Genomic DNA, 42,312 nt, shown 5'->3' with positions numbered 1-42,312 from the left:
GGGCCCGCGCCCCCCCCCCGCCCCCCCCCCCGCCCCCCCCTCCCCCCCCCCCCCCCCCCCCCCCCCCCCCCCCCCCCCCCCCCCCCCGGTGCGCACCGGGGGGGAGCACCCCCGCCTCGTGGGGTACGTCGTGCCCGCCCGCGGCGCCGAGCTGGACGCCCCGGCGGTGCGCGACGCGCTGGCCGCCCGCGTGCCGGACCACCTCGTGCCGGCGGCCGTGGTGGTGCTGGGTGCGCTGCCCGTCACCGTCAACGGCAAGCTCGACCGCGCCGCCCTCCCCGCCCCGCCGGCCGCCGGCGGTGGGCGGGCGGCGGCCACCGAGCGCGAGCGGGTGCTGTGCGAGGTCGTCGCCGAGGTCCTCGGGCACGAGGACGTCGGCACCGACGACGACTTCTTCGGCCTCGGCGGCGACAGCATCACCGCGATCGCCGTGAGCAGCCGCCTGCGGACCCACGGCCTGGACGTGCGCCCCAAGGAGGTCCTCGCCCGCCGCGACCTGGGCGCGCTGGCCGCCGCCGCGCGCGAGGCCGGCGGCGAGCGGGCCCGGGCGGCCGACGTGGCGGTCGGCGCCGTGCCGGCCCCGCCGGTCGCGCGCGCGCTGCTGGACGCGAACCCCTCCGCGGACGCCGTGACCGGGTACGCGCAGTGGACCGCGCTGCGCCTGGACGACGCCCCGTCGCTGCCCGAGCTCGTCGCGGGCGTGCAGGCGGTGCTGGACCACCACGACGCGCTGCGGCTGCTGCTGCGCCGCGCACCGGGGCAGGCGCCCGAGCTCGTGGTGCGCGCCCCCGGCGCGGTGCGCGCGGCCGACGTGGTGGGCGAGGTCGCGGGCGGGCCCGCGGGCGAGGACCCCGAGCCGGTGGCCCGGGCGGCCGCCGCGTCGCTGGACCCGCGCGCCGGGCGGGTGCTGCGCGCCGAGCTGGTCCGCACCGGCGCCGGGCGGGCGGACCTGCTGGTCCTCGTGGTGCACCACCTCGCCGTCGACGGCGTCTCCTGGCGGGTGCTGCTGCCGGACCTGGAGCGGGCGTGCGGGGCCGTGCGCGCCGGCCGTGCCCCCGCCCTGCCGCCCGTGCGCAGCTCCTGGCGCCGGCACGCCTCGCTGCTGGCCGAGCAGGGCCGCACCGGCGCCCGGCGGGGCGAGCTGGAGCACTGGCGCGCCGTCCTGGCCCCCGGCTCGCCGCCCCTGGGCGCGCGCTCCCTGGACCCGGCGCGCGACACGGCCGCCACCGCCGTGCGCACCCGCACCACGACCCCGCCGCGGATCGCCGCCGCGCTGCTGACCGACCTGCCGGCGGCCTACCGCGCGGGCGTGGACCACGTGCTGCTCGCCGCGCTCGTGCTGGCCGTGCGCTCCTGGCGGCACGAGCGCGGAGGGCCCGCGGCGGCGGCGCAGCTCGTGACCGTGGAGGGCCACGGCCGCGAGGAGCTCGCCGACGACCTGGACACCTCCCGCACCGTCGGCTGGTTCACCACCGAGTTCCCCGTGCGGGTGCCCACCGGCGCGGTCGCCGGCGACGCCGACCTCGCCGACGCGCTGGCCGGCGGCCCCGCCGCGGGCCGGCTGCTGAAGGCCGCGAAGGAGGCGGTGCGCGCCACCCCCGCCGCCGGCACCGGGTACGGGGTGCTGCGCCACCTCGACGACGCCACCGCCCCGGAGCTGGCCGCCGCGGGGAACCCCGAACTGCTGCTGAACCACCTCGGCCGGTTCACCCCGGAACCCGGCACCGCCTGGCGGCTGCCCGAGGACGACGCGTTCGCCGCGCTGGAACCCCCCGCCAAGGCGCTGACCGAGGTGCTGGCGCTGAACTCCTTCGTGCACGCCGACGGCTCCCTGGCCGTGGAGTGGACCGCTGCGGGCGGGGCGCTGGACGCCGCCGACGTCGCCGGGCTGCAGGAGCACTGGGAACAGGCGCTGGAGGCGCTGGCCGCGCACGCCACCCGCACCCGCGGCGGGCTGACGCCGTCTGACTGCGCGGCGCCCGGCCTGGAGCAGCGCGCCGTGGACGCGCTGGAGGAGCTGCACGGGCCCCTGGAGGACGTGCTGCCGCTGTCACCGCTGCAGGAGGGCCTGCTGTTCCACGCCCTGCACGACGGCGCCGCCGACGCCTACACCCTCACCGCCCGCCTGGACCTGGCCGGTCCGCTGGACCCCGCGCGCCTGGAGACGGCCCTGGCCGGGGTCCTGGATCGCCACCCGAACCTGCGCGCCGCGTTCCACCACGAGGGCCTGGACCGCCCCGTGCAGGCGCTGCCGCGCACCGCGCCCGTGCCGTGGCGGCACGTGGACCTGTCCGCGCTGCCCGAGCGGGCCGCGCTGCGCGCCGCTGCCGCCCTGGAGGAGGAGGCCGCCGCCCACGCCGTCGACGTGACGCGGCCGCCGCTGCTGCGGGCGCTGCTGGTGCGCCTGCCCGACGCCGGTGGCGAGCCCCGGCACCGCCTGGTGCTGGGCGCCCACCACCTGCTCACCGACGGCTGGTCCACCCCGGTCGTCGTGCGCGAACTGCTGGTGCTGCACCACGGGGGCGGCGCGGGGCTGCCCTCCCCGGTGCCCTACCGCTCCCACCTGGAGCGGCTCGCGGCGCTCGACCCGGACGCCCGGAGGCAGGCCTGGCGCGAGCGGCTGGCGGGCCTGGCCGCGCCGACGCTGCTGGCCCCGGCCGCCGACCCGGCCCACCGGGGCACGCCGGTGGAGCTGGACGTGCCGCTGCGGGCGACGACCCCCGCCGCGCTCGCCGACCTGGCCCGCCGCCGCGGGCTCACCGTGAACACGCTCGTGCAGGGCGCCTGGGGCACCGCGCTGGCCGAGGTCACCGGCCGCGCCGACGTGGTGTTCGGGGCCACCGTGTCCGGGCGCCCCGCCGACCTGCCCGGCGTGGAACGGATGGTCGGGTTGTTCAGCAACACCGTCCCGGTGCGGTTCACCGCGGTTCCCGGGCAGCCGCTGCTGGAGCTGTTCGCGCAGCTGCAGGAGGCGCGGTTCGCGGTGCAGGAGCACGAGCACGCCGGCCTGGCGGAGATCGAGCGGACGGCCGGTCTCGGGCGGTTGTTCGACACGCTCGTGGTGTTCGAGAACTTCCCCACGCCGGCCGTGGACCCCTCCGCGACCGGCGGGCTGCGCGTCACCGGGGTCGTGCACCGGGGCCGCACCCACTACCCGCTGACGCTCGTGGCACCGCCCGGGGACCAGCTGCGACTGGTCCTGCACCACGACCCGGCGGTCGTGCCGGAGCAGCGGGCGCGGGAACTGTCGCGGCGGCTGGGGGAGCTGCTCGACGGCCTGGCCGCCGACCCGGGCCTGCCGGCGCCGGACCTGCCCGCCGCGCCGGTGGCGGAACCCGCCCGGCCCGCAGGACCCGCCGGACCCGCGGCGGGGCGGGGGAGCACCGGGTGCGCGGCGCCGCTGGACGTCGTCGCCGCCGTGCGCGCCGCCGCGGCGGCCGCCCTGGAACTGCCGGAGGTCGCCGCCGGCGACGACTTCTTCGCCCTCGGCGGGCACTCGCTGACCGCGATGCGCCTGGTCGGCCGGTTGCGCCGCGACGGCGTGCGGGTGGGCGTGCGGGACGTGTTCGAGGCTCGCACCCCCGCGGCGATCGCCGCGCGCGCGGTCCTGGACCCCGCTCGCCGGGCGGTGGAGGACCGGGTGGAGGACCGGGTGGAGGACCCGGCGGAGAACCCTGCGGAACCCGCCGGGGGACCGGGACCCGTCGCCGGAGCCGCCGCCCCGCACGTGGACGGGGAGGCGGAGCAGGACCTCCCGCTGTCCCCGGCGCAGGAGCGCCTGTGGTTCCTGCACCGGCTCGAGGGGCCGTCGACCACCTACGACGTCCCGCTGGTGGCGCGGCTGCGCGGCCGGGTGGACACCGGGGCGCTGGCCCTCGCGTGGCAGGACGTGCTGGAGCGCCACCCGGTGCTGCGCACCGCCTACCCCGAGGACGCCGCCGGGGCGGCCACCGCGCGGGTCCTGCCCGCGGCGGCCGCCGGCCCCCTGCGGGTGCAGCGGGTCCGGGCCGACCGCGTGGAGCAGGAGCTCGCCGCCGTCCTCGCCGTGCCCGTCGACATCACGGCCGCCGCGCCCGCCCGCGCCGCGCTGCTGACGCTCTCCGCCACCGAGAGCGTGCTGGTGCTCGTGGTGCACCACGTCGCGATCGACGAACCCTCCTTCGGTCCCCTGCTCGCCGACCTCGGCACCGCCTACGCCGCCCGCCGGGCCGGGCGCGTCCCCGCGTGGGGAGCGGCCGCACCCCGGTACGCCGACCACGCCCGCCGCGAGCGCGACCGGCTGCGGGAGGGTTCCGCGCCGGGAGGTGCGCTGGAGGCGCAGGAGGAGCACTGGCGGCGCGCGCTCGCCGGCCTGCCCGTCGAGCTGGACCTGCCGCTGGACCGGCCGCGCCCGTCGCGCTCCGCGCACCGCGGGCACGCGCTGGAGCGGCCGCTGCCGCCGCAGTCGCGGGAGCGGATCACGGCGCTGTGCGCCGAGCACGGCGCGAGCCCGCTGATGGTGCTGCAGGCCGCCGTCGCCGCCACCTGGCAGGCGCTGGGAGCCGGGCGCGACGTGCCGCTGGGCACCACCGTCACCCGCCGCGACCCCGCCGGCGAGGCCGGGGCCGGCACGGCCGTCGGGTACCACGTCAACACCCTGGTGGTGCGCTGCGACCTCACCGGCCGGCCCTCGTTCGCCGAACTGCTGCGCCGCGTGCGCGACGCGGCCCTGGACGGGCTGGCGAACGCGGACCTGCCGTTCGAGCGGCTCGTCGACCTGCTCGCACCGCCGCGCTCGACGGCCCGGCACCCGCTGTTCCAGACCGTCGTCGCGCACGAGCGGGTGGCCGTCCCGCCGCCGCTGGGCGACCTCGCCGTGGAACCGCTGGCCCCGCCGACGACCGGTTCCCGCTTCGACGTGGCCTGGTGGCTGGTGGACCGGCCCGGCGCCGGTTCGTCGCTGCGCCTGGTCGTCGACGCCGAGCTGTTCGACGCCGCGACCGCGGGAGCTCTCGGCGACCACCTCGTGCGCGTGCTGGAGCAGGTGCTCGCCGACCCGTCGCGGCCTCTCCACGAGGTCGCGCTCACCGCTCCCGGTGCCCGGCGCGACCCGGCCCGCCGCGAGCGCACCCCCGCGGGGGTGGCCGTCGCGTTCGCCGAGCGCGCGCGGCTGACCCCCGACGCCCCCGCGCTGGTCGCCGACGGCGCGACGCTCACCTACCGGCAGCTCGCCGACCGGGTCGAGGAGCTCGCGCGGCAGCTGGTCGCCGCAGGCGCCGCGCCCGAGCGCCTCGTGGCCCTGGCGCTGCCCCGCGGCGCGGACCTGGTCGCCGGGATGCTCGCCGTGCTGCGCACCGGCGCCGCGTACCTGCCGCTGGACGTCGAGCACCCCGCCGAACGGCTGCGGCAGGTCCTGGGCGACGCCCGTCCCGCGTGCACCCTGACCACCTCCGGGGTCCTGGCGGAACTGCCGGTGCGGGTGCCCGCGCCGGTGCTCACCGACGGGGCCCGCGGGGAGACCCCAGGGGAACCGCCCGTGGAACCGCCCGCGCCGCGCCCGGCCGGGGAGCACCTCGCCTACGTGCTGCACACCTCCGGTTCCACCGGGCGCCCCAAGGGCGTGATGGTCACCACGGCGAACCTCGCCGCGTTCACCGAGACCGTCGTCGGCGAGGGCTGGGTGCGCCCCGGCGACCGGCTCGTCGCGGTCACCACCGTCTCCTTCGACATCGCCGCCCTGGAACTGCTGTGCCCGCTGGTGGCCGGCGCCACCGTGGTGCTCGCGGACCGCTGGACGGTGCGCGACCCCGACGCCCTGCACGAGCTCGTCGCCCGCAGCGGCGCCACCGTGCTGCAGGCCACCCCGTCGCTGTGGCGGCCGCTGGTCGAGCACGAGCGGGCGCCGCAGCTGCGCGGCGTGCGGGCCCTCGTGGGCGGCGAGGCCCTGCCCCCCGACCTGGCCGCCGCCCTCACCGGTTCCTGCGCGGCCGTGCGCAACGTGTACGGCCCCACCGAGGTGACCGTCTGGGCCACCGGCACCGACCTCGCCCCCGGCGCACCCGTGACGATCGGCGAGCCGTGGACCGACGTGCACGCGCGCGTCCTGGACGAGGACCTGCGCGAGGTCCCCGACGGCGTCGCCGGGGAGCTGTACCTCGGCGGCGCGCAGGTCACCCGCGGCTACCTCGGCCGCCCCGACCTGACCGCTGCGCGGTTCGTCGCCGACCCCGGGGTGCCGGGCCGGCGGGTGTACCGCACCGGTGACCTGGTGCGCCGCCGCGACGGCCGCCTGGAGTTCCTGCGCCGGGTCGACGACCAGGTGAAGGTGCGCGGTTTCCGCGTCGAGCTGGCCGAGGTGGAGGGCGCGCTGGCCGCCGCGCCCGGGGTGGCCCGCGCGGCCGCCGCCGTGCGCGCCGACGCCTCCGGCACCGGCCGGCTGCTCGGCTGGGTCGTGCCCGAGCCCGGGGCCGGGCTGGACCCCGCCGCGGTGCGCGAGGCGGCGGCCCGGTCACTGCCGGAGTACGCCGTCCCGCAGGTGGTGACGGTGGTGGCGGCGCTGCCGCTGACCCTCAACGGGAAGGTGGACCGCAGGGCGCTGCCCGAACCCGCCCTCGCCTCGGCGCCCGGGCGGGCGCCCGGCACCGGCGCGGAGCGCCGGGTGTGCGCGCTCGTCGAGCGGGTGCTCGGCGTGCGCGGTGCCGGGCCCGACGACGCCTTCTTCGCCCTGGGCGGGGACAGCATCAGCTCGGTGCGCCTGGTCGCCGCCGCCCGCGCCGAGGGCCTGGCCCTCACCGTCGCCGACGTCTTCGAACGGCCGACGCTGGGCGAGCTGGCCCGCGCCGCCACCCGGGCCGGTGACCGGCGCAACCCCGCGGGAACCGCGGACCCCGCGGGCCCCGCGCCGGAACTCGCGGTGCCGCTGGACGCCGCGCGCCGCGCCCGGCTGGACGCCCTGTGCCCGGGCTGGCAGGAGGTGCTGCCGCTGAGCCCGCTGCAGGAGGGCATGTACTACCAGTCGGTCCTCGGCGCCGGTGCCGACGCGTACCTGGTGCAGCACCGGTTCACGTTCGAGGCCGGTCCCGCACCGGCGGGAGCCCCGGGGGCCGGCGCGCTGCGTGCGGCCGGTGCCGCGCTGCTGCGCCGCCACCCCGCCCTGCGCGCGGGTTTCACCCACGCCGGTTTCGACGAGCCCGTGCAGTTCGTGGCGCCGCCCACCGAGCTGCCGTACCGGGAGGCCGACCTGAGCGGTACCCCCGCGCGGGAGGTCCCCGCCGCGCTGACCGCGCTGGAGGAGGACGAGTTCGCGGCCGGTTTCGACCTGGCTGCCCCTCCGCTGCTGCGGTTGCTGCTGGCCCGGCTGCCCGGCGGGGGAGCGCGCCTGGTGCTCACCCAGCACCACCTGCTCACCGACGGGTGGGCGCAGGCGCTGCTGCTGCGGGAGTTCTTCGAGCTGCTCCGGCGCGCCCGCGCCGGTGCGGGGCCGGACGAGCTGGACGGCGCCCTCCCGCCCGCCCCGGACGTCCGTGAGCACCTGCGCTGGGTGCGCGGCCAGGACCCCGCCGCGGCCGAGGAGGCCTGGCGCGAGCACCTGGCCGGGCTGGCGCAGCCGACGCTCGTGGCGGGGGAACGCCCCGCTGCAGCGAGTTCCACGGGCGGTTCCGCGGGCGGTTCCGCGCCCCTGCCCGTGCGCCGCCGCGCGCTCCTGGACGAGGCGACCGCGACCGCGCTGCGCGACCTCGCGCGCCGCGTCGGCGTGACCCTGTCCACGGTGCTCTCCACCGCCTGGGGGCTGACCCTGCGCGGCGCCACCGGCACCGACGACGTCGTGTTCGGTTCCACCGTCTCCGGCCGCCCGCCGGAGGTCCCGGGAGCCGAGCGGATGGTGGGGCTGCTGCTGAACACCGTGCCGGTGCGCCTGCGCACCCGGCCCGGTGAACCCCTGGCCGACCTGCTGCGCCGCACCGGCGGCGAGCAGGGCCGGCTCACCGCCCACCACCACCTCGGGCTCGGCCGGCTGCAGCGCGCGACGGGGCACCCGGTCCTGTTCGACACGCTGTACGTGTTCCGCAACCTGCCCACCGACGAGGCGGACCGCGCCGCCGCGTTCGCCCGCCACGGGGTCGTGGCCGCCGACGCGCTCGACGGCACCCACTACGCGCTGACGCTGGACGTCGACCCCGCCGCCGGCGGTGCCGGCGCGGCGATCGGGGTGGTGCTGGAGAGCAGGCCCGACCTCGTGCCCGACGCGACCGCCCAGGGGTTCCTGGACCGGTTGCTCGCGGTGCTCGGCGTGCTCGCCGGGCCCGGCGTCGCCGAGGGCGACCGGGTGGTCGCCGGCACCGCCGTGCCCGCGGCACCGGTGCCGCCGCACCTCGCTCCCGCACGGGTGCCCGTCCCGGTGCCGGGGGAACCCGGCGGCAGCGTCGACGCGCTCCTGCGCGAACGGGCCGCCGCGGCCCCCGGCGCCACGGCCCTCGTCTGCGGCGACGTCGCGCTCACCACCGGCGAGCTGGACGAGCGCGTCGACCGGCTCGCCCGGGTGCTCGCCGCCCGTGGCGCCGGCCCCGGCGCCACGGTGGCGCTGCTGCTGCCCCGCACCGCCGACCACGTCGTCGCGATCTTCGCGGTGCTGCGCACCGGCGCCGCGTACCTGCCGCTGGAGCCGTCCACCCCGCCCGCGCGGCTGCGGCACCTGGTCGCCGACGCCGGCGCCGGGCTGCTGGTCAGCACCGCGGCGCAGCGGGCCCCGCTCACCGGTGGCGCGGAACCCGAACCGGCCGCGGCGCACGTCCTGCTGGACGACCCGGCCGTCGCCGCCGTCCTCGACGGCACCGCCGCCGCACCAGCCGTGCCCGGGCGCGCCGTGGGGGGTCCCGTGCACGCCGACCAGCCCGCGTACGTCATCCACACCTCCGGATCGACGGGCACGCCCAAGGGCGTCGTCGTCGGCCACCGGGGCCTGACCACCATGTTCCACAACCACGTCGACGAGATCTTCCGCCCCGCCGAGGCCGCGGCGGGCCGGCGGCTGCGCGTGGCGCACACCGTCTCGTTCTCCTTCGACATGTCGTGGGAGGAGCTGTTCTGGCTCCTCGCCGGCCACGAGGTGCACGTGGTGGGCGAGCAGGCCCGCCTGGACCCCGCCGGCCTGGTGCGCCACTACCGCGACGTGGGGATCGACGTGGTGAACGTGACCCCCTCCTACGCCCGCGAACTCGTCGCCGCCGGGTTGCTGGACGGCGAGCGCACCCCCGTCCTGGTCATGCTCGGCGGCGAGGCGGTGCCGCCGGAGCTGTGGACGCGGCTGCGCGAGCAGGACGGCGTCGACGGCTACGACCTGTACGGGCCGACGGAGTTCACCATCAACGCGATGGGTTCCCCGGTGCGCGGCAGCACCGCGCCGTGCCTGGGACGCCCGGTGCGCAACGCCCGCGCCCTCGTCCTGGACTCCGGCCTGGCGCCGGTGCCGCCCGGGGCGGTGGGGGAGCTGTACCTGTCCGGCGACGGCGTCGCCCACGGCTACCTCGGCCGCCCCGGCGCCACCGCCGCCTCGTTCGTGGCCGACCCGTCCGCCGGCGACGGCACCCGCGCGTACCGCACCGGTGACCTGGTGCGCCAGCGCCCCGACGGGACGCTGGAGTACCTGGGCCGCGCCGACGGGCAGGTGAAGGTTCGGGGTTTCCGGATCGAGCTCGGTGAGGTCGAGGCGGCGCTGGAGGCGTGCGCAGGGGTGCGCCGCGCCGCCGCGAGCGTGCGCACCGACGGCGGCACACCCCGTCTGGTGGGGTACGTGGTCGCCGAACCGGGCCGGGGACTGCCGGACCTGCGCGCGGACCTGCGCGAGCGGCTGCCGGGTCACCTGGTGCCCTCGGCCGTCGTCCAGGTGCCGTCGCTGCCGCTGACGCCGAACGGCAAGCTCGACCGCGCCGCCCTGCCGGCACCGCCGCGGCGCACCGCCGGCCGCGAACCCCGCGACGAGCGGGAACGGTCCGTGTGCCGCGCGTTCGCCCGGGTCCTGGGACTGCCGGCCGTGGACCCCGAGGAGGGTTTCCTCGACCTGGGCGGGGACTCGCTCACCGCCATGCGCCTGGTCGCGGCGCTGGAGGCCGACCTGGGGTTCCCCGTGGCCGTGGGCACCCTGCTGGCGCACCCGTCGGCGGCCGAGCTCGCCCGCCACCTGGCCGGGCCCGGCGGGCTCACCGGTGTTCCCGGTGACCCCGGCGGGCCGCAGCGCGAGCACGTCCTGGTGCTGCGCGCCGCGGGCGCGGCCGAACCGCTGTTCTGCGTGCACCCGGCCGGCGGGTACGCATGGCCGTTCGCCGGTCTCGTGCCGCACCTGCGCGCCGACCGGCCCGTCGTCGGCCTGCAGCTGCCGCAGGACGGCCCGCGGCCGGGCACCGTCGACGAGCTGGCCGAGCGGTACGTGCGGACGGTGCGCGACCTCCAGCCGCACGGGCCGTACCACCTGCTCGGGTACTCCTTCGGCGGGAACGTCGTGCACGCGATGGCCGCCCGGCTCGCGGTGCTCGGCGAGGAGGTCGCGTTCGCCGGGCTCGTCGACAGCGAACCGCTGCCGGTCCCCCGCCCGGTGGCCGGGCGCGACGTCGAGCGCGAGGTCGCCGCCGTGCTGCCGGAGGGGGCGGCGCAGCGGGAACCCGCGCTGGCGGCCTCGGTGCGCGCCGCCCACGCCCAGTGCCTGCGGCTGCTGGGCTCCTCGCGCCCGGCGCGCTTCGGCGGAACCCTGACCCTGTTCACCGCGGACCCCACCGCCGGGCGCACGCCCGCCGAGGACCCCGCGGAGGACCCCGGCGAGCGGCTGGCGCGGGCGTGGCGGCACGCCCACGCGCCCGCCCGGCTCGTCGTCCACCACGTCCCGCAGGACCACGCCGGCGTGGTGTCGAGCGAGGGGTGGTCCGTCATCGGGCCGCTGCTCGACGCCGACCCCGCGGTGCGCACCGACCCCACCCACCCCTGATGAGGAGAACCATGCGATCGTCCACCCCCGCCCACCCCCGCAGCTCGCGGCGGGCGGTCCTCGCCGGAGCGTCCGGCGTCGCGCTGCTGCTGCTCGCCGGATGCTCGAGCGGCAGCGGCCAGGCGGCGCAGCAGGCCACCTCGGCGACCACCTCGGCCGCTCCCGCCACGCGCACGATCACCACCGAGCAGGGCGCCGTGGAGGTCCCCGGCGACCCGCAGCGCATCGTCGTGCTCAGCGGCGGCCTCGCCGGGTACCTGTACGCGCTCGACGCGCCCGTGGTCGCCACCGACACCCGCGTGCTCGGCGTCACCGACCTCCAGGGCGGTTTCCCGCCCGCCTGGGCGGACGAGGCGACCGAGCAGGGCACCACCGCGCTGCCCGCCGGGGAGGAGCTGAACATCGAGGCCGTCGCCGCCGCGCAGCCGGACCTCATCATCGGCGGCGGCCAGGGCATCACGGCGGTGCAGGCGCAGGAGGCGTACGAGGAGCTGACCGCCCTCGCGCCGACCGTGCTGGTGCCGACCACCACCACCAGCTGGCAGGAGCAGCTGGAACTGGTCGCCGAGGCCACCGGCCGCACCGACTCCGTCGCGGAACTCGTCGACGCCTACGACGAGGAGGTCGAGCGGGTGCGCTCCGCCATCACCGTCCCGGACGGCACCGCGGTGTTCCTGCTGTCGCTGCCCGTCGGCAAGCCCTACCTGGTGCCCGCCGACGCCGCGCTGCCCGCACTGACCGAGGAGGTCGGTTTCACCCCCGACGACGTCGTCACCAAGGCGGGCAACCCCACCCTGTACGGCAGCGGCGACTCCTTCGAGGTGAGCCCGGAACTGCTCGCCCAGGTCGCCGACGCCCCCACCGCGTTCGTCGTCGCCCTCGGCGGCCCCAGCGTGGAGGAGCTCGCGCAGGACCCGGTGTACGCGGCGCTGCCGTCGTTCCGGGCCGGGCAGGTCCACGAGCTGCCCGCGACGAGCTACCGCCCCGACTACGACGGCGCGATGGGCGCCCTGGACGCGATCGCCGAGGAGTTCGGCGCGTGAGGAAGCGCCCGTGAGGCGGTTCGGCGGGCTGGTGGTGGACCTGACCCCGCTGCGGGTGAGCCGGCCGTTCCGGTTCGCCTTCGCGGCGCGGCTGGTCTCCCTGCTCGGCATCGGCCTGCTCGTCGTGGCCGTGCCGGCGCAGACGTACCAGCTCACCGGGTCCAGCGGGCACGTCGCCGGCGTCGCCGTCGCCACGGGGGTGGCGGTGTTCGCCGGCAGCCTCGCCGGCGGCGTGCTCGCGGACCGGTTCGAGCGGCGCCGCACCATCCAGCTGGCCCGCTCCACCGCCGGTCTGGCGTTCGCGGTGCTCGGGGTCAACGCCGTGCTGCCCGAGCCGTCCCTGGGGGTCCTCTACGCCGCCTCCGTGGTCGACGGGCTCGCCGGCGGGGTCAGCAGCGCCGCCCTCATGGCCGTGGTGCCCGGACTGCTGCCGCCGGACCGGCTCCCCGCGGCCGGTGCCCTGCTGGCCCTGACCACCGACCTCGGCACGGTCCTGACCCCCGCCCTGGCCGGTGCGCTCATCGCCTCCGGCGGGGTGGCGGTCACGTACTTCACCGCCGCGGCCGCCACCGCCGCCACCGTCGCCCTCGTCGCCGGGATCGGGCGCTGCCCGCCCCGCGGCGGCGGGCACGAGCACCCGCTGCGGGCCCTGCGCAGCGGGGTGCGGTTCGCCGTCCGGCAGCCGGTGGTGCGCAGCGCGCTCCTGGTGGGGCTGCTCGCCGCCCTGGCGAGCGGCCCCCTCGTGCTCCTGCCGGCGTTCGTGGACCGGGTGCTCGGGGCCGGACCGTCGACGCTCGGCCTGCTGTACGCGGCGCCCGCGGTGGGCGCCGTCGCCGGTTCCCTGACCAGCGGGTGGACCGGCCGGGTGCGCCGCGCCGGCGTCGCCCTGCTCGCCGCGGTCACCGTGATGGCGCTGGGGCCGCTGGTCCTCGGCCTGTCCCCGAACGTCCCCGGCGGCGCACCCCTGGTGGCCGCGGTGGCGTTCTGCGGGCTCGCCGGGCACGGCCTCGGGCGCGCCCTCGGCGACGTGCTGCGCTTCGCCCTCGTGCAGCGGCACACCCCCGACGAGCTGCGGGGGCGGGTCTCCAGCCTGTGGCAGGTGCAGGCCGTCACGGGCGGCGCGCTCGGGTCCGCCGCCGCGGGCCTGCTCGGGCGCTGGTTCGACCCCGGCACCGCGCTGCTCGTCCACGGCCTCGCCGGCCTGGCCCTCGCGCTGGTGCTCGCCGCCGCCGTCCGCCCGCTGTGGCGCACGCGCACCCCCGTGCCCGTGGGACCCCGCGGGCACGGGCCCGCAGAACTCACCACCACAGGAACCACCACAGGAAGGCGATCCCCGTGACCACGCAGAACCCCTCCACCGCACCGGCGCCCGCGCTGACCGGCGACCGGGTGCGCGCCGACGTCGCCCAGCTGCTCGGCTGCGACCCGGCCGACCTCGACGCCGACGAGGACCTGCTCGACCGGGGCCTGGACTCCATCCGGCTGATGACCCTCGTCGAGCGCTGGCGCCGCGCCGGCGCGAGCGGCCTGGAGTTCGCGGACCTGGCCGAGCAGCCCGTGCTGCGCCGCTGGCAGGAGCTGGTCGTCCCCCACCCCTGACGCACCCGCACCCCGCGGTGGTCGAGGGAGCGGCCACCCCCTCGACCACCGCGGGGAGTGCGGGGCGGGACGGTCGGCCGTAACGTCACCCCCGACCCGCCACAGCGACGAGGAGGACGGCGTGCCCGCAGTTCCGAACCTGACCCTGCACGACGGCGTGGAGATCCCGCAGCTCGGCCTGGGGGTGTGGCAGGTCCCGCAGGAGCAGACCGCCGAGGTGGTGCTCACCGCCCTCGGCGCCGGCTACCGGCACGTCGACACCGCCGCCGGCTACGGCAACGAGGCCGGCGTCGGCGACGCGCTGCGCGTCACCGACGTGCCCCGCGAGGAGGTGTTCATCACCACCAAGCTGGCCAACGAGCAGCACGGCCGCGACAGGACGCTGCGCGCCTTCGACGAGAGCATGGCCAAGCTGCAGCTCGAGTTCCTCGACCTGTACCTCATCCACTGGCCCACCCAGCGCGACGACTACGTCGAGACCTGGAAGGCGTTCGAGGAGCTGCACCGCGACGGGCGCATCCGCACCATCGGCGTCTCCAACTTCCAGAAGACCCACCTGCGCAAGCTCATGGACGAGACGGAGATCGTCCCCACCGTCAACCAGGTGGAGCTGCACCCCTACCTCGTGCAGGAGGACCTGCGCGCCTTCCACGCCGAGCACGGCATCGCCACCGAGGCGTGGAGCCCCCTGGCCCGCGGCGGGGAGCTGCTGTCCGACCCCGTCGTCACCCGCATCGCCGCCGAGACCGGCCGCGAGCCCGCCCAGGTCGTCATCCGCTGGCACCTGCAGCTGGGCAACGTCGTCATCCCCAAGTCCGTGACGCCCTCGCGCATCGAGAGCAACGTCGACGTGTTCGGCTTCAGCCTCAGCGACGAGCAGGTCGCCGACCTCAGCGCCCTGAACCGCGACGAGCGCACCGGACCCGACCCGGACACCTTCGGCTGACCGGGGACCCCGTGCGCGGACCCGCGCGGCCGGAGGGGACGGGTGCGGCGGGGCGGGCACCCGCCCCGCCGCACCCCCTGCCGGTCACGACGCTGCTGCCGGCCCGGCCCGACGTCGACCTGGACCGGTTCGCGCGGCTGGCGACCGTCGCCCTGGGCGCCCCCGTCGGGCTGGTCTCCATGGTCGGTGCCGGTGGCCAGGTCCTCCCCGGCTGCGTCGGGCTGCCCGAACCCTGGCAGAGCGAGCGCGCCACGCCCCTGACGCACTCGCTGTGCCAGCACGTCGTCACCTCCGGGCGCACCTTCGTCGTCGACGACGCGCGCGCCGAACCGCTGACCGCGTCCTCGCTGGCGATCCCCGACCTCGACGTCGTCGCCTACGCCGGGGCGCCCCTGCGGCTGGCCGACCCCGCCGCCGGCGCCGGGGACCGCGCGGACGGGGGCGGGCCGGCCGCCCCCGTCGTCGGCGTCCTGTGCGCCATCGACAGCCGGCCGCGGCCCTGGACGCCCGAGCAGGTCGCCGTCCTGGAGGACCTCGCCGCGGCGTGCTCGGCCGAGCTGAGCCTGCGAGCGGTGCAGGAGCGCCAGCGGCTGCTGCTCACCCTGGCCGAGAGCCTCGTCGGCGCCCGCTCCGTGCCCGAGGTGGACGCCGCCGTCTCCGCCGTCACCCGCACCCGGCTCGGCGGTGCCCGCTCGGTGCTGATGCTGCGCGACGAGCACGACCCCACCCTCGTCCCCGTCACCACCGCACCGGGCGGCGCACCGGGCGGCGTCCCGGGCAGTGCCGGCCCGCCCGTCGAGCACCTCGACGAGGACCTGCCCGCCACCGCCGCGGCGCGCGGTCGCCGCCCGCTGCTGTTCGCCGACCGCGCCGAGCTGACGGCCGCGTTCCCGCGACTGGCGCAGGGCGCTGCGGGCGACGGCCCGGGCGCCGACGCGTTCCTGCCGCTGCTGGTCGGCGAGGAGGTGCTCGGCGTGCTGCTGCTGCTGTGGCCGGAGGCGCGCCCCGTCCTGGCGGCGGAGGAGGAGGTGTGGAGCGCGCTGGCCCGCTTCACCGCCCAGGCCCTGCACCGCGCCCAGCTGGAGCAGCGGCACCGCTCCCGCGCCGAGGTGCTGCAGCGCTCCCTGCTGTCCACGCTGCCGCAGGTGGACCACCTGCGCACCGTCGGCCGGTACGTGCCCGCCGCCCGCGAGGAGCAGGTCGGCGGCGACTGGTACGACGCGGTCGTGCTGCCCGACGGCGCCCTCAGCGTCGTCATCGGCGACGTCGCCGGCCACGACACCGCCGCCGCCGGCGCCATGGGACAGGTGCGCGGGCTGCTGCGGGCCTTCACGTGGGACCGCCCCGAACCGACCAGCGAGGTCGTCGGCCGCCTGGACCGGGCGCTGCTCGGCCTGGGCGTGGACGCCCTGGCCACCCTCGTGGTGGCGCGCGTGGAGCAGGACCCCGGGCGCGGCGCGCGGCGGCTGCGCTGGACCAACGCCGGGCACCCCCCGCCCGTCCTGCTGCACCCCGACGGGCGCACCGAGCTGCTGCGCACCCCGCCCGACCTGCTCGTGGGGCTCCTCGGCGACGTCGCCCGGCACGACCACGCCGTGGACGTCGCCGACGGGTCGGTGCTGCTGCTCTACACCGACGGGCTCATCGAGAAGCGCGGCCACAGCCTCGCCGGCGGCGTCGAGCGCGTCCGGGAGGTCCTGGGGCGCCTGCACCACCTGCCGCTGGAGGAGCTGCTGGACGAGCTGCTGGCCGAGCTGGTCGGCGACCGCGGCGAGGACGACTGCGCGCTGCTGGCGGTGGCGTTCGACCCGCCCGCCACCGCCGAGCGCTGACGGTCAGCGCCCGCGGCGCTCGCGGGAGCGCAGGTCCACCACGCGCGGCGCCGCCGCGCGCACCCCGCCGCCGGCGGCGCGGCCCCGCTCGCCCTTGCCCGCCTTCGCCTCGTACATGGCGGCGTCGGCCTCCTGCAGCACCCGGTGCGCGTCCGCGCCGCGCGCCGCGATCGACAGGCCCACGCTGATGCCGACGGGGAACTCCCACCCCGCGACGCGGAACGGCTCGCCCATCGCCGCGACGATGCGCCCGGCGACGGCCTCCGCCGCGGAGGCGTCCGGCAGGTCCGGGCACACCACGGCGAACTCGTCGCCGCCGATGCGGGCCACCGTGTCGCCCGGGCGCACCGCGGCGCTCAGCCGCTCCGCCACCCCGATGAGGACGTGGTCGCCGGCGGCGTGCCCGCCGGTGTCGTTGACGGGCTTGAAGTCGTCCAGGTCGCAGTACAGCAGCGCCACCTGCCGGCCCGAGCGGCTCGCCGCGCCCAGGGCGTGGCGAAGCCGGTCCTCCAGCAGCGTCCGGTTCGGCAGGCCCGTGAGCGCGTCGTGCAGCGCGGCCTCGCGCAGCCGGCGCTGCACCAGCCGCCGCTGGGTGACGTCGACGACCTGCACCACGGCGGCGACCTCCCCGGGTCGGCCGTCCTCGCGCGAGGTGGGCCACGCCGACGCCGCCAGCTCCAGCCACACGTCGCCGTCGCCGTGCTGCACCTCGGCGTGCCAGTGGGCGTTCTCCCCGGCGTGCACCCGGCCCACCATCTCGTGAACGGCCTCCACGAACGCCTCGCGGTGCTCCCCGTGCACCTGCTCGGACCAGTCCGAGCCGACGGGCACGTCGGTGCCCAGCATCGTCGCGAGGCGGTCGTTGACGCGCGCGACGACCGCGGTGCCGTCGGCGCGCAGCCGCAGCAGCGCCACCCCCAGCAGGGCGTCGTCGAACGTGCGGCGGAACAGCTCCTCGCGCCGGCCGGCCTCCACCACCGCGCGCTCGCGGGCCCGCACCACCAGCGACATGACCATCGTCACCGCGCCGCAGGTGAACAGCAGCGCCTGCAGCACCGCGGTGCGGTGGGCCGTCGCGAACTCCGCGTACGGGCCCAGGCCGGCGGCGGTGCCGGTGGTCACCAGCACCGCCACCACCAGCAGGCAGGACAGGGCCCGGCCCAGCCCGAGGCGCGCCGCACCCCACAGCACCGGCACGACCACCAGGAACGACCACGGCCCGGAGTCCAGGCGCCAGAACAGCGCCAGGGCCACCGCCGCCGACACCAGCAGCGCCGCGGCCCACTCGGTGCGCGCGGCGCGGGTGCGCCGGTCCACCGCGCGCGGTGCACCCGCCGGCAGCAGCAGCGGGGCCACCAGCAGCACGCCCAGCAGTTGCGCCGACGCGTGCTGCAGCACACCGCCGGGCACCGTCGTGGACTGCGCGAGCACGCACGCGGCGGCCACCCCCGCCGTCGCGCCGGCCGCCAGCCGCCACGCGTCGCGCGTGGTGCGCATCCGCACCGGCCGGCCGCCGGTCAGCAGGCTCGTCACCGAGGCGCCCACGGCGCACTGCACCGCCTGCGCGGAGGCGAGCAGGGCCGTGTCCGTGGGGTCCACGCCGATCGCGCGCGCGCCCAGCGCGCTGCCGACGAGCGTCCCGGCGACGCACCACCACCGCCGGGCCGGCCGCCGCACCGCCAGCGCCAGCGCCGCGCCCGCCGCCGGCCACCACACCGCGGTGGTCGCCGGGCCGGACGTGCCCGTCGTGCCGACCACGGGGGCCAGCGCGACCAGGGCGCCCACGAGGACCGCCGTCGTCACGGCGAGGCGCAGGCCCGCCGAGCGGGGGGTGACGGTGCGCCGGGCTCCCCTCCTGCCCCCGGCGCTGCCCGCCCCACCCCCGCGGACGAGCACCTGCTCGTCGTCGTGACGCTGCGTCGTCGTGCTCATGGGCCCTCATCGGCAGGCCGCGGCCGGGACTTGAGCCCCCGTCCGGGGGAGTCCCCGGGGCCGCACCGGGCACACCCGCGCATCGGCGATCCTGGTGCCGTGAGCACGACGGCCCCGCCCGGCACCCCGCACTCCTCCCACTGGGGGGCGTTCACCGCCACCACCGGCGCCGACGGCCGCGTCTGCGTGCGACCCCACCCCGACGACCCGGACCCCTCGCCGCTGCTGGGCAACGTGCCCGTGGCCGCCACGCCCACCGCCCGCGTGCTGCGACCGCACGTGCGCCGCGGCTGGTGGGAGGACGGCTCCGGCCCGGACGACCGCCGCGGCGAGGACGAGTTCATCGCCGTCGGCTGGGACGAGGTCCTGGACCGCCTCGCCGCCGAGTACTCCCGCGTGCTGGGCGAGCACGGCCCCACCGCCGTGTTCGCCGGTTCCTACGGCTGGGCCAGCGCCGGGCGCTTCCACCACGCGCAGAGCCAGGTCCACCGCTTCTCGCACTGCCTCGGCGGCGCCGTGCGCTCCTCCTGGACGTACAGCCACGGGGTCGGCGAGGTCCTCATGCCGCACGTGGTGGGCAACCAGGAACCCCTCCTCTCGCCCACCGCGCTGTCCAGCGTCGAAGCGCACACCGACCTCGTCCTCGCCCTCGGCGGGTTGCCCGCGAAGAACTCCGAGGTCGCCAGCGGCGGCATCAGCCGCCACGAGATCGCCGGGCGGCTGCGCGGCGCGAAGGCCCGCGGCGCCCGGTTCGTGCTCGTCTCCCCGCTGCGCGACGACCTCGCCGCCGAGCTGGACGCCGAGTGGATCGCCCCCGTGCCCGGCACCGACGCGGCGCTGCTGCTGGCGATGTGCCGGGTGCTGGTCACCGAGGGCCTGCACGACGAGGAGTTCCTGGCCCGGTGCTGCTCCGGCACCGAGGAGTTCCTGGCCTCCCTCGACGGCGCCGGGGACGGGGTGGTGAAGACCCCGGAGTGGGCCGAGCGGATCACGCAGGTGCCCGCCGCGACGATCCGCGAACTGGCCCGCCGTGCCGCCGCCGGGCGCACCATGGTCACCGTCAGCTGGTCCGTGGCCCGCACCCGCTTCGGTGAGCAGCCCCTGTGGGCCGCGGTCGCGCTCGCCTGCCTGCTGGGGCAGGTCGGCCTGCCCGGCGGGGGTTTCGGCCACGGCTACGCCTCCACCGGCGGCGTCGGTCGCCGCTCCGGCCACTACCCGCTGCCCACGCTGCCGCAGTTCGCCGACCCGCTGCGCCTGCGCATCCCCGTCGCCCGCATCGCCGACGCCCTGCTGCACCCCGGTGAGCCGTACGAGGTCGACGGCCGGCACGAGGTCTACCCGCACCTGCGCCTGGTGCACTGGGCCGGCGGCAACCCCTTCCACCACCACCAGGACCTGCAGCGGCTGCGCCGCGCGTTCCGGGCCGCCGAGACCGTCGTCGTCCAGGAGCCGTTCTGGACCACCACCGCCCGGCACGCCGACGTGGTGCTCGCCACCACCACCACGCTGGAGCGCGAGGACGTCGGCGCCGCCCGCTACGACGACCGCCTGATCCACATGGGTCGCGTGCACGAGCCCCTCGGCGAGGCCCGCGACGACTACGCGGTCCTCGCGGCGCTCGCTCAGCGCCTGGGGGCGGGGGAGCGGTTCACCGAGGGCCGCGACGCGCAGCAGTGGGTGGAGCACCTGTTCGAGGAGTGGCGCACCGGGCCGGCCGCCCGCGCGGGCCTCACCCCGCCGCCGTACCGGGAGTTCCGCGAGGCGGGGGAGTTCCTGCTGCCCGACGAGCCGGAGGAGAAGGTGATGTTCGCCTCCTTCCGCGCCGACCCGCAGCGGTTCCCGCTGCGCACCCCCAGCGGCCGCATCGAGCTGCACTCGCCCGCCGTGGAGTCCTTCGGCTACGACGACTGCCCCGGCCACCCCGTGCACCTGCCCACCGACGAGGCGCCCGACGACGAGTTCCCGCTGTGGCTGATCGCGAACAACCCCGCCACCCGCCTGCACAGCCAGCTCGACCACGGCGCGCACTCGCAGGCCGGCAAGGTCGCCGGCCGCGAGCCGGTGCGCCTGCACCCGGACGACGCCGCCGCGCGCGGGCTGACGGACGGGCAGGTCGTCGTGGTGCGCAGCCGGCGCGGCAGCTGCCTGGGCGGGCTCGTCGTCTCCGACGCGGTGCGCCCCGGGGTGGTGCAGATGTCCACCGGCGCCTGGTGGGACCCCGCCGCCGGCGCCGAGGCCGGCGTCACCTGCGGCTACGGCAACGTCAACGTCCTCACCCGCGACGTCGGTTCCTCGCGCCTGGCGCAGGCCTGCACCGGGCAGCACGCGGCGGTGCAGGTCAGCGCCCACACCGGGCCCGTGCCGCGGGTGACGGTGTTCGACCAGCCGGTGGCGAGCGGGCCCGCCTGAGCGGCACCGGCGCGCCACCCGGGACACCGCCGCCGGGATTCGCCCGGACGGGTGAGTTCTTGAGGCATCATGGCAGCCCATGCCGGTGCGCTCGCCGCACCGCCGAGGCGCGGAGGTGCCACAGGTGACCGAGGGCTGGTCGGACGACAGGCTGACGTCCGCCTCCGACGCCCCCTCCGTGGTCCGGCACCGCGCCGGGCCGGCGGACGACCCGGACCGCTACGAGCTGCTCGGGGAGGCCGAGGGCGTCGACGAGGCCTGGCACGTGCTGGACCACCGCGCGGCGGCGGGCGAGGCGCTGTTCACCCTCGCCGCGCTGCGCCCGGTGCGGACCGGGGACGCACGGGACGGGGACGCGCAGGCGCCGGACCCGGCCACCGTGGAGCAGCTGTGGCGCGAGCGCGCCGCCGGGCTGAGCCGGGTGCGGCACGAGTGCCTGGCCGCCGTCGTCAGCACCTTCACCGGCGCCGCCCCCCACGCCCCCGGCCGCGCCGGCACCGCCGACCCGGCGTGGAACTACGCCGTCCTGGAGCAGGCCCCCGGCCGGTCCGTCGCCGACTGGCTGCACGACGACCCCGGCGCCGGGCTCGACGAGCGCTTCGCCGTGCTGGCCACCACCGCCGGCGTCCTGGAGGAGCTGCACCGCGGCACCGACCACACCCCGCCGCTCGTGCACGGCGCCATCACCCCCCGCACCGTCCGCCTCGGCGGCTTCTTCCCCGGCGACGGCGTGCGCCTGGCCGGCGCCAGCCTGGGCGGGGTGCGCGCCGGCGCGGCCCAGCGCACCCCGACGCCCTACACCGCACCGGAGGTGCGCGCCGGGGCGCTGCCGTCCACGGCGAGCGACGCGTTCAGCTTCGCGGCCACCGCCGTGTTCGTCCTGACCGGGCAGAGCCCCGCGGCCGGCCCCGACGGGGTCCTCGACCCGGCGCTCGTGCGACGCCAGCTCGCCGCGGCCCCGCACACCGCCGCGCACCCGCGCATCGCCGATCTGCTGCTGCCGGCCCTGTCCGCCGACCCCCGCGAGCGGCCCGACCACCTGCCCGGCTGGATCGGCGCCGTCCGCGCGGTCGCCTCGACGCCCGTGGTGGCCGCCGGTGCCGGTGGCCTGGACGGCTGGGAGGCGCCGGTGCCCGGGGCGCGGCCCGCCGCCGCGCCGCGCCGCGCACGCACCCTGCCCCGGCGTCCCGTCGCGGTCGTCGTCGGTGCGCTGGTGCTGGCCACCGCGGGCACGGCCATCGCCGTCACCGCCGTGCAGCAGGGCAGGCTGGAGGAGGTCCCCAACCCGGTGGCGATCGTGCAGCCGCCCCCCACCACCGCGCTGCCCACCTCCGCGCCGGTCGTGCCCCCGCCGTCCGCGCCGGGCTCGGTGCAGGACGACCCGGACCCGGCGGACGTGCCCGCCACCAGCGGCCGCGCCCCCGTCCGCACCGGGGCCGGTGGCGCCACCGCGCCCGCCGCGCCCACCGCGAACCCGTCGGTGCCCGCGGCGCCTTCCGCCGCGGCACCCTCGACCGCTGCGCCCGGCGCCTCACGCTCGCCCACCCCGCCGAGGACCTCGCCGCCGACCCTGCCGCCGCCGACGGCCGGTGGGCCGCTCGTCCCCCCGGCCGCGGAGGAACCGGCCGCCCCGCCGGCCACCACGGCACCGCCCGCGGAGCCGCCGGCCACCACGGCACCGCCCGCGGAGCCGCCGGCCACCACGGCACCGCCCGCGGAGCCGCCGCCGCAGGACCCGACGGAGACCGAGAGCCCCACGGAGACGGAACCCCCGGCGCAGACACCACCGCCGGACCCGCCCACCACCACGACGGCCGACCCGGTCGAGCCGGCCGACCCGGTCGTGCCGGCCGACCCGGTCGTGCCGACCGTCACGCCCGGCGGTTTCGTCCCCGAGGTGGACCCGCCCCGCCTGCCCTGAGGCCGTCGCGGCGGGTCAGCGGGCCGGGGCGCTCCCCGCGACCGCCCGCCGGCCCGCCAGCAGCACCGCGACGGCCGCGTACCCCGCGCCGAGCGCGACGGCCACGGCGCCCAGCCGCCCGTCCGCCGGCACCAGCAGCACCGCCGCACCGCACGCCAGGCAGTAGCTGACGTTGAAGACCAGGTCGTACGCGGTGAACACCCGCCCGCGGTAGGCGTCGTCCACGCTGCGCTGCACCACGGTGTCCACGCCGATCTTCGCGCCCTGCCCGCCCAGGCCCAGCGCCGCCGCGGCCACCGCCAGCACCGCGGGGGAGGTGCTCAGCCCCACCGCGACCTGGCCGGCACCGGCCACCAGCAGGCACAGCGCGATCCAGCCGTTCACCCGACCGCGCGCACCCCACGGCGCCAGCACGGCCGCCAGGCCCGCGCCCGCGGCCACCGCGCTCAGCAGCACGCCCAGCGCGGCCAGCCCGGCCGCGGCGTCCCCGCCGGCCAGCGTGGTGCGGCACAGCACCACCACCGCCACCGTCGTCAGCCCGAACGCCCACCGGTGCCAGGCCACCACCCCCAGCGCCGCCGCGGCCGCCCGGCGCTCGCGCAGGTGCGCCACGCCGGCGAGCACGTCGCGGGCGCTGGCGCGCAGCACCGCGGTGGCCGTGCCGCGCGGGCCGGCCGCGACGGCACCCGGGTCCGGGCCCAGCAGCCCGCGCGGGAAGCGCAGCGCCAGCGCACCGGCGAGCAGGTACCCGCCCGCCGCGGCCAGCAGGGCCACGACGTCCGCGTCGCCGCCCGTGCCGGCCGCCGCCGTCGCCGCGACCGTGACCGCCGCCCCCACCCCGGCCGCGACGGTGCCCGCGCTCGGGGTGACCGCGTTGGCGATCACCAGCCGGCCGGGGACCACCACGCGCGGCAGTGCCGCCGACAGCCCCGCCAGCAGCGCCCGGTTCACCGACAGCACCGCCAGCGCCAGGGCGCCCACCACCGCGTCGCCCGCCCCCACCGCCAGGGCGCCGGCCCCGCACACCGCCAGCACCGCGCGCAGCAGGTTGCCCAGCCCCAGCACCGAGCGGCGCGGGCGGCGGTCCAGCAGCACGCCCGCCCACGGCCCCACCACGGTGAACGGCAGCAGGAGCACCGCCGCGGCGAACGCCACCTGGGCGGGCGTGGCCTGCCGTTCGGGCGAGAAGAAGAACAGCGACGCCAGCCCGGCCTGGAAGGCGCCGTCGGCGGCCTGGCCCGCCAGCCGCACACCCAGGAGGTGCCGGTAGCGCGGGGTCCTGACCAGCAGCGCGAGCTCCTCGAGCACTCCCGGCCGCGGCACGCGACCACGCTACGGGGGAGGCGCGCCGGTGCCGCGGTGGAGGTCTCGTGCACACCGGGCGCGGGGAGCCCGCCTGGCGGGTGGCGCACCCGGCGGCACGCATACTGGGACGGCCGGTGGGCGGGGGCCCGAGCACGCGCGGGGCCCCGCTGAAGATCCGGCCGGCGCCTGCCGATGCACCACCAGCGCACCCGCGCCGGGGGGGGGGGGGGGGGGGGGGGGGGGGGGGGGGGGGGGGGGGGGGGGGGGGGGGGGGGGGGGGGGGGGGGGGCGGGGGGCGCCGCGGCCCCCGGCGCCGGGCGGCGCCCGGCGGGGGGGGGGGGGGGGGGGGGGGGGGGGGGGGGGGGGCGGGGGGGGGGGGGGGGGCGGGGGGGGGGGGGGGGCGCGCGGGCCCGCCGCCCCCCCCCCCCCCCCCCCCCCCCCCCCCACCTCGGCGTCGGCCAGGGCCGCTGCGGCGGCGCGGGCGTCCTGCGGGCTCTGCGCGGCCAGCGCCGCGCGGGCCATGGCGCGGCAGGTGGCAGCGCTGGTGCGCGCCAGCGCGAAGCGGACGGCGGGCACGGCGGCCGGGGCCATCGACAGGCTCGTCACGCCCAGGCCCACCAGGACCAGGGCCAGCAGCGGGTCCCGGGCGGCCTCCCCGCACACGCCGACCGGCCTGCCGGCAGACGCGCCCGCCTCACCGGTCAGCCCGACCAGCTGCAGCACGGCCGGCTGCCACGGGTCGAGCAGCTCGGCCAGCTCGCCGGCGAGGCGGTCCGCGGCCATCGCGTACTGGGTGAGGTCGTTGGTGCCGATGCTGACGAAGTCCAGCCCGGCGGCCAGCAGCGCCGGGGCTCGCAGCGCGGCGGCAGGCACCTCGACCATGGCGCCGACGGTGCGCAGCCCGGCCGCGCGGGCCTGCGCGGCGAAGTCCGCGGCTTCGGCGGGCGTGGCGACCATGGGGGCCATCACCCACGGGTCGGTACCGGTGCGCTCCGCGGCGGCGGCCAGTGCCCGCAGCTGGGTGGTGAGCAGCTGGGGGTGGCGTCGGGCGGTGCGCAGTCCCCGCACCCCCAGCGCCGGGTTCTCCTCGGGCTCGACCTCGACGAAGGCCAGCGGCTTGTCCGCGCCGGCGTCCAGGGTGCGCACCACGACCTTGCGGCCGGCGAACGCGGCGAGCACGCGGGCGTAGGCGTCGGCCTGCTCGGCCTCGGTGGGCTCCGTGGTGCGCTCCAGGAAGAGGACCTCGGTGCGGAACAGGCCGACACCCTCGACGGCGGCGGCGCCGGCACCGACGGCAGCCCGCTCGGCGTCCTCGACGGCGCCGACGTTGGCGAGCAGCTGCACGGCCAGGCCGTCGGCGGTGCGGCCGGGGCCGCCCGGGGCCTGCGCCAGCGCGGCGCGCGCGGCGCGGCGGGCCTCGACGGCCTCGACGAGCTCGGCGGGAGGGGCCGGGGTGACGGTGCCCTCCCGCGCGTCCAGGGCGACCCGCTCACCGGCCGGCAGCGCCAGGGCGCCGGCCACGCGCACCACGCACGGCACGTCGAGCTGCGCGGCGATGATCGCGGTGTGGCTGGTGGGGCCGCCCAGCTCGGTGACGATGCCGACGACCTTCGCCAGGTCCAGGGTGGCGGTGTCGGCCGGCGCGAGGTCGGCGGCCACGACGACGGAGGGGCCGTGCAGGTCGGGCACACCCGGCTGGGGCAGGCCGAGGACGTGGGCGACGACGCGGTCGCGCACGTCCCGCAGGTCGGTGACCCGCTCGGCCAGGTACGGCCCCGAGGCGGCGAGGACCTCGCAGAAGCCCTCCACGGCGGCGTCGACCGCGCCGGCCGGACCGGTGCCGGCGGCGATGCGCCGCTCGACGTCACCGAGCAGGCCCGGGTCCTCGGCCATCAGGGCGGTGGCCTGGAGCACGTCGGCGGTGGTGCCACCGGCCGCCGCGGCGCGCTCGCGCAGCGTGGCAGCGACGACGGCGAACGCCTCGTGCACGGTGGCGACGGCGGCGGCCGGGTCGGCCGCGGCCGGCTCGTCGGCCGGCGGGCGGGCGGCCGGCGCGACGAGCACGACGGTGCCGACGGCGGCGGAGGTGCCGACGCCCACGCCGGTCAGCACGGCGGGCGTCGCGGGTTCGGTGAGCGTCACGGCGGGTCCTCGGTCCTGTCGTCGGGTGGAACTGGTGGGGCGGGTCGTCCGGGGCCGGGCTTCAGGCCGCGTCGTGGTCGGTCTCGACGAGGCGGGCCAGCTGCTCCAGGGCCTGCTCGGCACCCTCGCCGTCGGCGGCCAGGGTCACGCTCTCGCCGTGCTGGGCGCCCAGGCCCATGACCATGAGGATGCTGCGCGCGTCGACGGCGGCACCCTCGCCCTTGGCGATGGTGACGGGCAGGCCGGTGGCCACGACGGCCTGGACGAACAGGGACGCGGGGCGGGCGTGCAGGCCGACGCGGGAACCGACGACGGCGGTGCGGCTGGGCACGGGGTTCTCCTCCGGGGACGGGGTGGTGCTCGGCGCTCGTGCGCCGGGACAGGGGGACGCCCGGCGGCCCCCTCGGGGGCCGCCGGGCGGAGGGGTCAGGCCGAGACGGGCTGGCCGCTGGTGCTTCCGGCCACCGCCGAGCCGGCGGGGGTCTCGGTGCCCTTGCGGTGGGCGCCCTTGAAGGCGACGACGGCCAGGGCGGTGACGACGGTGCCCACGACGATGGCCAGCAGGTACAGCAGGGGCTGGCTGACCAGGCCGAGGACCACGATGCCGCCGTGCGGGGCGCGCAGCGCGTTGCCGAAGGCCATCACCAGACCGCCGGTGACCCCCGAGCCGATCATGCAGGCGGGGATGATGCGCAGCGGGGCGGCCGCGGCGAACGGGATGGCCCCCTCGCTGATGAAGAAGGCGCCCAGCAGGACCGCCGCCTTGCCGTTCTGCTGCTCGGCCTCGGTGAACAGGCGCTTGCGCAGGAACGTCGCCAGCGCGATGCCCAGCGGCGGGGTCATGCCGGCGGCCATGACCGCGGCCATGACCTTCAGCTCGACGGGGCTGCCGGAGGAGGCCGCGGCGGTGGCCAGGCCGGTGGTGGCGAAGGTGTAGGCCACCTTGTTCACCGGGCCGCCCAGGTCGACGGCCATCATCACGCCGAGGATGACGCCGAGCAGGACGATCCCGGAACCGGAGAGCGAGTTCAGGCCGCTGGTGAGCGAGTCCATCAACCACTTCAGCGGCCGGCCCAGCACCACGAGCATGACGAACCCGGTGACGATCGTGGCCACCAGCGGGATGACGACGACGGGCATGATGCCGCGCACCGCGTTCGGCACCTTCAGCCGCGCCAGGCCCAGGGCGACGAAACCCCCGAGGAAACCGGCGGCCAGTCCGCCGAGGAAACCGGCGCCCACGGTGACCGCGAGCGCCCCGCCGACGAAACCGGGCGCGATGCCGGGGCGGTCGGCGATGCCGAAGGCGATGAACCCGGCCAGGACGGGCACGAGGAACCCGAACGCGGCCTGCCCGACGACGAGCAGCAGACCGGCCCACTGCTCGCGGCTGGTGGCGTCGAAACCGTCGGCGAACAGGCCGGTGAAGTAGCCGTTGGCGCTCTCGTCCCCGCGGTCCAGGGCGATCTCGTAGCCGCCCAGCATGAACGCCAGGGCGATGAGGATGCCGCCGGCGGCCACGAACGGGATCATGTAGCTGACGCCCGTCATGAGCCACTGCCGCACGCGGGTGCCGACGCCGGCACCGGTGGTGACCTTCGTCGCCGACGCGGCGGGTGCGCCCGGGACGTCGTGGCCGGGCTGGACGGCAGGGCCGGCGCCGGAGCGCGCACCGGCGGCCTCGACGGCGGCGACGGCCGCGGCCACGACACCGGGGGCGTCTGCGACGGCCTTCTTCACGCCGACGTCGACGAACGGCTTGCCGGCGAAGCGCTCCTTGTCGCGCACCTCGAGGTCCGCGGCGAAGATGACGCCGTCGGCGGCGGCGACGACCGCGGGGTCGAACGGGGCGGACCCCGCGGCGCCCTGCGTCTCGACGGTGACCTCGTGCCCGGCGGCCTTCCCGGCCTGCTCCAGGGCCTCGGCGGCCATGTACGTGTGGGCGATGCCGGTGGGGCAGGACGTGATCGCGACGAACTTCATCGTCCGTACACCTCTTCCATGACGGTGCGGGCGACCGACGCGGCGTCGGGCGCGTCCAGCAGGGACTGGCGGAAGGAGACGTGCACCAGCCGGCGGGCCAGCGCGGCGAGGATGGTCATGTGGTCGGCCTCGCCCGTGGTGGGGGCCGCGATGAGGAACACCAGGTTGGCGGGTCCGTCGGGGGCGCCGAAGTCCACGCGCTCGCCGCTGAGGACCCGGCCCACGGCGAGGCTGGGCACGGTGACCGCCTCGGAGCGGGCGTGCGGCAGGCCGATGCCGCCGGGGATGCCGGTGGCCATCTGCTCCTCGCGGGCGGCGACGTCGGCGAGGAACTGCTCCAGGTCGGTGACGCGCCCGGCGGCCTGCAGTTTCTGGGCGAGCTGGCGCGTGGCGTCGACGCGGTCGCTCGCGCGCAGGTCGGCGATGACCAGGTCGCCGGTGATCAGGTCCGGGGTGTTCGCGGTGTCGCTCATCGCTGCAGGTCCTTCACGGGGGTGTCGGGGTCGGGGTTCTCGACGACGCGGACGCCTTCGGCGCCCGTCCGCGTCTGTTCGGGGCCGGGGACGGTGCTGCCGGGCAGGAGGACGGCCGCGCGGCCCCAGGCGACCGCCTGGGCCAGCCGCCTCGGGGCAGGGCCCTCGGCGGCCAGGTAGCCGGCCAGGGTGCAGTCCCCCGCGCCGACCGTGCTGCGCGGCACCAGGGGCGAGCCGCCCGCCCACCAGGTGCCCTCGGCGGTGGCCAGCAGCGCGCCGGCCTCGCCGAGGCTGACGAGGACGTCGCCGCAGCCGCGCGCACGCAGCTCGGCCGCGGCGGTGCGCACGTCGCCGACGGTCGTCAGCTCGCGGGCCACCAGCTCGGCCAGCTCCTCCAGGTTGGGCTTGACCACGTCGGGGCCGGCCTCGACCGCCGCGGCCAGCGCCGCGCCCGAGGTGTCCACGGCCGTGGCCGTGCCGGACTCGCGGGCGAGGTGGACCAGGCGGGCGTGCAGGTCGGCCGGAGCGCCCGGCGGCAGGCTGCCGCTGGAGGCCAGCCAGCGCGGGCCGACGGTGAGCCGGGCGCGCACGGTCCGCAGCAGCGACTCCAGCTCCTCGCCGGACAGCAGCGGCCCGGGCTCGTTGAGCTTGGTGGTGGTGCCGTCGGCCTCGACGACGGTCGTGTTGGTGCGGATCGTGCCGCCGATGGCGACGGGCACGACCTCCACGCCCTGCGGAGCGAGCATCGCGACGAGCCGGTCACCGTCGACGCCTCCGCAGGGCAGCAGGGCAGCGGCGCGGGCGCCGTGCAGGGCCAGGGCGCGGGCGACGTTGACACCCTTGCCGCCGGCCTCCACCGAGGCGCCGGTGGCGCGGTGGACCTCGCCGCGCGTCAGGACGGCCAGCTCGACGGTGCGGTCGATGCTGGGGTTGGGCGTGACGGTCAGGACCGCCGGGTGCGCGGCGCTCACGCCCGCACGACCCGCGGTCCGGCGGCCTCGACGTCGGCGACGACGTCGGGGTCCGCCCCGGAGTCCGTGATCACGGTGTCGACCCCTTCCAGGTCAGCGACGTGGGCGAAGTCGTCCCGGCCGAGCTTGGAGTGGTCGGCCAGGACGACGGTGCGGCGGGCGGCGCGCATCAGCGCGCGCTTGACGCCGGCCTCGGCGAGGTCGGGCGTGGTGAGCCCGCGCTCGACGCTGAGGCCGTTGGTGCCCAGGAAGCAGACGTCGGCGAAGACCTCCGCCAGGGCCCGCTCCGCCCAGGCCCCGACCGCGGCCAGGGTGCGCCCGCGCACCTGGCCGCCGACCAGGTGCAGCGTGACGTTGCTGCGGGTGGCCAGGGCCTGGGCGATCTGCAGCCCGTGGGTGACGACGACGAGGTCGCGGTCGGCGGGCAGCAGCTCCGCGAAGCGCGCGGTGGTGGTTCCGGCGTCGACGAGCACCGTGCCGCCCTCGGGCAGCTCGGCCAGCGCCGTCTTGGCGATGCGCTCCTTCTCGGCGCTGAACACCTCCTGCCGCTCCCCCACGGCCAGCTCGGCGCCCAGTCGCTCGACGGGGATGGCGCCGCCGTGCACGCGCCGCACCAGGCCGTGGCGCTCCAGCGCCGTCAGGTCGCGGCGGATGGTCTCGGGGGTGACGTCCAGGGCCTCGGCGAGCGCGGTGACCTCGACCCGGCCCGCCGCGCGGGCTCGTTCGAGGATCGCCTGGTGGCGCTCCGGTGCGTACATCGCCGACTCCATCGTCCGTGCCGACCCGCGGAGCGGGCACTTCCGGACCCGAAGGGGTCCGTTGACGGAGATGATGGGCCGACACCGGGCGCAGTGTCAAGCAAACGGGCATGATCGGACAGCCAACCGGACCGGAAGCCACATGCCGTGACGGGAACCGCACCGGCAGCGCACGACGCCCCCGCCGCCGGGCGGCAGCGGGGGCGTCGTGCGGGCAGGGCGGTTCAGGCGTCGATGCGCTCGCGGTCCAGCCGCTCGGCCCCGGCGATGATGAAGTCCTTGCGAGGGGCGACGTCGTTGCCCATGAGCAGCTCGAAGACCCGCTCGGCCGCCGCGCCGTCCGCGATGGTGACCCGCCGCAGCGTGCGGTGCTGAGGTTCCATCGTGGTCTCGGCCAGCTGGTCCTCGTCCATCTCGCCCAGGCCCTTGTAGCGCTGCGGGTCCTTGTAGGTGCGCCCGCGGCGGTTGAGGTCCGCGGTGACCCGGCGCAGCTCTGCGTCGGAGTAGGTGTACAGCACCTCCTTCTTCGCCCGGCCCGTGCCGTTGACCTCCAGGCGGTGCAGCGGCGGCACCGCGGCGAAGACCCGGCCGGCCTCCACCAGCGGGCGCATGTAGCGGAAGAACAGGGTCAGCAGCAGGGTGCGGATGTGCGCGCCGTCCACGTCGGCGTCCGTCATCAGCACGATCTTGCCGTAGCGCACGGCGGACAGGTCGAAGCTGCGGCCCGACCCGGCGCCCACCACCTGGATGATCGAGGCGCACTCGGCGTTCCTCAGCATGTCCGCGACGGACGCCTTCTGGACGTTGAGGATCTTGCCGCGCAGCGGCAGGAGCGCCTGGTACTCGGAGTTGCGCGCCCCCATCGCCGTGCCGAGCGCCGAGTCGCCCTCGACGAGGAACAGCTCGGTGCGGGTGGTGTCGTCCGAGCGGCAGTCCTTCAGCTTGGCCGGCAGGGAGGAGGACTCCAGGGCGTTCTTGCGCCGCTGCGTCTCCTTGTGCAGGCGCGCGGAGATGCGGCTCTTCATCTCCGAGACGACCTTCTCCAGCACGAGGGCGGCCTGCTGCTTGTCCTCGCGCCGGGGCGAGGCGAGGACCTCGCCCAGCTCCTTCTCCACGACCCGGCGCACGATCTGGCGCACCGCGGCGGTGCCGAGCACCTCCTTGGTCTGCCCCTCGAACTGCGGCTCGGCCAGGCGCACGGTGACGACCGCCGTCAGGCCGGCGAGGATGTCGTCCTTCTCGAGCTTCTCGTCCTTGCCCACCTTCAGCCGCCGGGCCTGGGCGTCCACCTGCTTCTTCACCGCCGCGAACAGGCCCTGCTCGAACCCGGACAGGTGCGTGCCGCCCTTGGGCGTGGCGATGATGTTGACGAAGGAGCGCACGGTCGGCTCGTAACCGGTGCCCCAGCGCAGCGCGACGTCGACCACGCACTGGCGCTGCACGTCCTGCGGCGTCATGTGGCCGCTGTCGTCCAGGACCGGGACCGTCTCGGTGAAGACGTCCTCGCCCTGCAGGCGCCACACGGAGGTCACCGCGGCGTCCGGCGTCAGGTAGTCGGCGTACTCGCTGATGCCGCCGTCGTGCTGGAAGACCTCTTCGGTGGGCTCGGCGCTGCGCTCGTCGCGCACGACGATGCGCAGGCCCGGCACCAGGAAGGAGGTCTGGCGGGCGCGGGCGGCGAGGTCGTCGTAGGAGAACGCCGCCTCCTTGAGGAAGATCTGCCGATCGGCCCAGTACCGCACCCGGGTGCCGGTGACGCCGCGCTTGGTCCGCCCGACGACCTCGAGCCCCTTGGTGGGGGTGAACGCCGCGTCCGGGCCCTCACCTGCGTAGCGGCCCGGCACGCCGCGGCGGAAGCTCGTCGCGTACGTCTTGCCGCCGCGGTCGACCTCCACGTCCAGGCGGGCCGAGAGGGCGTTGACGACGCTGGCGCCCACGCCGTGCAGGCCGCCGGAGGCGGAGTAGGACCCGCCGCCGAACTTCCCGCCGGCGTGCAGGTGGGTGAAGACGACCTCCACGCCCGACAGCCCGGTGCGCGGCTCGACGTCCACCGGGATGCCGCGACCGTCGTCGCGGACCTCCACCGAGCCGTCGGAGTGCAGCGTCACGTCGATGCGGCTGCAGTGCCCGCCGAGGGCCTCGTCGACGGAGTTGTCGATGATCTCCCACACGCAGTGCATGAGCCCGCGCGAGTCGGTGGAGCCGATGTACATGCCGGGGCGCTTGCGGACGGCCTCCAGACCCTCGAGGACCAGCAGGTGCGCGGCGGTGTAGCCCTCCGGGGAACCACCGCCCCCGGGCGCGCTGGAACGGGGCGTCGAGCTGGGTGGAGTCACCCCGGCAGGGTAGACGCAGCCCCCGACGCAGCCCGGTCCAGCGCGCGCCGCGGCGCGACCACCGGCTCGAGGCACCCCCGGGCGCCCTCCGGGGCCTCCGCCCAGAGCGAACGCACTGCTCCACGGGCGTGGGAACGCGCGCGGGGGGCGGGAGGTTGGGACAGAGTGGGCGCGGGAGCACCCGCTGCCGCCGCCCGCAGGACCGGAAGGAGTCGTGGAGTGACCACCACAACAGACCTTGCCAGCGACCCGATGACGGCCGCCGACCGCTGTGACCGCTGCGGCGCGCAGGCCTACGTGCGGGCCCTGCTGGCCTCCGGGGGCGAGCTGCTCTTCTGCGCCCACCACGGACGCGAGCACCGCGACGCCCTCCGCGAGGTCGCGCGGGACATCCAGGACGAGTCCCGCCGGCTCACCGCGACGCCCCCCACCGCCGCGGTGGAGGAGCGCTGATCAGCGAGCAGCAGCACCGACGAGCCCGGCGCCACCCCCGTGGGTGACGCCGGGCTCGTCGTCGTGGCCCTCGCGGTCGCGGTGGGCCTCGTCGGCGTGGTCGTGCCCGTGCTGCCGGGCACCGTCCTCATCGGCCTCGCCGTGCTCGTGTGGGCCGTCGTGGAGGGCGGGGTCGCGTGGGCGTTCTTCGCCGGAGCCGCCCTGCTGCTCGTGGCCGGGCAGGTCGCCATGTACCTGGTACCCGGTCGCCGGCTGACCCGCGCCGGCATCCCCCGCACCACCCTGCTGCTCGGCGGCGCCCTGGGCGTCGTCGGCTTCTTCGTCGTCCCCGTCCTGGGACTGCCGCTCGGCTTCGTGCTCGGCGTGTTCCTCTCCGAGCTCGCACGGGCCTCCCGTGCCCGGCTGGGTGCCGGCAGGGCCTGGGCCTCCACCGTCGAGGCGCTCAAGGGCGTCGGGCTCAGCGTCGCCCTGGAGGGCCTGGCCGGCACTCTCGCGGCCGCCACGTGGGTCGTGGGTGCCCTCGTGCTGCGCGGCTGAAGGCACACCCGCTCCACCGCCCGCAGCGCGGACGTCACCCCGCCGGGCGTGCTCGGGCGGCGCGGAGCGACCCCTGAAGCACCACGGCCCCCGGCCGCCAGGAGGGCGGGCCGGGGGCCGTGGTGCTCCTGGCGGGCCCGCGGGCGGCCGGAGGAGGGGCTCAGTCCAGGTAGTCGCGCAGGACCTGCGAGCGCGACGGGTGGCGCAGCTTCGACATCGTCTTGGACTCGATCTGCCGGATCCGCTCGCGCGTGACCCCGTAGACCTTGCCGATCTCGTCGAGCGTCTTGGGCTGGCCGTCGGTCAGGCCGAAGCGCATGGACACCACGCCCGCCTCGCGCTCGGACAGAGTGTCCAGCACCGAGTGCAGCTGCTCCTGCAGCAGGGTGAAGCTCACCGCGTCCGCCGGCACGACCGCCTCGGAGTCCTCGATGAGGTCACCGAACTCGCTGTCGCCGTCCTCACCCAGGGGGGTGTGCAGCGAGATGGGCTCGCGGCCGTACTTCTGGACCTCGACGACCTTCTCCGGGGTCATGTCGAGCTCCTTGGCGAGCTCCTCCGGAGTGGGCTCGCGGCCCAGGTCCTGCAGCATCTGCCGCTGCACGCGGGCCAGCTTGTTGATGACCTCGACCATGTGCACCGGGATGCGGATGGTGCGGGCCTGGTCCGCCATGGCACGGGTGATCGCCTGGCGGATCCACCAGGTGGCGTACGTGGAGAACTTGTAGCCCTTGGTGTAGTCGAACTTCTCGACCGCACGGATCAGACCGAGGTTGCCCTCCTGGATCAGGTCCAGGAAGAGCATGCCGCGGCCGGTGTAGCGCTTGGCCAGCGAGACCACCAGGCGCAGGTTCGCCTCGAGCAGGTGGTTCTTGGCGCGGCGGCCGTCCTCGGCGATCCACCACAGCTCGCGCTTGAGGATGGGGTCCATGCTCTCGCCGGAGTGCAGCTTCTCCTCGGCGAACAGGCCGGCCTCGATGCGCTTGGCGAGCTCGACCTCCTGCTCCGCGTTGAGGAGGGCGACCTTGCCGATCTGCTTGAGGTAGTCCTTGACCGGGTCGGCGGTGGCGCCGGCCGTGGCGACCTGCTGCGCCGGGGCGTCGTCGTCGTCGTCGGTCAGGACGAAGCCGCCGGCGGTCTTCTTGGTGTCGGTGCTCTCCTCGGCGACGTCCTCGGTGGCCTCGGGCACGGCCTCGTCGGCGACGACCAGGTCCTCGACCTTGACGTCTTCCAGCTCCTCACCGGCAGGCTCGTCACCGGGGGCGGCCTTGGTGCCGGGAGCGGCGGTCTTGGCGGCCGACTTCGCGGTGGGCTTCACCGCGGTCTTGGCGGCGGTCTTCGCCGCGCTCCGGGTGGTCGTGCCCGCCGCACCCGCCTCGCCGTCGACCGGGGCTGCGGCACGCTTGGCCGCCGGGCGGGCCGACTTGGCCGCGGACTTGGTGGCCGTGGCGGTGGAGGTGGAGCGACGGGTGGACGAAGCAGCCACGGCGCGCTTGGGGGCGGCCTCGGGGACGCGCACGGTGATGCCGGCGTCGTCGAGGGCGCGCAGGACCGCCTTCATGCGCTGCACGGGCAGCTGGGCGTCCTCGCACGCGGTGCGCACGGCGTGGGCGTCGACGAACCCGTGGGTGGTGCCGTGCTGCAGGAGCTCCTGGAAGGGAGCGGACGCGAACTCGGGCGGGAGCGGCCGGGATGTCGATACCGACGACACGGACTGCCTTTCGTCGTGGGCGGAACGGGACTGCGCGGGCAGCAGCCGACAAGGTCAACACCGGCGGGCACCGTTGCATGCCCACTGAGGACGACAAACGCCGATTGTGGCACGTCGACAGCCCTGTCCGCGTACCGCGCCACCCCGGCGCGCCCTGCGCAGCCCCACCCGGGGCCCCTTCGTGGCGCGCCCGCAGCCGGTCCGGAGCGCGTCCCGGGGACGTCGCGACGGTTCCGCGGCGCCGTGGGCGCGGCGCCGGCGGACCGCCGGTCAGTCCTCGGGCTTGACCGCCAGCACCGGGCAGGGGGCGTCCAGCAGGATGCGCTGAGCGCTCGCCCCGAGGATGAGCTTGCCCACCGGCGTGCGCCGGCGCAGGCCGATGACGATCAGGCCGGCGCCCGAGTCCTCCGCCGCCTCGATGAGGTCGTCGGCGGGGTCCTCGCTGTCGGCCACCTCGCGCACCTCGTGCCCCAGCCCGGCCTCGTCCAGCCGCGCGCGCACGGCCTCGTGCACGGCGCGCAGCTGCTCGGCCTCCTCGGGGTCGACCTCCCTGCCCGGCCGGCGGCTGTGCACGACGACCAGCGGCAGCCCCAACCGGGCGGCCGCTGCTCCGGCCTGCTCCAGCGCAGCGCGCCCCTCCGGGTTGGCCACGTACCCGACGACGATCCCCATCCGCACACCCTCCTGGACCCTGCTGCGACGTGCGGCCCCGTCAGCGCGTGGACCGCGACCTGCCTGACGGCCCCGTCCCGACTCGCGCGGTCCGGGTGCAGCCGCGGCGACCGTACTAGACCCGCTGCGGGACGACACGCGCCGTCCCCGCCCGGCTCACCGGGGACCGGCTCACCGAGCACCGGTTCACCGGGCACCGCGCTCACGCGGCGGCAGCCCGGCGCGCAGCGCCGAGGCGACCAGTCCGGCCAGCCGGTGGCCCGGGTCGGCCTCCAGGGCCGCTTCGGTGCACGCGCCGGCGCGCACCCCGTCGCCGACGGACCAGTACGCCCAGCCGGCCAGCGCCCACGCCCCCGCTCCGAGCGGACCGGGGGCGTGGCGGGCCAGGTCCACGGCGAGCGCCGCGGTGGCCACCGAGCGGGAGCGGTCCGGCTCGGCGGCCAGCGCCCGGTGCACGAGGGCGGCGGCGGCCGCGTCGACGGTGCCGGGGGGTGTGCGCAGCAGGGCCGCGACGGCCGGGACGCGCAGCTGGCCGGGTGCGCCGGTCAGCAGCGCGGCGTCGCGCACGGGAACGTCCTCCAGCGCAGCCAGCAGGTGGCCGGCCGCACCGGGGTCGGGCAGCCGGGGCGCACCGGGCGGCAGGTAGCGCCGCACCTGGTGCGAGAACTCGGCCAGCGCCCGCGCGCGGCGCCCTTCGGTCCACGGCCCGCGGGCGGCGGTGGCCCGCCGAGCCGCACGGGCGGCCTCGCGGCGTTCGCGGGGCAGCGGGCTGCGGTCGGGCAGCACCGCGTCGCGGTCGGCGAGGGCGGACAGACCCCGGCCGACGGCCTCGGCGGCCACCCGGTCGGCGGCGGGACCGTGCAGGGCCAGTCCGGCGGGCGGGCAGCAGTGCTCGCCGGGGCAGGTCAGGCAGCGCCAGCGCCCACCGGCGACCAGGACCGCCTCACCGGGCTCGAGCCCGGCGGTCCGCAACCCGCTCAGGGCGGCGGCCACCGCGGCGGCGCCGGCGGGCCCGGCGCGCAGCTGCGCCCCGGGCGCGGTGCCCGTCTCGTCGTAGCAGGCGAGCACGACGGGGTGGCCCCGACCGCCCACCCCCGCACGGGTGCGCACCAGGCAGGCGACGGCCTCGGCCGCGGCGCCCGCGGCGAGCCGTTCCAGCTCGGCGGGGTCCCCGGGGGCCGGCGCCCCCGGCGCGGCGGGGCCCGGCAGGTCGACCCGGACCACCGCCCCGAGGCGCGCGCGGTCCCCGGCGGGTGTCGGCGGGCCCGTCTCCAGCTCCAGGAGCACCAGGCTGTGGTGCGGGTGGAAGCCGAGCCGGTACGGCAGCGCCGCGAGCAGCTCCGCGGGACCGGACAGGACGAGCGGGGGCTGGTGCGCGGTGTCGGTGGTCACGGGTGCCACCGTGCCGGGCGGTCGCACGGCGGCCGTGGGCCCGTCCACAGCGGGGCGAGCGGGCGGCGCCGGCGGCGGCTGTGGCGCCCGCGGCGGGCTAGCCGGGCCGGCGGGTGGTGGGCTCCCCCACCGCGCGGGCGGGGTGACGCCGGGCGCGCCAGGCGGCGTAGTCCTCGGTGGCCGTCAGCAGCGAGCCGGCCACCCAGGCGGCGACCACGGCGTCGTCCAGCAGACCGGCCAGCGGCAGCACGGCCTCGGGGACGAGGTCGACCGGGGACAGGAGGTAGACGAGCCCGGCCGCTGCACCGGCCAGCCGGGTGCGACCGGCACCCCGGTAACGGCCCTCGGTGCTGTCGGCGACCATCGCCGGCAGGGAGCGGATGCGCTCGGCCAGACCGGGGGTGCCCGGCGGGGTGCCCGCACGGGCGGTGCGCCACAGGACGGCGAGCGCCGAGCGGCGGCGGCCCGCCGGGGTCAGCGGCCGGCTGCTCACGGTTCGGCGCGGCCGTCCAGGGCCGCGGGGCCACCGCCGTCCACCGCGCCGGGGGACACCGGCGGGAGGGCGTGCTCGGCGTGCTTGGCGATGCGGCGCAGCATGAGCGCGTCGGCACCGGCGCCGACGGCTCCGCCGAGGACCGGCACCACGCGGCTGCCGGCCCGCAGGAGCCCGCCGGTGCCGACGCGGGCGATCAGGCGGAAGCCGACACCCTTGTTGACGAGCATCAGGACCGCCGGCGGCCAGCGGCGCGTGGCCAGCGAGGCCAGGCGGCCGCCGATGTTCAGGCTGGGCAGACCGGCCGACTTCAGCACGTCGGTGGCGTCGGCGCCCACCAGGGTCAGCAGCACGGCGCTGCGCACCTCGGGGCGTGAGGTGTCGTAGCCGCGCAGCTCGGCCACGGCGGCGACCGCCCGGGTGGCCAGCACGTAGAAGCCCGCGACGTTGGCGGGCAGGGCCACGGGCAGCGTGACCAGGCCACCCACACCGGTGGCGAAGCCGCTGGCGGCCACCAGCCGGGTGTGCCGGCGCACGACGGCGTGCACCGCGGACTCGGTGCTGGGGTGCTGGGAACGCGCCTCGCGCGCCACCTCGGCGGCTCCCGCGAAGGGACCCGCGCCGTCGATCCCGACCGAGAGCAGGCGCTGCACCAGGGCGGCGGCGCCCGAGTCGTCGACGCCCCGCGCGTCCTGCCGGGCGGTGTCCTGACCTGTGTCGCGGCGTGCCACTGGTCTCGTCCCCTCCTCCGGCCGGCCGGACGTGACCGGACCGCAGGAGACGCTAACCGCAGCGGGTGCGCGGCGCTCGCCGGGCCGGGCCCGTCGTGCGCTGCCGTCGGTGACCGGGCCGCCTCAGCGGGCGGGGTCCTGCTCGCTGAGGTAGGCGGCGACCTCGGCCACGCCGTCCTCGACGTAGCGCCGCCGCGCCCACGGGCGCGGCGCGCGGCCGGCCGCGGCGGTCGGCGGGCGGTCCGCCACGGGCATCCGGGAGGGGTCCACGGGACGGCGGCGTGCGCGGCGGTCCAGGACGAGGGGCACCAGGAAGAGCACGAGCAGGGCGGTCTGCACGAACGTGAACATGGGGACTACCTCGGCAGGGGGTTCCGCGGACTTCAGCGCACGCGTGGACTTCGGCGCCCGAGGCGGCGCCGTGCGGACCGCCGGCGGCGGGGGGCGCCCGGGGCTGGTTGGATCGGCGGGTGCCCCGCTCCCCCCGCCCCCGTCCGGCGCGTCCCGCGCGGGCCGGTGCCCGGCGCCCCGAACCGGTGGAGGGCGAGGCGCTGATCAGCACGGGCACGGTGCGCCTGGAGCGCGACCGCGACGACCCCGACGGGTGGCTGGTGCTGGTCAACGGGGTGCCGAGCTCCTACGTGGACCTGGCCGACCCGGCGCACCTGGTCTTCGAGTACCAGCAGTGGACCGCGGCGGTGCTGGACGCCGTGCACCCGCCGGGGCCGCTGCGCGTCGTGCACCTGGGCGGGGCGGGGTGCGCCTTCCCGCGCTACGTGGCGGCCACGCGGCCCGGCTCGCGCCAGCTCGTGCTGGAGGTCGACGAGCAGCTGGTGGAGCTGGTGCGGCACAGCTTCGGCGCGAGCGGGTCGGCGGGCTTCCGGCTGAAGGTCGCCGACGCGCGCGAGGGCGTCGCGGTGCTGCCGGACGGCAGCCAGGACGCGCTGGTGCGCGACGCCTTCGTCCACGACCGGGTGCCCGACCACCTGGTCACCGTGGAGTTCCTGCGCGACGTGTCCCGCGCGCTGGCGCCGGGCGGGGTGTGGGTGGCGAACCTCGCCGACCGGCCGCCGATGCCGCGGGCGCGGGCGGAGGTGGCCACGGCCGCGGAGGTCTTCACGCACGTCGCCGTCCTCGCCGAGCCGGGCGTCTTCCGCGGGCGGCGGTACGGCAACGCGCTGCTGGTCGCCTCGCAGGACCCGCTGCCCGAGCAGGCGCTGGTACGGGCCCTGTCCGGGGGCGCGGCACCGGCGCGGCTCGTGGCGGGCACCGACGCGCGGCACTTCAGCGCGGGTGCGGCCGTTGTCACCGACGCCGCCACGGCCGGCGCCGGTCCGCCCGCTCCCCCGCCCGCTCCCCCGGAGGAACCCCGCGCATGAGCCTCGCACTGCAGTCCGCCTCGAGCGGGCAGACCGGCGGCCTGACGGGCTTCGTGCTGGACACCGTCGCCGCTCTGGGCGCGCCGGGCGTGGGGGCCCTGAGCTTCCTGGAGGTCGTCTTCCCGCCGATCCCCAGCGAGGTCGTGCTGCCGCTGGCCGGCTACCAGGTGCAGCAGGGCCGCGTCAGCCTGCTGTGGGTCGCCGTGCTGTCGGTGCTCGGCGCGTTCCTGGGCTCGCTGCTCCTGTACTGGGTGGGGCGGGCGATCGGGTTGCGGCGGGCGGCGGCGATCGCCGAGCGCATCCCGCTCATGGACGCCGACGACGTGCACCGCTCCTCGGAGTGGTTCCGCCGGCACGAGGGCGCCTCGGTGTTCACGGGCCGCTTCGTGCCGGGGGTGCGCAGCCTGATCTCCCTGCCGGCGGGCGCGGCGCGCATGCGGCTGTGGAAGTTCTCGCTGCTGACGGTGCTGGGCTCGGGGCTGTGGAACGGCCTGCTCATCGGCCTGGGCATGGCGCTGGGCACCCAGTACGAGCTGGTGGAGCAGTACGGGCAGTACCTGGACTACGTCTTCTACGCCGCGATCGCCGGGGTGCTGGCGTGGGCGGTGCTGCGGCGGGTGCGCCGGCGACGCGCGGAACGGGGCGCGCAGCAGCACGGGGACGGCGGCGCGGTGGACGCGCCCCGGCAGGGGGGCGGTCACCGGACGGGTCGCTGAACCGCTCCCCTGCCGCGCGGCGGCTTGCGCGGACCGGGGCCGGCGCGGTGGGATCTGCGGCACGACGCCGGCGGTGGGTCCCGTCCCGGCGCGGGGAGGCGTCCCGCCATGGCCGCAGACAGGACCGCAGGCACGACCGCGGGCACCACCGCGGGTGCGGCGGCGGAGGTCCCGCTGCGCGAGCGGATCCCGGGGACGCGCCGCCCGGCCCGCCTGACCTCCCAGCTGCTCGCGGCGCGCGCCGCCTACGTGCTGCGGGGCAACGACCTCGGCGCGATGACGTCGGCCGCCCCGCGGCTGTACCCGCACATGTGGAGCTGGGACGCCGCGTTCGTGGCGGTGGGCCTGGCTCGCCTGTCGGTGCCGCGCGCGGTCCTGGAGCTCGACACGCTGCTGGGCGCGCAGTGGGGCGACGGGATGATCCCGCACATCGTCTTCAACCCCGGCTCCTCCGGCTACTTCCCGGGGCCGGAGCGCTGGGGCTGCCACCTGGGTGTGCGGCACGCGCCGCCGTACCCGGCGACCTCGGGCATCTGCCAGCCGCCGGTGCACGCGATCGCGGTGCAGCGCATCGTCGAGGCGTCGAGGCGGCAGGGCCGCACCGAGCGGCAGGCGGCGGGCGAGTTCGTGGACCGGGCGTGGCGGCCGCTGGTGGCCTGGCACCGGTGGCTGGCGACGGTGCGGGACCCGCACGGGTGCGGGCGCGTGGTGCTGCACCACGGCTGGGAGTCGGGCATGGACAACTCGCCCCGGTGGGACGGGCCGTACTCGCGGGTGCTGGTGGGCGCTCACCTGCCGCCGTACGAGCGCCGCGACACGCAGGTGGTGACCGACGCGTCGGCGCGGCCCACCGACCGCGAGTACGACCGCTACCTGTGGCTGGTGGAGGAGATGCGCCGCCTCGGCTACGACGGCGCCGCCATGCACGAGCGCATGAGCTTCGCCGTGGAGGACGTGCTGGTCTCGGCGCTGTTGGCAGTGGCCAGCGACGTGCTGGCGGACCTGGGCGAGGAACGGGGGCAGCCCGCCGCGGACGTGGCGGACCTGCGTTCGTGGGCGGCCCGCTTCCGCCGCGGTGTGCTGGAGTCGGTGGACCCGGTCACCGGGCTGGCCCGGGACCGGGACGTGCGCACCGGTGGGTGGCTGGCGACGGAGACGGTGGCCGGGTTCGCGCCCCTGCTGTGCGGTGGGCTGCCCCGGCCGGCGGAGGCGGCGCTGCTGCGCCTGTTCGAGGGCGATCGCTGGTGCGGGCACCCGCGGCTGGTGGCCGCGGTGCCGCCGTCGACCTCCCCGGCGTCGGCGGGCTTCCGGCCGCGGGAGTACTGGCGCGGGCCCCAGTGGCCGGTGATCGCCTGGCTGTTCCACTGGGCGTTCGCCCGCCGGGGCTGGGCGGAGCGGGCGGCGGTGCTGCGCGAGGAGGGGCTGCGGCTGGTGGGCGCCGGGGACTTCGCGGAGTACTACGACCCGCTGAACGGCGAGCCGCTGGGCAGCATGCAGCAGTCGTGGGGGGGGGGGGGGGGGGGGGGGGGGGGGGGGGGGGGGGGGGGGGGGGGGGGGGGGGGGGGGGGGGGGGGGGGGGGGGGGGGGGGGGGGGGGGGGGGGGGGGGGGGGGGGGGGGGGGGGG

At 77.8% G+C, this 42,312-nt stretch carries 27 protein-coding genes and 1 pseudogene; 13 read left to right on the top strand and 15 right to left on the bottom strand.

Annotated elements, in window-relative coordinates; genetic code table 11:
- Positions 1-112 precede the first annotated feature (112 nt).
- From ACRYR8_RS12580 to ACRYR8_RS12555, 6 genes and pseudogenes are all read left to right on the top strand, one after another.
- Positions 113-10,954: pseudogene (locus tag ACRYR8_RS12580) on the top strand (amino acid adenylation domain-containing protein); the annotation flags it as partial.
- A gap of 11 nt (positions 10,955-10,965) precedes the next feature.
- Positions 10,966-11,997, top strand: coding sequence for an ABC transporter substrate-binding protein (locus ACRYR8_RS12575; protein ID WP_432483535.1), 1,032 nt, complete (start codon positions 10,966-10,968; stop codon positions 11,995-11,997).
- Between the two features lie 10 nt (positions 11,998-12,007).
- A complete protein-coding gene (gene entS / locus ACRYR8_RS12570; RefSeq protein WP_432483537.1) occupies positions 12,008-13,336 on the top strand; it encodes an enterobactin transporter EntS in 1,329 nt (442 codons plus the stop codon).
- Entirely contained in the window at positions 13,333-13,596 is a 264-nt protein-coding gene (locus ACRYR8_RS12565; protein WP_432483539.1) for a phosphopantetheine-binding protein, read from the top strand. The genes entS and ACRYR8_RS12565 overlap by 4 nt, the downstream gene beginning before the upstream one ends.
- A 121-nt stretch (positions 13,597-13,717) precedes the next feature.
- Positions 13,718-14,542, top strand: a complete 825-nt coding sequence (locus ACRYR8_RS12560; protein WP_432483541.1) for an aldo/keto reductase — start codon at positions 13,718-13,720, stop codon at positions 14,540-14,542.
- An 11-nt stretch (positions 14,543-14,553) separates the two neighbouring features.
- Positions 14,554-16,374: a GAF domain-containing SpoIIE family protein phosphatase gene (locus ACRYR8_RS12555; RefSeq protein ID WP_432483543.1), complete on the top strand. Its 1,821-nt coding sequence runs from the start codon at positions 14,554-14,556 to the stop codon at positions 16,372-16,374.
- Between the two features lie 3 nt (positions 16,375-16,377).
- Here the strand turns inward: ACRYR8_RS12555 and ACRYR8_RS12550 are convergent, their stop codons facing one another.
- Complete coding sequence (locus ACRYR8_RS12550) at positions 16,378-18,306, bottom strand: diguanylate cyclase domain-containing protein (protein ID WP_432483545.1); 1,929 nt, start codon at positions 18,304-18,306, stop codon at positions 16,378-16,380.
- Between the two features lie 99 nt (positions 18,307-18,405).
- On the opposite strand from ACRYR8_RS12550, the gene ACRYR8_RS12545 reads away from it, so the two are divergent.
- Together ACRYR8_RS12545 and ACRYR8_RS12540 are read left to right on the top strand one after the other, a co-directional pair.
- Positions 18,406-20,715, top strand: a complete 2,310-nt coding sequence (locus tag ACRYR8_RS12545) for a molybdopterin-dependent oxidoreductase (RefSeq protein ID WP_432483547.1) — start codon at positions 18,406-18,408, stop codon at positions 20,713-20,715.
- 124 nt (positions 20,716-20,839) lie between these two features.
- Complete coding sequence (locus ACRYR8_RS12540; RefSeq protein WP_432483549.1) at positions 20,840-22,636, top strand: serine/threonine-protein kinase; 1,797 nt, start codon at positions 20,840-20,842, stop codon at positions 22,634-22,636.
- Between the two features lie 15 nt (positions 22,637-22,651).
- Here the strand turns inward: ACRYR8_RS12540 and ACRYR8_RS12535 are convergent, their stop codons facing one another.
- The 8 genes from ACRYR8_RS12535 to ACRYR8_RS12500 form a co-directional block, all read right to left on the bottom strand.
- A complete protein-coding gene (locus ACRYR8_RS12535) occupies positions 22,652-23,959 on the bottom strand; it encodes an MFS transporter (protein ID WP_432483551.1) in 1,308 nt (435 codons plus the stop codon).
- Between the two features lie 9 nt (positions 23,960-23,968).
- Positions 23,969-26,083: a phosphoenolpyruvate--protein phosphotransferase gene (gene ptsP, locus ACRYR8_RS12530; protein WP_432484886.1), complete on the bottom strand. Its 2,115-nt coding sequence runs from the start codon at positions 26,081-26,083 to the stop codon at positions 23,969-23,971.
- Between the two features lie 61 nt (positions 26,084-26,144).
- A complete protein-coding gene (locus ACRYR8_RS12525; RefSeq protein WP_432484885.1) occupies positions 26,145-26,414 on the bottom strand; it encodes an HPr family phosphocarrier protein in 270 nt (89 codons plus the stop codon).
- Positions 26,415-26,509: 95 nt separating this feature from the next.
- Positions 26,510-28,066, bottom strand: coding sequence for a PTS fructose transporter subunit IIC (locus tag ACRYR8_RS12520; RefSeq protein ID WP_432484884.1), 1,557 nt, complete (start codon positions 28,064-28,066; stop codon positions 26,510-26,512).
- Positions 28,063-28,539: a PTS sugar transporter subunit IIA gene (locus ACRYR8_RS12515; RefSeq protein ID WP_432484883.1), complete on the bottom strand. Its 477-nt coding sequence runs from the start codon at positions 28,537-28,539 to the stop codon at positions 28,063-28,065. The genes ACRYR8_RS12520 and ACRYR8_RS12515 overlap by 4 nt, the downstream gene beginning before the upstream one ends.
- Positions 28,536-29,510: a 1-phosphofructokinase gene (gene pfkB / locus ACRYR8_RS12510; protein WP_432484882.1), complete on the bottom strand. Its 975-nt coding sequence runs from the start codon at positions 29,508-29,510 to the stop codon at positions 28,536-28,538. The genes ACRYR8_RS12515 and pfkB overlap by 4 nt, the downstream gene beginning before the upstream one ends.
- A complete protein-coding gene (locus ACRYR8_RS12505; protein WP_432484881.1) occupies positions 29,507-30,268 on the bottom strand; it encodes a DeoR/GlpR family DNA-binding transcription regulator in 762 nt (253 codons plus the stop codon). Before ACRYR8_RS12505 ends, pfkB begins: the two co-directional genes overlap by 4 nt.
- Positions 30,269-30,492: 224 nt before the next feature.
- A complete protein-coding gene (locus ACRYR8_RS12500; protein ID WP_432484880.1) occupies positions 30,493-32,604 on the bottom strand; it encodes a DNA gyrase/topoisomerase IV subunit B in 2,112 nt (703 codons plus the stop codon).
- A gap of 252 nt (positions 32,605-32,856) precedes the next feature.
- Here ACRYR8_RS12500 and ACRYR8_RS12495 point away from each other — a divergent pair, with 252 nt between their 5' ends.
- Both ACRYR8_RS12495 and ACRYR8_RS12490 read left to right on the top strand, forming a co-directional pair.
- Entirely contained in the window at positions 32,857-33,057 is a 201-nt protein-coding gene (locus tag ACRYR8_RS12495; protein WP_432484887.1) for a DUF7455 domain-containing protein, read from the top strand.
- Between the two features lie 39 nt (positions 33,058-33,096).
- Positions 33,097-33,594 carry a DUF456 domain-containing protein gene (locus tag ACRYR8_RS12490; RefSeq protein WP_432484879.1) on the top strand — a complete coding sequence of 166 codons (498 nt, stop codon included), beginning with the start codon at positions 33,097-33,099 and terminating at the stop codon, positions 33,592-33,594.
- A gap of 160 nt (positions 33,595-33,754) precedes the next feature.
- On the opposite strand, the gene ACRYR8_RS12485 is transcribed toward ACRYR8_RS12490, so the two are convergent.
- From ACRYR8_RS12485 to ACRYR8_RS12460, 6 genes are all read right to left on the bottom strand, one after another.
- A complete protein-coding gene (locus tag ACRYR8_RS12485; protein ID WP_432484877.1) occupies positions 33,755-35,305 on the bottom strand; it encodes an RNA polymerase sigma factor in 1,551 nt (516 codons plus the stop codon).
- 270 nt (positions 35,306-35,575) lie between these two features.
- Complete coding sequence (locus ACRYR8_RS12480) at positions 35,576-35,977, bottom strand: universal stress protein (protein ID WP_432484875.1); 402 nt, start codon at positions 35,975-35,977, stop codon at positions 35,576-35,578.
- Positions 35,978-36,163: 186 nt separating this feature from the next.
- On the bottom strand, positions 36,164-37,369 hold the full coding sequence (locus tag ACRYR8_RS12475; protein WP_432484873.1) for a DUF4192 domain-containing protein: 1,206 nt from the start codon (positions 37,367-37,369) through the stop codon (positions 36,164-36,166).
- 97 nt (positions 37,370-37,466) lie between these two features.
- On the bottom strand, positions 37,467-37,862 hold the full coding sequence (locus ACRYR8_RS12470) for a YkvA family protein (RefSeq protein ID WP_432484871.1): 396 nt from the start codon (positions 37,860-37,862) through the stop codon (positions 37,467-37,469).
- Positions 37,859-38,593: an EcsC family protein gene (locus tag ACRYR8_RS12465; protein ID WP_432484869.1), complete on the bottom strand. Its 735-nt coding sequence runs from the start codon at positions 38,591-38,593 to the stop codon at positions 37,859-37,861. Before ACRYR8_RS12465 ends, ACRYR8_RS12470 begins: the two co-directional genes overlap by 4 nt.
- Positions 38,594-38,716: 123 nt before the next feature.
- Complete coding sequence (locus ACRYR8_RS12460) at positions 38,717-38,944, bottom strand: hypothetical protein (RefSeq protein ID WP_432484867.1); 228 nt, start codon at positions 38,942-38,944, stop codon at positions 38,717-38,719.
- A 119-nt stretch (positions 38,945-39,063) separates the two neighbouring features.
- On the opposite strand from ACRYR8_RS12460, the gene ACRYR8_RS12455 reads away from it, so the two are divergent.
- From ACRYR8_RS12455 to ggh, 3 genes are all read left to right on the top strand, one after another.
- Positions 39,064-39,972: a spermidine synthase gene (locus ACRYR8_RS12455; RefSeq protein ID WP_432484865.1), complete on the top strand. Its 909-nt coding sequence runs from the start codon at positions 39,064-39,066 to the stop codon at positions 39,970-39,972.
- Positions 39,969-40,688, top strand: a complete 720-nt coding sequence (locus ACRYR8_RS12450) for a DedA family protein (RefSeq protein ID WP_432484863.1) — start codon at positions 39,969-39,971, stop codon at positions 40,686-40,688. Before ACRYR8_RS12455 ends, ACRYR8_RS12450 begins: the two co-directional genes overlap by 4 nt.
- 108 nt (positions 40,689-40,796) lie before the next feature.
- Positions 40,797-42,312 (top strand): glucosylglycerate hydrolase (gene ggh / locus ACRYR8_RS12445; protein ID WP_432484861.1); only part of this gene is annotated, 1,516 nt, incomplete at its 3' end.

Source organism: Kineococcus esterisolvens, assembly GCF_050871405.1.
Lineage (GTDB): Bacteria > Actinomycetota > Actinomycetes > Actinomycetales > Kineococcaceae > Kineococcus.
The sequence above is the reverse complement of the archived record's forward strand: the minus strand, read 5'-3'. Positions and strand labels throughout refer to the sequence as shown.

Excerpts from the sequence above, each read along its gene's own strand:
- ACRYR8_RS12575 (WP_432483535.1), top strand. The coding sequence starts at position 10,966 with ATGCGATCGTCCACCCCCGCCCACCCCCGCAGCTCGCGGCGGGCGGTC.
- ACRYR8_RS12550 (WP_432483545.1), bottom strand. The coding sequence starts at position 18,306 with ATGAGCACGACGACGCAGCGTCACGACGACGAGCAGGTGCTCGTCCGC.
- ACRYR8_RS12520 (WP_432484884.1), bottom strand. The coding sequence starts at position 28,066 with ATGAAGTTCGTCGCGATCACGTCCTGCCCCACCGGCATCGCCCACACG.
- ACRYR8_RS12515 (WP_432484883.1), bottom strand. The coding sequence starts at position 28,539 with ATGAGCGACACCGCGAACACCCCGGACCTGATCACCGGCGACCTGGTC.
- ACRYR8_RS12505 (WP_432484881.1), bottom strand. The coding sequence starts at position 30,268 with ATGTACGCACCGGAGCGCCACCAGGCGATCCTCGAACGAGCCCGCGCG.
- ACRYR8_RS12495 (WP_432484887.1), top strand. The coding sequence starts at position 32,857 with ATGACGGCCGCCGACCGCTGTGACCGCTGCGGCGCGCAGGCCTACGTG.
- ACRYR8_RS12480 (WP_432484875.1), bottom strand. The coding sequence starts at position 35,977 with ATGGGGATCGTCGTCGGGTACGTGGCCAACCCGGAGGGGCGCGCTGCG.
- ACRYR8_RS12460 (WP_432484867.1), bottom strand. The coding sequence starts at position 38,944 with ATGTTCACGTTCGTGCAGACCGCCCTGCTCGTGCTCTTCCTGGTGCCC.
- ACRYR8_RS12450 (WP_432484863.1), top strand. The coding sequence starts at position 39,969 with ATGAGCCTCGCACTGCAGTCCGCCTCGAGCGGGCAGACCGGCGGCCTG.